The 56,771-nt window shown below is 58.2% G+C and carries 53 protein-coding genes, 1 tRNA gene and 5 pseudogenes (1 of these 59 running past the window's edge); 31 read left to right on the top strand and 28 right to left on the bottom strand.

Translation table 11 applies throughout. The features are described from left to right. The first annotated feature begins 26 nt into the window (after positions 1–26). On the top strand, positions 27–842 hold the full coding sequence (gene suhB / locus ACYZTU_RS06345) for a type III secretion system regulator SuhB (RefSeq protein ID WP_282375252.1): 816 nt from the start codon (positions 27–29) through the stop codon (positions 840–842). A 61-nt stretch (positions 843–903) separates the two neighbouring features. On the opposite strand, the gene ACYZTU_RS06340 is transcribed toward suhB, so the two are convergent. The 6 genes from ACYZTU_RS06340 to queA form a co-directional block, all read right to left on the bottom strand. Further along, the gene (locus tag ACYZTU_RS06340; protein WP_461968795.1) at positions 904–1,452 is read right to left on the bottom strand and encodes a glycine zipper 2TM domain-containing protein; all 549 of its coding nucleotides are present in this window, start codon (positions 1,450–1,452) and stop codon (positions 904–906) included. A 120-nt stretch (positions 1,453–1,572) separates the two neighbouring features. Next, positions 1,573–2,487 carry a protein translocase subunit SecF gene (gene secF / locus ACYZTU_RS06335; protein ID WP_461968793.1) on the bottom strand — a complete coding sequence of 305 codons (915 nt, stop codon included), beginning with the start codon at positions 2,485–2,487 and terminating at the stop codon, positions 1,573–1,575. Positions 2,488–2,496: 9 nt separating this feature from the next. Then, positions 2,497–4,365 carry a protein translocase subunit SecD gene (secD, locus tag ACYZTU_RS06330; protein WP_461968791.1) on the bottom strand — a complete coding sequence of 623 codons (1,869 nt, stop codon included), beginning with the start codon at positions 4,363–4,365 and terminating at the stop codon, positions 2,497–2,499. Positions 4,366–4,428: 63 nt separating this feature from the next. Further along, entirely contained in the window at positions 4,429–4,764 is a 336-nt protein-coding gene (gene yajC, locus ACYZTU_RS06325; RefSeq protein WP_046046023.1) for a preprotein translocase subunit YajC, read from the bottom strand. 43 nt (positions 4,765–4,807) lie between these two features. Next, positions 4,808–5,923 (bottom strand): tRNA guanosine(34) transglycosylase Tgt, encoded by a 1,116-nt coding sequence (gene tgt / locus ACYZTU_RS06320; RefSeq protein ID WP_282375333.1) that lies wholly within the window; start codon positions 5,921–5,923, stop codon positions 4,808–4,810. Between the two features lie 5 nt (positions 5,924–5,928). Then, positions 5,929–6,993 (bottom strand): tRNA preQ1(34) S-adenosylmethionine ribosyltransferase-isomerase QueA, encoded by a 1,065-nt coding sequence (queA, locus tag ACYZTU_RS06315; RefSeq protein ID WP_461968789.1) that lies wholly within the window; start codon positions 6,991–6,993, stop codon positions 5,929–5,931. Positions 6,994–7,100: 107 nt separating this feature from the next. On the opposite strand from queA, the gene ACYZTU_RS06310 reads away from it, so the two are divergent. Beyond that, positions 7,101–7,185, top strand: a tRNA-Leu gene (locus ACYZTU_RS06310). Between the two features lie 3 nt (positions 7,186–7,188). Here the strand turns inward: ACYZTU_RS06310 and ACYZTU_RS06305 are convergent. Continuing rightward, positions 7,189–7,329, bottom strand: coding sequence for a hypothetical protein (locus tag ACYZTU_RS06305; RefSeq protein ID WP_461968788.1), 141 nt, complete (start codon positions 7,327–7,329; stop codon positions 7,189–7,191). A 13-nt stretch (positions 7,330–7,342) separates the two neighbouring features. On the opposite strand from ACYZTU_RS06305, the gene ACYZTU_RS06300 reads away from it, so the two are divergent. Next, positions 7,343–7,672 carry a hypothetical protein gene (locus tag ACYZTU_RS06300; protein ID WP_461968786.1) on the top strand — a complete coding sequence of 110 codons (330 nt, stop codon included), beginning with the start codon at positions 7,343–7,345 and terminating at the stop codon, positions 7,670–7,672. Between the two features lie 59 nt (positions 7,673–7,731). Here the strand turns inward: ACYZTU_RS06300 and ACYZTU_RS06295 are convergent, their stop codons facing one another. From ACYZTU_RS06295 to ACYZTU_RS06285, 3 genes and pseudogenes are all read right to left on the bottom strand, one after another. Further along, positions 7,732–8,088 (bottom strand): DUF7079 family protein, encoded by a 357-nt coding sequence (locus tag ACYZTU_RS06295; RefSeq protein ID WP_461968784.1) that lies wholly within the window; start codon positions 8,086–8,088, stop codon positions 7,732–7,734. Continuing rightward, positions 8,073–8,856, bottom strand: a pseudogene (locus tag ACYZTU_RS06290) (hypothetical protein). Before ACYZTU_RS06290 ends, ACYZTU_RS06295 begins: the two are co-directional and overlap by 16 nt. 195 nt (positions 8,857–9,051) lie before the next feature. Beyond that, positions 9,052–9,138, bottom strand: a pseudogene (locus ACYZTU_RS06285) (PAAR domain-containing protein); the annotation flags it as partial. A gap of 515 nt (positions 9,139–9,653) precedes the next feature. On the opposite strand from ACYZTU_RS06285, the gene ACYZTU_RS06280 reads away from it, so the two are divergent. From ACYZTU_RS06280 to ACYZTU_RS06240, 9 genes are all read left to right on the top strand, one after another. Further along, the gene (locus ACYZTU_RS06280) at positions 9,654–9,965 is read left to right on the top strand and encodes a DUF3077 domain-containing protein (RefSeq protein ID WP_461968782.1); all 312 of its coding nucleotides are present in this window, start codon (positions 9,654–9,656) and stop codon (positions 9,963–9,965) included. Between the two features lie 265 nt (positions 9,966–10,230). Beyond that, positions 10,231–10,542 carry a DUF7683 domain-containing protein gene (locus tag ACYZTU_RS06275; protein ID WP_461970978.1) on the top strand — a complete coding sequence of 104 codons (312 nt, stop codon included), beginning with the start codon at positions 10,231–10,233 and terminating at the stop codon, positions 10,540–10,542. 328 nt (positions 10,543–10,870) lie between these two features. Then, entirely contained in the window at positions 10,871–11,347 is a 477-nt protein-coding gene (locus ACYZTU_RS06270) for a formate dehydrogenase subunit gamma (protein ID WP_461968780.1), read from the top strand. After that, entirely contained in the window at positions 11,344–12,882 is a 1,539-nt protein-coding gene (locus ACYZTU_RS06265; RefSeq protein WP_461968778.1) for a formate dehydrogenase beta subunit, read from the top strand. Before ACYZTU_RS06270 ends, ACYZTU_RS06265 begins: the two co-directional genes overlap by 4 nt. After that, entirely contained in the window at positions 12,879–15,761 is a 2,883-nt protein-coding gene (gene fdhF, locus ACYZTU_RS06260) for a formate dehydrogenase subunit alpha (protein ID WP_461968776.1), read from the top strand. Before ACYZTU_RS06265 ends, fdhF begins: the two co-directional genes overlap by 4 nt. Next, positions 15,758–15,979, top strand: coding sequence for a formate dehydrogenase subunit delta (locus ACYZTU_RS06255; RefSeq protein ID WP_282375241.1), 222 nt, complete (start codon positions 15,758–15,760; stop codon positions 15,977–15,979). The genes fdhF and ACYZTU_RS06255 overlap by 4 nt, the downstream gene beginning before the upstream one ends. A 170-nt stretch (positions 15,980–16,149) precedes the next feature. Next, positions 16,150–18,072 (top strand): alkaline phosphatase D family protein, encoded by a 1,923-nt coding sequence (locus tag ACYZTU_RS06250; RefSeq protein ID WP_461968774.1) that lies wholly within the window; start codon positions 16,150–16,152, stop codon positions 18,070–18,072. 14 nt (positions 18,073–18,086) lie between these two features. After that, a complete protein-coding gene (locus tag ACYZTU_RS06245; protein WP_461968772.1) occupies positions 18,087–18,587 on the top strand; it encodes a P-loop NTPase family protein in 501 nt (166 codons plus the stop codon). Positions 18,588–18,611: 24 nt separating this feature from the next. Next, a complete protein-coding gene (locus tag ACYZTU_RS06240; RefSeq protein WP_461968770.1) occupies positions 18,612–19,049 on the top strand; it encodes a bleomycin resistance protein in 438 nt (145 codons plus the stop codon). Between the two features lie 328 nt (positions 19,050–19,377). Here the strand turns inward: ACYZTU_RS06240 and ACYZTU_RS06235 are convergent. Then, a pseudogene (locus ACYZTU_RS06235) lies at positions 19,378–20,091 on the bottom strand (aminotransferase class III-fold pyridoxal phosphate-dependent enzyme); the annotation flags it as partial. A gap of 4 nt (positions 20,092–20,095) precedes the next feature. On the opposite strand from ACYZTU_RS06235, the pseudogene ACYZTU_RS06230 reads away from it, so the two are divergent. The 3 genes and pseudogenes from ACYZTU_RS06230 to ACYZTU_RS06220 form a co-directional block, all read left to right on the top strand. Further along, positions 20,096–20,507 (top strand): annotated as a pseudogene (locus tag ACYZTU_RS06230) (LysR substrate-binding domain-containing protein); the annotation flags it as partial. Between the two features lie 74 nt (positions 20,508–20,581). Continuing rightward, complete coding sequence (locus tag ACYZTU_RS06225; RefSeq protein ID WP_461968768.1) at positions 20,582–21,595, top strand: sensor domain-containing diguanylate cyclase; 1,014 nt, start codon at positions 20,582–20,584, stop codon at positions 21,593–21,595. Continuing rightward, entirely contained in the window at positions 21,592–21,996 is a 405-nt protein-coding gene (locus ACYZTU_RS06220) for a GNAT family N-acetyltransferase (protein WP_461968766.1), read from the top strand. The genes ACYZTU_RS06225 and ACYZTU_RS06220 overlap by 4 nt, the downstream gene beginning before the upstream one ends. Before the next feature lie 12 nt (positions 21,997–22,008). Here the strand turns inward: ACYZTU_RS06220 and msrA are convergent, their stop codons facing one another. Both msrA and msrB read right to left on the bottom strand, forming a co-directional pair. Beyond that, positions 22,009–22,713 carry a peptide-methionine (S)-S-oxide reductase MsrA gene (gene msrA, locus ACYZTU_RS06215; RefSeq protein ID WP_461968764.1) on the bottom strand — a complete coding sequence of 235 codons (705 nt, stop codon included), beginning with the start codon at positions 22,711–22,713 and terminating at the stop codon, positions 22,009–22,011. Positions 22,714–22,781: 68 nt separating this feature from the next. Then, complete coding sequence (gene msrB, locus ACYZTU_RS06210) at positions 22,782–23,300, bottom strand: peptide-methionine (R)-S-oxide reductase MsrB (protein ID WP_461968762.1); 519 nt, start codon at positions 23,298–23,300, stop codon at positions 22,782–22,784. A 151-nt stretch (positions 23,301–23,451) separates the two neighbouring features. On the opposite strand from msrB, the gene ACYZTU_RS06205 reads away from it, so the two are divergent. The 3 genes from ACYZTU_RS06205 (at position 23,452) to ACYZTU_RS06195 (ending at position 26,481) form a co-directional block, all read left to right on the top strand. Continuing rightward, the gene (locus ACYZTU_RS06205) at positions 23,452–24,168 is read left to right on the top strand and encodes a response regulator transcription factor (RefSeq protein WP_461968760.1); all 717 of its coding nucleotides are present in this window, start codon (positions 23,452–23,454) and stop codon (positions 24,166–24,168) included. Continuing rightward, a complete protein-coding gene (locus tag ACYZTU_RS06200; protein ID WP_461968758.1) occupies positions 24,165–25,685 on the top strand; it encodes a sensor histidine kinase in 1,521 nt (506 codons plus the stop codon). The genes ACYZTU_RS06205 and ACYZTU_RS06200 overlap by 4 nt, the downstream gene beginning before the upstream one ends. Before the next feature lie 91 nt (positions 25,686–25,776). Continuing rightward, positions 25,777–26,481 (top strand): hypothetical protein, encoded by a 705-nt coding sequence (locus ACYZTU_RS06195; protein ID WP_461968756.1) that lies wholly within the window; start codon positions 25,777–25,779, stop codon positions 26,479–26,481. A gap of 73 nt (positions 26,482–26,554) precedes the next feature. Here ACYZTU_RS06195 and ACYZTU_RS06190 read toward each other — a convergent pair whose 3' ends face one another. Together ACYZTU_RS06190 and ACYZTU_RS06185 are read right to left on the bottom strand one after the other, a co-directional pair. Further along, the gene (locus tag ACYZTU_RS06190) at positions 26,555–27,049 is read right to left on the bottom strand and encodes a RidA family protein (protein WP_461968754.1); all 495 of its coding nucleotides are present in this window, start codon (positions 27,047–27,049) and stop codon (positions 26,555–26,557) included. 182 nt (positions 27,050–27,231) lie between these two features. After that, positions 27,232–27,506: pseudogene (locus ACYZTU_RS06185) on the bottom strand (DUF3077 domain-containing protein). A 16-nt stretch (positions 27,507–27,522) separates the two neighbouring features. On the opposite strand from ACYZTU_RS06185, the gene ACYZTU_RS06180 reads away from it, so the two are divergent. Then, positions 27,523–27,723: a hypothetical protein gene (locus ACYZTU_RS06180; protein ID WP_461971213.1), complete on the top strand. Its 201-nt coding sequence runs from the start codon at positions 27,523–27,525 to the stop codon at positions 27,721–27,723. A gap of 245 nt (positions 27,724–27,968) precedes the next feature. Here ACYZTU_RS06180 and ACYZTU_RS06175 read toward each other — a convergent pair whose 3' ends face one another. The 8 genes from ACYZTU_RS06175 to ACYZTU_RS06140 form a co-directional block, all read right to left on the bottom strand. Beyond that, the gene (locus tag ACYZTU_RS06175) at positions 27,969–28,637 is read right to left on the bottom strand and encodes a polysaccharide lyase family 7 protein (protein WP_449643848.1); all 669 of its coding nucleotides are present in this window, start codon (positions 28,635–28,637) and stop codon (positions 27,969–27,971) included. 681 nt (positions 28,638–29,318) lie between these two features. Then, entirely contained in the window at positions 29,319–30,206 is an 888-nt protein-coding gene (gene cyoE / locus ACYZTU_RS06170) for a heme o synthase (protein ID WP_095132943.1), read from the bottom strand. A gap of 11 nt (positions 30,207–30,217) precedes the next feature. Then, positions 30,218–30,556: a cytochrome o ubiquinol oxidase subunit IV gene (gene cyoD, locus ACYZTU_RS06165; RefSeq protein WP_461968752.1), complete on the bottom strand. Its 339-nt coding sequence runs from the start codon at positions 30,554–30,556 to the stop codon at positions 30,218–30,220. Then, positions 30,557–31,183 carry a cytochrome o ubiquinol oxidase subunit III gene (locus tag ACYZTU_RS06160; protein ID WP_461968750.1) on the bottom strand — a complete coding sequence of 209 codons (627 nt, stop codon included), beginning with the start codon at positions 31,181–31,183 and terminating at the stop codon, positions 30,557–30,559. Positions 31,184–31,186: 3 nt separating this feature from the next. Then, positions 31,187–33,217: a cytochrome o ubiquinol oxidase subunit I gene (cyoB, locus tag ACYZTU_RS06155; RefSeq protein ID WP_461968748.1), complete on the bottom strand. Its 2,031-nt coding sequence runs from the start codon at positions 33,215–33,217 to the stop codon at positions 31,187–31,189. 3 nt (positions 33,218–33,220) lie between these two features. Continuing rightward, positions 33,221–34,162 (bottom strand): ubiquinol oxidase subunit II, encoded by a 942-nt coding sequence (cyoA, locus tag ACYZTU_RS06150; RefSeq protein ID WP_449643844.1) that lies wholly within the window; start codon positions 34,160–34,162, stop codon positions 33,221–33,223. A gap of 817 nt (positions 34,163–34,979) precedes the next feature. Further along, positions 34,980–35,489 (bottom strand): disulfide bond formation protein B, encoded by a 510-nt coding sequence (locus ACYZTU_RS06145; protein ID WP_461968747.1) that lies wholly within the window; start codon positions 35,487–35,489, stop codon positions 34,980–34,982. Between the two features lie 187 nt (positions 35,490–35,676). Beyond that, a complete protein-coding gene (locus tag ACYZTU_RS06140; RefSeq protein WP_461968745.1) occupies positions 35,677–36,453 on the bottom strand; it encodes an ABC transporter substrate-binding protein in 777 nt (258 codons plus the stop codon). Between ACYZTU_RS06140 and ACYZTU_RS06135 the strand changes: the two genes are divergently transcribed. Continuing rightward, positions 36,452–36,679 carry a hypothetical protein gene (locus ACYZTU_RS06135; protein WP_461968744.1) on the top strand — a complete coding sequence of 76 codons (228 nt, stop codon included), beginning with the start codon at positions 36,452–36,454 and terminating at the stop codon, positions 36,677–36,679. The two genes, ACYZTU_RS06140 and ACYZTU_RS06135, sit on opposite strands and share 2 nt — an antisense overlap. On the opposite strand, the gene moaE is transcribed toward ACYZTU_RS06135, so the two are convergent. The 5 genes from moaE to ACYZTU_RS06110 all read right to left on the bottom strand — a co-directional run bounded on the left by moaE (position 36,649) and on the right by ACYZTU_RS06110 (position 40,776). Then, positions 36,649–37,101 (bottom strand): molybdopterin synthase catalytic subunit MoaE, encoded by a 453-nt coding sequence (gene moaE / locus ACYZTU_RS06130; RefSeq protein ID WP_461968742.1) that lies wholly within the window; start codon positions 37,099–37,101, stop codon positions 36,649–36,651. The two genes, ACYZTU_RS06135 and moaE, sit on opposite strands and share 31 nt — an antisense overlap. A gap of 3 nt (positions 37,102–37,104) precedes the next feature. Beyond that, a complete protein-coding gene (locus tag ACYZTU_RS06125) occupies positions 37,105–37,347 on the bottom strand; it encodes a MoaD/ThiS family protein (protein WP_461968740.1) in 243 nt (80 codons plus the stop codon). Further along, positions 37,344–37,817, bottom strand: coding sequence for a cyclic pyranopterin monophosphate synthase MoaC (moaC, locus tag ACYZTU_RS06120; protein ID WP_033061025.1), 474 nt, complete (start codon positions 37,815–37,817; stop codon positions 37,344–37,346). The genes ACYZTU_RS06125 and moaC overlap by 4 nt, the downstream gene beginning before the upstream one ends. A gap of 103 nt (positions 37,818–37,920) precedes the next feature. Continuing rightward, positions 37,921–39,315, bottom strand: coding sequence for a PhoH family protein (locus ACYZTU_RS06115; RefSeq protein WP_461968738.1), 1,395 nt, complete (start codon positions 39,313–39,315; stop codon positions 37,921–37,923). A gap of 336 nt (positions 39,316–39,651) precedes the next feature. After that, positions 39,652–40,776 (bottom strand): polysaccharide deacetylase family protein, encoded by a 1,125-nt coding sequence (locus ACYZTU_RS06110; protein WP_461968736.1) that lies wholly within the window; start codon positions 40,774–40,776, stop codon positions 39,652–39,654. Between the two features lie 232 nt (positions 40,777–41,008). Between ACYZTU_RS06110 and yaaA the strand changes: the two genes are divergently transcribed. The 11 genes from yaaA to ACYZTU_RS06055 form a co-directional block, all read left to right on the top strand. Beyond that, the gene (gene yaaA, locus ACYZTU_RS06105; protein ID WP_461968734.1) at positions 41,009–41,788 is read left to right on the top strand and encodes a peroxide stress protein YaaA; all 780 of its coding nucleotides are present in this window, start codon (positions 41,009–41,011) and stop codon (positions 41,786–41,788) included. Positions 41,789–42,595: 807 nt separating this feature from the next. Further along, entirely contained in the window at positions 42,596–43,912 is a 1,317-nt protein-coding gene (locus tag ACYZTU_RS06100) for a nucleotide sugar dehydrogenase (protein ID WP_461968733.1), read from the top strand. 210 nt (positions 43,913–44,122) lie between these two features. Beyond that, positions 44,123–45,604, top strand: a complete 1,482-nt coding sequence (gene alg8, locus ACYZTU_RS06095; RefSeq protein WP_461968731.1) for a mannuronan synthase — start codon at positions 44,123–44,125, stop codon at positions 45,602–45,604. Between the two features lie 35 nt (positions 45,605–45,639). Continuing rightward, entirely contained in the window at positions 45,640–46,809 is a 1,170-nt protein-coding gene (locus ACYZTU_RS06090; RefSeq protein WP_461968729.1) for a PilZ domain-containing protein, read from the top strand. Between the two features lie 11 nt (positions 46,810–46,820). Next, a complete protein-coding gene (algK, locus tag ACYZTU_RS06085; RefSeq protein ID WP_449643833.1) occupies positions 46,821–48,227 on the top strand; it encodes an alginate biosynthesis TPR repeat lipoprotein AlgK in 1,407 nt (468 codons plus the stop codon). Beyond that, positions 48,224–49,711: an alginate export family protein gene (locus ACYZTU_RS06080; protein WP_449643832.1), complete on the top strand. Its 1,488-nt coding sequence runs from the start codon at positions 48,224–48,226 to the stop codon at positions 49,709–49,711. The genes algK and ACYZTU_RS06080 overlap by 4 nt, the downstream gene beginning before the upstream one ends. Before the next feature lie 26 nt (positions 49,712–49,737). Then, positions 49,738–51,327: a mannuronan 5-epimerase AlgG gene (algG, locus tag ACYZTU_RS06075; RefSeq protein WP_461968727.1), complete on the top strand. Its 1,590-nt coding sequence runs from the start codon at positions 49,738–49,740 to the stop codon at positions 51,325–51,327. A 10-nt stretch (positions 51,328–51,337) separates the two neighbouring features. Next, the gene (locus ACYZTU_RS06070; protein WP_461968725.1) at positions 51,338–52,798 is read left to right on the top strand and encodes an alginate O-acetyltransferase; all 1,461 of its coding nucleotides are present in this window, start codon (positions 51,338–51,340) and stop codon (positions 52,796–52,798) included. A gap of 7 nt (positions 52,799–52,805) precedes the next feature. Further along, positions 52,806–53,930 (top strand): mannuronate-specific alginate lyase, encoded by a 1,125-nt coding sequence (locus ACYZTU_RS06065; RefSeq protein WP_461968723.1) that lies wholly within the window; start codon positions 52,806–52,808, stop codon positions 53,928–53,930. A gap of 197 nt (positions 53,931–54,127) precedes the next feature. After that, positions 54,128–55,693, top strand: a complete 1,566-nt coding sequence (locus ACYZTU_RS06060) for an MBOAT family O-acyltransferase (RefSeq protein WP_449643828.1) — start codon at positions 54,128–54,130, stop codon at positions 55,691–55,693. A gap of 11 nt (positions 55,694–55,704) precedes the next feature. Continuing rightward, positions 55,705–56,771, top strand: the 5' portion of a protein-coding gene (locus tag ACYZTU_RS06055) for an alginate O-acetyltransferase (RefSeq protein WP_461968721.1). It continues 109 nt past the right edge of the window; 1,067 of the gene's 1,176 nt are visible here — the first part of the coding sequence; it begins with the start codon at positions 55,705–55,707; its stop codon lies off the right edge, out of view.

Here is a 56,771-nt window from a genome sequence, read left to right as displayed (position 1 = left end):
CTTTAACAACCTTAGGTGACACATCCATGCAGCCCATGCTGAATATCGCGCTGCGCGCCGCCCGCAGCGCCAGTGAATTGATCTTCCGCTCCATCGAGCGCCTGGATACCATCAAGGTCGACGAAAAAGACGCCAAGGATTACGTATCCGAGGTGGATCGCGCCGCCGAACAGAAAATCATCGACGCACTGCGCAAGGCCTACCCTACCCACGGCATTCTCGGCGAAGAAACCGGCATGCACCCGGGTAGCGGCGAAGGCGAAGAATACCTGTGGATCATTGATCCGCTGGACGGCACCACCAACTTCCTGCGCGGCATTCCTCACTTCGCTGTCAGCATCGCCTGCAAATACCGCGGTCGCCTGGAACACGCCGTTGTTCTGGACCCGGTTCGCCAGGAAGAGTTCACCGCCAGCCGTGGTCGCGGCGCTCAACTGAACGGTCGTCGTCTGCGCGTCAGCGGTCGCACCAGCCTGGACGGCGCCCTGCTGGGTACCGGTTTCCCGTTCCGTGACGACCAGATGGACAATCTCGAAAACTACCTTGGCATGTTCCGCGCCCTGGTTGGCCAGACTGCCGGCATCCGCCGCGCTGGCTCGGCAAGCCTGGACCTGGCCTACGTGGCTGCCGGCCGTTTCGACGCCTTTTGGGAATCGGGCCTGTCCGAGTGGGACATGGCTGCGGGCGCGCTGCTGATCCAGGAAGCAGGCGGCCTGGTGAGCGACTTCACCGGCGGTCACGATTTCCTTGAAAAAGGCCACGTCGTTGCCGGCAACACCAAGTGCTTCAAAGCAGTATTGACGGCCATCCAGCCGCACCTGCCGGCTTCGCTTAAGCGCTAAGCGCCCGGCCACAAAAAAGCACCCTTCGGGGTGCTTTTTTTTGAATCTGATTTACAGCTATTTATTGAGCCGGCTCATTCTGCGACAGGATCAACTTACCTTCCTTGTCGACCGGGATCTGGTTGCCCGGATCGCGATCCATCCGCACCTTGCCTTCCTTGCCGTCGAGCGAATAACGAACGTCGTAGCCTACGACTTTGTCGCTGATGTCATTGACCGTGTTGCAGCGAGTTTGAGTCGTGGTGTAGGTGTCACGCTCCTGCATGCCCTCCTGCACCTTGTTGCCGGCGTAACCACCGCCGACCGCACCTGCAACGGTGGCAATCTTCTTGCCCGTACCGCCGCCGATCTGGTTGCCCAATAGGCCACCCGCCAGCGCACCCACCACCGTACCGGCGATCTGATGTTGATCTTTCACCGGCGCCTGTCGAGTTACTGCAACGTCCTTGCACACTTCACGTGGCGTCTTGATTTGTGTCTTGACCGGGTCAACGGCTAGAACTTGCGCATACTCAGGGCCGCTTTTAACCAGGCTATAGGTGGCAACAGCACCCCCGGCAGTCACACCGACAGCACCCAATACCGCACCAACCAGCAACGACTTGTTCACATGAACCTCCTGACCATCACATGCGGGACACGCCCGCGCTTCTCCCAGCCTTGGAGCATAAAAAAAGGCGCGAGTTCAACTCGCGCCTTTTTTTGGCAGACAACTGGAAGGCGATGGCCGTTATGGGCGGTCGTCGACTTCCTTATCGGTAGCCACTGCAGGAATCAGATCCTCGGTGCTCAGGTTCAGCCAGATCAGCACGACGTTGGCGATGTAGATCGACGAGTAAGTACCCGCCAGAACACCGACGAACAGCGCGATGGAGAAGCCGAACAAATTGTCGCCACCGAAGAACAACAGGGCCGCAATCGCCAGCAAGGTGGAGATCGAAGTCGCCATGGTCCGCAGCAAGGTTTGCGTGGTCGAGATGTTGATGTTCTCGATCAAGCTGGCCTTGCGCAGGACTCGGAAGTTCTCACGAACCCGGTCGAATACCACGATGGTGTCGTTGAGCGAGTAACCGATGATCGCCAGCACCGCCGCCAGCACCGTCAAGTCGAAGGTGATCTGGAAGAACGACAGGATACCAATGGTCACGATCACGTCGTGGATCAGCGAGACAATGGCACCGATCGCAAACTTCCACTGAAAGCGGAAAGCCAGGTAGATCAGAATACCGCCGAGCGCCATCAGCATGCCGAGGCCGCCCTGGTCGCGCAGCTCTTCACCCACCTGAGGGCCAACGAACTCGACGCGCTTGACCACGGCCGGGTTGTCGCCACCGACCTTCTGCAGCGCTTCCGCCACTAGATGGCCCAGCTGCGGATCCTCACCCGGCATGCGCACCAGCAGATCGGTAGTCGCACCAAAGCTCTGCACGATCGCCTCGTGATAACCCGAAGTGGCCAGCTGCTCTCGCACCTTGGTGACATCGGCCGGACGTTCGTAGGTCAGCTCGATGAGCGTACCGCCGGTGAAGTCCAGGCCCCAGTTCATGCCCTTGGTGGCGACGCTGAACAATGCCAGCAAGGTAAGAAACAATGTGACGCCGAACGCAACGTTGCGAACGCCCATGAAGTTGATTGTACGTAACATGGCAGCCCCTTAAATCCACAACTTCTTGAAGTCACGACCGCCGAAGATCAGGTTGACCATCGCGCGGGTCACCATGATGGCCGTGAACATCGAGGTAAAGATCCCGAGGGACATGGTCACTGCGAAGCCTTTGACCGGGCCAGTGCCCATCGCAAAGAGAATCCCGCCGACCAACAGCGTTGTCAGGTTGGCGTCGAGAATCGCAGTAAATGCCCGGCCGAAGCCTTCGTTGATTGCCCGCTGTACGGTCATGCCCGCCGCGATCTCTTCGCGTATCCGCGAGAAGATCAGAACGTTGGCGTCGACCGCCATACCCATGGTCAACACGATACCGGCGATACCCGGCAGGGTCAGCGTTGCACCCAGCAGCGACATCAGGGCCAGCAGCATCACCATGTTCACGGTCAGCGCGACGGTGGCAATGATGCCGAAGAAGCGGTAGATGGCGATGATGAACAGCGAGACAAACAGCATGCCCCACAGCGATGCATCGACACCCTTGAGGATGTTGTCGGCACCCAGGCTTGGGCCAATGGTGCGCTCTTCAGCGAAGTACATCGGTGCAGCCAGACCACCGGCACGCAACAGCAGCGCCAGTTCGGACGACTCGCCCTGGCCGTTCAGGCCAGTGATGCGGAATTGAGCACCCAGCGGCGACTGGATGGTCGCCAGGCTGATGATCTTCTTCTCTTCCTTGAAGGTTTGAACCGGCACGTCTTTCTCGACGCCGTTAACCATTTTCTTGACGTAAGTAGTGACCGGACGCTGCTCGATGAAGATCACCGCCATGCTGCGACCGACGTTGCTGCGGGTCGCACGACTCATCAGCTCGCCACCGTGACCATCCAGACGGATGTTCACTTCCGGCGTGCCTTGCTCGCCGAAGCCAGCCTTGGCATCGGTGACCTGGTCACCCGTGATGATCAAGCCACGCTCGATTTGCGCTGACGGACGATTGCCTTCACGGAATTCGAAGCTTTCAGAAGTGGCTTTCGATGCGCCAGGCTCAGCGGCCAGACGGAACTCAAGGTTGGCCGTCTTGCCGAGGATACGCTTGGCTTCGGCGGTGTCTTGCACGCCCGGCAGCTCAACCACGATGCGGTTGGCGCCCTGACGCTGAACGATGGGTTCGGCAACACCCAGCTCGTTGACGCGGTTACGTACCGTGGTCAAGTTCTGCTTGATGGAGTATTCGCGGATTTCCGCCAGCTTGGCCGGGGTCATCGCCAGACGCAGCACCGCCTGACCATTGAGGTCGGCCGGAACAATGTCGAAATCGCTGAAGCTCTTGCGGATCAGTGCACGGGCCTGTTCGCGGGACGCTTCATCACTGAAACCCAGCTGTATGGCACCATCGAGTTGTGGCAGGCTGCGATAGCGCAGTTTCTCTTTACGCAACAGGCTCTTGACGTCGCCTTCGTAGACTTTCAAGCGCGCGTCGAGGGCTTTGTCCATGTCCACTTCGAGCAGGAAATGCACACCACCGGACAAGTCCAGACCCAGCTTCATCGGGTGCGCGCCAAAGCTGCGTAGCCATTGCGGGGTGGTTTGCGCCAGGTTCAGTGCAACGACGTAGTCATCACCCAATGCCTTGCGCACGACGTCTTTGGCAGGCAGCTGGTCTTCAGCCTTGGTCAGACGAATCAGACCGCCCTTGCCGTTCGCTGCCAGGGTGGCAGCCTTGACGTTGATCCCGGATTCCTTGAGCGCTGTGCCCACACGATCCAGATCAGCCTGAGTCACTTGCAGCGCAGTGCTTGCACCACTGACCTGAATAGCCGGGTCATCAGGATATAGATTGGGAGCGGAATAAATCAGACCGACCGCTAGCACCGCCAGGATCAGAATGTATTTCCACAGAGGGTATTTGTTCAGCATCACGCCGCCCGCTTATGACGCGGGGCGCCTTGCGCGCCCCGTCGATTGAGTAAAAGTTGAAACTTAGATCGCTTTCAGCGTGCCTTTTGGCAGCGTGGCGGCGATGGCGCCTTTCTGAAACTTCATTTCGATGGTGTCGGAAACTTCCAGAACAACGAAATCGTCTGCCACTTTAGTGATCTTGCCGGCGATACCACCGGTGGTCACAACTTCGTCGCCTTTCTGCAAGCTGCCGAGCAGGTTCTTCTGCTCTTTGGCGCGCTTGGCCTGTGGACGCCAGATCATCAGGTAGAAGATGACCAGGAAACCGACCAGGAAAATCCACTCAAAACCACCACCCATTGGGCCTGCCGCAGGTGCAGCAGCGTCAGCCATGGCATTAGAGATAAAAAAGCTCATTTAGCACTCCAGTTGCAAATGTTGAATCTTGGGGTCAGAAAACTCAGTCCAAAGGCGGAACAGCAAGCCCGCGTTTGGCGTAAAAGGCATCGACAAAGGCGGCCAATGTACCCTGTTGAATAGCCTCGCGCAAACCAGCCATAAGCACCTGGTAATGGCGCAAATTGTGGATGGTATTCAACATGCTACCCAGCATTTCGCCGCACTTGTCCAGATGGTGCAGATACGCACGGGAGAAGTTCTGGCAGGTGTAGCAATCGCAGGTCGGATCCAGCGGCGAATCATCATGGCGATGGAACGCGTTACGGATCTTCAGCACGCCTGTATCAATGAACAGATGCCCATTGCGGGCATTACGGGTTGGCATCACGCAATCGAACATGTCCACACCGCGGCGCACACCCTCAACCAGATCTTCCGGTTTGCCAACGCCCATAAGGTAACGAGGTTTGTCAGCCGGCATCTGACCTGGCAGGTAGTCGAGCACCTTGATCATCTCGTGCTTCGGCTCGCCCACAGACAGGCCGCCAATGGCCAGGCCATCGAAGCCGATCTGGTCAAGACCTTCCAGCGAACGCATGCGCAAATCCTGGTGCATGCCACCCTGAACGATGCCGAACAGCGCCGCCGTGTTGTCGCCATGGGCTTCTTTCGAACGCTTGGCCCAACGCAACGACAGCTCCATGGAAATCCGCGCGACGTCTTCGTCGGCCGGGTAAGGCGTGCATTCGTCAAAGATCATCACGATGTCCGAGCCCAGATCACGCTGGACCTGCATCGACTCTTCCGGGCCCATGAACACTTTGGCGCCGTCGACAGGAGAAGCGAAGGTCACGCCCTCTTCCTTGATCTTGCGCATCGCGCCGAGGCTGAACACCTGGAAACCACCGGAATCGGTCAGAATCGGGCCTTTCCACTGCATGAAATCGTGCAGGTCACCGTGCTTCTTGATCACTTCGGTGCCAGGACGCAGCCACAAGTGGAAGGTGTTACCCAGAATGATTTCCGCGCCAGTGGCAGTGATATCCCGCGGCAGCATGCCCTTGACGGTGCCGTAAGTGCCCACCGGCATGAACGCCGGGGTCTCGACGGTACCGCGTGGAAAGGTCAAACGACCGCGACGAGCCTTGCCGTCAGTGGCCAGCAGTTCAAACGACATACGACTCATACAGTTTCCTCAGGGCCCGATTCTTTAGGGGCAGTCGGCGCAGGATTACGGGTGATAAACATCGCATCACCGTAGCTGAAAAAGCGGTAACCATGCTCCACCGCTGCTTTATAGGCAGCCATGGCTTCGGGATAACCGGCGAATGCCGAAACCAGCATCAACAGCGTGGATTCGGGCAAATGAAAGTTGGTGACCAGGGCATCGACCACATGAAACGGACGGCCCGGGTAGATAAAGATGTCAGTGTCGCCACTGAACGGTTTGAGCACGCCATCGCGTGCGGCACTTTCCAGGGAGCGCACGCTGGTGGTCCCCACGGCCACCACGCGCCCGCCGCGCGCGCGGCAGGCTTCGACTGCATCGACCACGTTTTGACCGACTTCCAGCCACTCACTGTGCATGTGGTGGTCTTCGATCTTCTCGACGCGCACCGGCTGGAACGTGCCCGCACCGACGTGCAACGTCACGAACGCCGTCTCGACGCCCTTGGCGGCAATCGCCTCCATCAGCGGCTGATCGAAATGCAGCCCCGCCGTCGGCGCCGCCACCGCGCCCAGGCGCTCGGCGTAGACCGTCTGATAACGCTCGCGGTCCGAGCCTTCATCCGGACGGTCTATATAAGGAGGCAACGGCATGTGCCCGACGCGATCGAGCAGCGGCAACACCTCTTCGGCGAACCCCAGCTCGAACAACGCATCGTGACGCGCCAGCATCTCGGCCTCGCCACCGCCATCGATAAGGATCTTCGAACCCGGCTTCGGCGACTTGCTGGACCGCACATGGGCCAGCACGCGGTGACTGTCGAGCACCCGCTCCACCAGGATTTCCAGCTTGCCGCCGGAAGCCTTCTGGCCAAACAGCCGCGCCGGAATCACCCGGGTATTGTTAAACACCATCAAATCGCCCGGGCGCAAATGCTCCAGCAAATCAGTGAATTGACGGTGTGCCAGGGCGCCGCTGACCCCATCCAGGGTCAACAGGCGACTGTTGCGACGCTCGGCCAGAGGGTGGCGAGCGATCAGCGAATCAGGGAGTTCGAAAGTAAAGTCAGCAACGCGCATGATGGGGTTCGTCTAGCAGGGGCCGGAAGTCTAGCCGAAATAGTGAAAATTCTCTATGTACCTGATTGACCGACGGTAATCTCATCTCTATACTTCGCCGCCATTGAGCCCTGATGGCGGAATTGGTAGACGCGGCGGATTCAAAATCCGTTTTCGCAAGAAGTGGGAGTTCGAGTCTCCCTCGGGGCACCAAAATTAAGAAAGGTCTTGCTTTGCAAGGCCTTTTTTTTCGCCTATAGAAAAGACATTGCGCCCCGCCTCGATCCAGGAGATGCCGAAGGCTGCGATCTTTTGGTCTTGCGCTTCCACGCCGCCCAAACCGGCGGAACATTTCACAAGGATTCCCTCCATGGAATTGCTACTGGAAACCGTCGCTCTCTTCTCCCTCAAGCTCACTTACGAGACGGAGGATTCAAGTCCGATTGTGCGGGATGATCTGATGATGAGTGATTATGAGAGGGAGGTGTTTGGGTTGTTGGTGCGCCGGGGGGATGTTAAGGCGATCCAGAGGAAAGTGGATGAATGCCTGAGTCTGGCGCTGAATGCCCTCGGCGGTGTTGATACAGTCCTGGGCCGCGAACTGCATAGGTTGTCAGCAGATTTCAGCGTTGCGCGGACGATGGAGCAGCTTGATGCCCCACTCATCGCGCTCAAGGATTATCTGAAAGATATACAGTGAGTGATGTTGTTGAGCGCGATACCAGCTCCCCGCTGAGAGTGGTTGTTTCGAAAAGAGAACTAAAGTCTGTTGGTTATTTCCTTCCATATATCGGCATATCTATATCTGAGCCACGCAACCAGAACTTTGTCAAACTGCCTCTGAAACCAATTTTTTTCTCTCGCTGCAAGTCTCTCTTCAATCATGGCATTGAGCGAGTCCGGCTCAAAACCCGTCCAAACTGGCGGAACGGCTGATTCGATGTTTGTAAAGCACACAGGCGCGACTTCTGAGTAAAGAACTTCATTAACTGTCTGAAGCTCAAAGCCTCTTACTTGCTCCGCTATATAGTCGTAATCTACCGGCGCGTCGACAAATGCATCAGACAGGGCGGTTCTGATTTTTGACAGTTCAGGCTGACTCAAAATATATCCCAATGTGAAAACTCCTCTAGCTCCTCATCGAGCGAATCCGCTACCGCTTCACCGGCTACGCCACCAGCGACGGTTCCCACCAAGACAACAGCAATTGCGCAAATGGGAGCACCAGGCCCACAAAGAGCGCTGACTCCAAGCCCTGCAAGAAGGCCTCCCACAGCACCACTACCTACGATGATGCCTTGACGCGCCGTTTCCTTTGGCTTGTTTTCAGCATTCAGAATTTGATAGGTCGCGAGGGCGGCGGTGACTAGAATCCCGAGCTTCCCCATCATGCGCATTTTTTGAGTGCCTTTCGTGAACGAGGCATCGTCCCGACCGGCCGCTTCCAGAATTGTGTAGTGGATTTTGGTTTGTTCTGCTGGAGAAAGGTTGATGTATTTCTTTTTAAAGAGACGCTCGGAGTAACGGTCAAACAGCGAGTTAAGCGTCCTGCCATCGGGCTTCTTTTTTTGGACGATGGCTAGACCTTGGGCGGATGTGTATTTGCGATGCTCCATCATGATCTTGTTTCTCATTTCATGACTGAACTGTACGCCCTCATGCGCGGTAATTTTCCCTGCTTTGACGTCCGCCAATGTTTGCATGAGACATGCGCCTGATATTTTTCATGTAGCTCGCCCGGACCTTTTCGTCAGAGACAGCATCCAGAGAAAATCTCAGAGCAGTCCCCTCCATTAGTTCCAGGGCTCTGTTGAGTGGAGAGTCTGTTAACGAGTGTTCACGTTGAATGACATAGCTGCCGGTGACAAGGTACGGTTCAGTCATAGGATGTTCCTTATCCTAAAATTTTATTCAAAAGGCTTTCTGTAAGAGACGAAGTATCGGTTGTCGAATTCTCGTCGAACTTGAGCATCAAACACACTTTTCCTGAGGGGTTAGGAAATTTAACAGCGTTGTCCCTGTTAAATACGCCTGGAAGTGTTGATCCATCCTCAAAATGCGCCGTACACGATAAACCTTCGAGCCTGTCGCGATAGGATTGGTACCGTGCCCCGGTAGCGGGCAACTTGAAGGGTCGGTTTTACGCGCTGCTGGCTTAGCCAAGATGACCTCCTGTCATTGGATCCTGATTTGGCAAATAACCTAACAGATTGCTGCGGCTGCTGCGTACTTCCCAGCGAGGAAAAGGGACAGACCGGATTTTCTTGATTCAGGTGATTGCAAACGAATCTTCAAGGTTGCGGGGAGGGGTTCTGCACGATACCCTCCCACCGTCGCTGCCAATTCAGCGACCGGGTGTGGTAACCCGAGTTATTCAAGGCGCTACAGCGCCCCCATCACGATTGAAGGCGCTTTTTTTATGCCAGCAAGCGTGAGTTATGGCAGCTGTGCGTGGGACGTCTTCGGACGTGCCGGTTTCCTTGATTCCCGGTTTACCACCCTGCGCACAGCTGTCACCCATTCGTGTGGTAACGAACGTGGCAGCTCCTCATATCAAGGAGTCTGATAATGCGCAGCATCAATCCGTACAAAATTTGGCTTTCCCCTCAACGCAGTTCCCAATTGCGTAACGCCCCACCATCCACCCTCTCCCATCGCCTCTCCCTCATCGGAGGTGGTAAATGACCGATCAACCCGAACTCACAACCATCGGCCTTACACCTGCCATCTACTGCGCGAATCAGCCGCTGTTCCATGTCACTTGCGGCGTTCCCCTCGGTGATGCGTTAGCCATGGCTTCTGATTTTCTGTTCCTCGCCAAGAAGCTTACCGAAGATTCTGCTTACGCCAGAGACACCGACCGCCACGCTTGGGCCGCGCACTATTTGACAGCGATGAGCAAGGCGGTGGTGGATGATGCGGTGAAGGTGCTGACGCGGGATCGGGATAATGAGTTGGCGTCCAAGCGGGCGGAGGGGATGGCTGAGGGGTAGCGGGTAAAAACCCCGGACTCTGTCTGGCGATCGAAGCTACGTATGGCAGTTGTAGGGGCGGGCTTGCTTGTGAGGATTGTGGGCATTCCGCGGGTTGGTGGTTGGCTTGCGTTTTTCGCGAGCGGGCTCGCTCCTACATGGGGTTGTGTTTCTGTTTGGTGATTTGCGTTGGCTGGTCTGGCGCTTTCGCGGGCAAGCCCGCTCCCACAGGGGTTTTGTGTGTTGATTGGGATTTGGGGTTGGTCTCGGGTATTTGGGGCTTTCGATGGTCTGCTCAGGGCAGATGCTGAGAGTTCGACTACGAAACGGAAATTCGGAACAAACCAGCAGACTCAACAAGGAAAGTAGAGCCATGAGGCGTGTGATTAGGGGAGTTTCTGAAGGCGAGGATTTCGCGTCCTATGAAAGGGAAATCCCGGTTTCCGTCGAGGATCTCAAGCCGATCATGGGGTGGGCGAAGGACGATAACTGCGTATATGGCTATCGGCTTACAGCGGAACAAATCAACGCTATAGAGCCGCTCTGCTCCCTAGAATTACCCACGGATCTGATGCTTTTTCTGACGTGCAATGCTTGATATATATCAGGCATCGACAAGCCCTCAGGGCATTAGCCCAGTGAGTGAACACCCCGCACCACACTCATCTAGACTTAATGGATAGTCGTAGGCAGAACCGAACACGTCGCTTTGGTGCAGTTGAATCAAAAGCGCCATGGCAAGCTGCTTTTATGCCCTTTAAGAGGTGCGGCGAAGACCGCATCGGGCACAACAAGATGCCCGCCAAGGGTGCCCTGGCCACCGGCCTGAAATTGCCACGATACCGTGACGTGGTGTGAGTGCCGCAGCCGACACTTTCGGACGACCGACAACCGCCTGGTTTGTCCGTGACCGTGAGGATTGCTGAATGCCTGATGAGATGTTGCACCTGCCGATGGTCAACAGCCTGCTGGAGCGCCACAAGGGCTCCCCCGGCGCACTGTTGCCCATTCTTCATGATATTCAGGAACACATCGGTTACATCCCCGATGCCGCCATCCCCGAGATTGCCCACGCGCTAAACCTGAGTCAGGCCGAGGTTCGCGGGGTGATCAGCTTCTACCATGACTTCCGCACCGCGCCTCCGGCTCGGCATATCCTGCGTCTGTGCCGGGCTGAGTCGTGCAAGAGTCGCGGTGCCGAGCAGCTCGCCGCGCAGTTGCGCGAACGTTTGCAACTGGACGATCACGGCAGTAGTGCCGATGGCAACATCAGTCTGCGTCCGGTGTATTGCCTCGGCGCTTGCGCTTGTTCGCCCGCTCTGGAATTAGATGGCCAGGTGCATGCGCGACTTAGTGCCGAGCGTCTGGATGCGCTGCTCGACGCTTGCCGGGAGGACGCATGATGCCGCGTCTTTATCTGCCCGCTGATTCGCTGGCCCGTGCCGTGGGTGCTGATGAAGTGGCCTTGGCGCTCTCAAATGCGGACCTGCAACGCACCAGCTCGCGCGGTCTGTACTGGCTAGAACCGCTGCTGGAAGTGGACACCCCGCAAGGCCGAATCGGCTTCGGCCCGTTGACCGCTGCCGATGTGCCGTCCGTGCTCGAGGCGCTGCAAGGCGAGCCCTCCGCTCATCCACTGGCCTTGGGTCTTGTGGAGGAGTTGCCTTACCTCAAGTCTCAACAACGCCTGCTGTTCGCCCGCGCCGGTATTACCCGGCCGCTGTCGCTGGACGATTACCGAGCCCACGGCGGTTTCGAGGGTTTAAACAGGGCCGTCACCATGGGCGGCGAGCAGACCGCGACGGCGGTGTTCGATTCAGGCCTGCGTGGCCGTGGCGGCGCAGCCTTCCCGGCCGGGATCAAATGGCGCACGGTGCGCGCCACCCAGGCCGCGCAGAAATACATTGTGTGCAACGCCGATGAAGGCGATTCCGGCACCTTCGCCGATCGCATGTTGATGGAAGGCGACCCCTTCCTGCTGATCGAAGGCATGGCCATTGCCGGCATCACCGTCGGCGCCAGCTACGGCTACATTTATGTGCGCTCGGAATATCCACAGGCCGTGGCCACGTTGCGCGAGGCGCTGGACATCGCCCGGTCCAACGGTTACCTCGGCGCCAATGTCGGCGGCAGCGGCCAGGCCTTCGATATGGAAGTGCGGGTTGGGGCTGGCGCTTATATCTGCGGTGAGGAAACCGCGCTGCTGGACTCGCTCGAAGGCAAGCGCGGGATCGTCCGCGCCAAGCCGCCGATCCCCGCCTTGAAGGGTTTGTTTGGCCTGCCAACGCTGGTGCACAACGTGCTGACCCTGGCCTCGGTGCCGCTGATTCTGGCCAAGGGCGCGCAGTTCTATCGCGATTACGGCATGGGCCGCTCCCTGGGCACCATGCCCTTCCAGCTGGCGGGCAATATTCGTCACGGCGGTCTGGTGGAACGGGCCTTTGGCCTGACCCTGCGCGAACTGGTGGAAGACTACGGCGGTGGTACCGCCAGTGGCCGGCCGCTGAAGGCCGCTCAGGTTGGCGGTCCGCTCGGCGCCTGGGTGCCACCGTCGCAATTCGACACGCCGCTGGATTACGAGGCGTTCGCCGCCATCGGCGCCATGCTCGGTCACGGTGGTGTGGTGGTGGCTGACGACAGCCTGGACATGGCCCATATGGCGCGCTTCGCCATGCAGTTCTGCGCCGAGGAGTCCTGTGGCAAATGCACCCCATGCCGCATCGGCTCGACCCGGGGCGTGGAGGTGATCGACCGCCTGCTGGCCGCACCTGACCAGAACAGTCGTGATGAACAGGTGATCATCCTTAAGGACCTGTGCGACACCCTGCAATACGGTTCGCTGTGCGCGCTGGGCGGCATGGTCTCCTTTCCGGTCGCCAGCGCCCTCAAGCACTTCCCCGCTGACTTCGGTCTGCAAGCCTCGGAGGCCGACCAATGATCACTCTCTTCGACCCGAAAACCGATATCGATCTTGGCACCCCGGCCCGCGACAGTCAGGTGCAGATCACCCTGAACATCGACGGCCGCAGCATCAGCGTGCCCGAAGGGACCTCGGTGATGCGCGCCGCTGCGCTGCTGGGCACCACCATTCCTAAACTGTGTGCCACCGACAGCCTGGAAGCCTTCGGCTCCTGCCGCATGTGCCTGGTGGAGATCGACGGCATGCGCGGCTACCCGGCGTCCTGCACCACGCCGGTCACTGAAGGCATGAGCGTGCACACCCAGACGCCGAAGCTCGCGACCCTGCGTCGCAACGTCATGGAGCTGTACATCTCCGATCACCCGCTGGACTGCCTGACCTGCTCGGCCAACGGCAACTGCGAACTGCAAACCGTCGCCGGCCAGGTCGGCCTGCGGGAGGTGCGTTACGGCTATGAAGGCGACAACCATCTGGCCGACGTGAAGGACACGTCCAACCCCTATTTCGACTTCGACCCGAGCAAGTGCATCGTCTGCAACCGCTGCGTGCGCGCCTGCGAAGAAACCCAGGGCACTTTTGCCCTGACCATTACCGGGCGCGGTTTCGAATCCCGGGTCGCGGCCGCCGGTGGCGAGAACTTCCTCGACTCGGAATGCGTGTCCTGCGGCGCCTGTGTGCAAGCCTGTCCTACCGCGACCTTGATGGAAAAAAGTGTGGTGGAACTGGGGCAGCCCGAACGCAGCGTGATCACCACCTGTGCCTATTGCGGCGTGGGCTGCTCGTTCCGCGCCGAGATGAAAGGCGACAAGCTGGTGCGCATGGTTCCCGACAAGAACGGCCAGGCCAACCACGGCCACTCCTGCGTCAAAGGGCGCTTTGCCTGGGGTTACGCGACTCACCCAGATCGCATCACCACACCGATGATCCGCAAACATATCAACGACCCTTGGCAGGAAGTCAGCTGGGATGAAGCGGTGACCTACGCCGCCAGCGAATTCCGCCGGCTGCAGCAAACATACGGCCGCGACTCCATTGGTGGCATCACCTCCAGCCGCTGCACCAACGAAGAAACCTACCTGGTGCAAAAACTGGTGCGCGCCGCGTTCGGCAACAACAACGTCGACACCTGTGCGCGGGTCTGCCACTCGCCGACCGGCTATGGCTTGAAACAAACCCTGGGCGAGTCCGCGGGCACCCAGAGTTTCGACTCGGTGATGCAGGCCGACGTGATCCTGGTAATGGGCGCCAACCCCAGCGACGCCCACCCGGTGTTCGCCTCCCAGCTCAAACGCCGCCTGCGTGAAGGCGCGCGGCTGATCGTCATCGATCCGCGACGCATTGATCTGGTGGACTCGGTGCATGCCCGCGCCGAACTGCACCTGGCCCTGCGCCCGGGCACCAACGTCGCCATGCTCAACGCCCTGGCCCACGTCATCGTCACCGAAGGCCTGCTCGACCAGGCCTTTATCGACGCCCGTTGCGAGGGCAGCGATTTCGCTCGCTGGAGCGAGCTCGTCAGCCGTCCGGAAAACTCGCCGGAAGCCCTTGGCGACATTTGCGGTGTAGCCGCTGCCGACATCCGTGCCGCCGCCCGTTTGTATGCCACCGGCGGCAACGCGGCGATTTATTACGGCCTGGGCGTCACCGAGCACAGCCAGGGCAGCACCGCGGTGATGGGCATCGCCAACCTGGCCATGGCCACTGGCAACATCGGCCGCGAAGGCGTGGGCGTGAACCCGCTGCGTGGGCAGAACAACGTTCAGGGCTCCTGCGACATGGGCTCTTTCCCCCACGAGTTGCCCGGCTACCGGCACATCTCCAACGAGGTTGTACGGGCGCAGTTCGAACAGGCCTGGAACGTCACCCTGCAACCCGACCCGGGCCTGCGCATTCCCAACATGTTCGAAGCCGCCCTGGGCGGCAGCTTCAAGGGCTTGTATTGCCAGGGCGAAGACATCGCCCAGAGCGATCCGAATACTCAGCACGTCACCGCGGCGCTGTCGGCCATGGAGTGCGTGGTGGTGCAGGACATTTTCCTCAACGAAACCGCCAAGTTCGCCCACGTGTTTCTGCCGGGATGCTCATTCCTGGAAAAAGACGGCACGTTCACCAACGCCGAGCGGCGCATCTCCCGGGTGCGCAAGGTCATGGAACCTCTGGGCGGCAAGGCCGACTGGGAAGGCACCGTGGCCCTGGCCAATGCCCTGGGCTATCCGATGAACTACAAGCATCCATCGGAAATCATGGATGAAATCGCCAGCCTGACGCCGACCTTCACCAACGTCAGCTACGCCGAACTGGAGCGCCACGGCAGCCTGCAATGGCCGTGCAACGCCGCGGCACCGGACGGCACGCCGACCATGCACATCGAGCAATTCGTGCGCGGCAAGGGGCGTTTCATGCTCACCGGCTACGTGCCCACCGAGGAAAAGGTCAACAATCGCTATCCGCTGCTGCTGACCACCGGGCGCATCCTCAGCCAGTACAACGTCGGCGCCCAGACCCGGCGTACCGAAAACGTCGCCTGGCACGACGAAGACCGCCTGGAAATCCACCCGACCGACGCCGAGAGCCGTGGTATCAACGAAGGTGACTGGGTCGGCATCGGCAGCCGCGCCGGACAGACCGTACTGCGTGCGCGGGTCACCGAACGGGTCGCCCCAGGCGTGGTGTACACCACCTTCCACTTCCCTGAATCGGGGGCCAACGTCATCACCACCGACAACTCCGACTGGGCCACCAACTGTCCGGAGTACAAGGTCACCGCCGTGGAAGTCAGCCGCGTCTACCACCCTTCCGAGTGGCAAAAACGCTACCAGGAATTCAGCGACGAACAGGACCGTTTGCTCAAAGACCGCCGCCAGGCGCGTGGCGCTAAAGCGGAGGTACGTCGATGAGCACTGCCAACCTGATCAAAATGGTCAACCAGATCGCCCAGTACTTCGCCAGTGAACCGGACCAGCAACTGGCCGTGCTCGGCGTGCGTAATCATCTGCAGATGTACTGGACGCCCGGCATGCGCAAGGAGTTGCTGGCCTGGCAGACAGAGCATCAGGGGGCAGAGTTGCACCCTTTGGCGCAGGCGGCGGTCAGTGGGGCGGGCTGGGAGGCTTAGGTTCACACACGATCCCTTGGGATTAGCCCCGAGTTTTTCGGGGCTTTCACTTGTGCAGTGCATGGCCGGCGGGCTGCCAGTTATTGCCTTGACTGTCGGATTCAAGCCAGTTGCCATTCATTGACATCAGCTGCGTTATCATCCTGCGCTTCTCTGTTCCAAGCACCCGGATGTCCATGTCTTTGCCACTGCCAGACGATCATCAATCCCTGCCCCCTGTCCTGGTCGGGCCGTTGTTACGACGGCTGGAGCCCACGCGTCTGGTGATGTGGCTGGTGGGGTCGCGGGCATTGCCGCTGACGTTGCGTCTGCAAGATCGCGACGATATCCACCTCGACGCGCGTCAGTGCACGATCATTGCGGTGGGCACCCAGGCCTTTGTTCATTTGATCGATGTATCGCTGGACGTCGCCCTGCCCTGCGACACGTTAATCGAATACGACCTGCTGATTGACGACGCTGGCGCAGGCATCGCCGATTGGGCCCCGCACTTGCTGTACGGCGACGCCCGTTGCCCAAACTTCGTCCTGCGTAAACGGGTCGATCAACTGCTGCATGGTTCTTGCCGCAAACCTCACCATCCGGCCCCGGACGGTTTGCTGTGTGTCGATCGTTTGCTGGAGACCGAACCGGACGCGCACAAACGTCCGGCGCTGCTGATGATGAGCGGCGATCAGGTGTACGCCGACGATGTCGCAGGCCCAATGTTGCGAGCCATCCATGCCTTGATCGCGCGGCTGGGATTGTTCGGCGAATACCTCGAAGGTGCGGTGGTCAGCGACAGCGCCAAGCTCTACGAGGATCCCGCCAGTTACTACCATCGTGCGGATTTGTTACCGGCGCTGAAGAGCAACGAAACCCTGCGCGAGCGATTTTTCGGCGGGGTGCGTAAGCCGATTTTCACCAGCAGCAGTGCTGACAATCATCTGGTGACGTTCGCCGAGGTCATGGCCATGTACCTACTGGTGTGGTCACCGACGCCCTGGACGTTGATCGCTCCAAAACCGCCAAAATTGATTCCCGAAAGACGCGAGCGTTATGCGCTGGAGCAAACGTGCATCGATGATTTCAAAGCGGGTCTGGGGGGTGTCGCCCGAGTGTTCGCCCATCTGCCGTGCCTGATGATTTTCGACGATCACGATATTACCGATGACTGGAATCTTTCCGCGCAATGGGAGGAAACGGCCTACGGTCATCCGTTCTCCAAGCGCATCATCGGTAACGCGCTGATTGCTTATATGTTGTGTCAGGGCTGGGGCAACAACCCGGATGCATTCGACGGCGTGCTGGAAAAAACCCGTTTACTGAGTGCCACAGGGCAGGACCATTATCTCGACAGCGACGTTCAGGACGGTTTGATCGATGAGCTGCTGAAGTTTCAGAACTGGCATTACGTGCTGCCCACTAGCCCGGCCATTGTCGTGCTCGACACCCGCACCCGGCGCTGGCGCAGTGAGATGACCCTCAAGCAGCCTTCGGGTTTACTGGATTGGGAAGCACTCAGCGAACTGCAACAGGAGCTGCTCGATCACCCCTCGGCGATCATCGTTTCACCGGCACCGATCTTCGGCGTCAAACTGATCGAAACGATACAGCGGGTCTTCAGCTGGTGTGGTTATCCTCTGCTGGTGGATGCCGAAAACTGGATGGCCCATCGCGGCGCGGCCCAGGTCATCCTGAACATTTTCCGACACTCGCGCACGCCCGGTAACTACGTGGTGCTGTCGGGTGATGTGCATTATTCCTTCGTCTACGAAGTATTGATCCGACACCGCAAGGCCGGTCCGCGAATCTGGCAGATCACCAGCAGCGGCATCAAAAACGAATTCCCACCCGCGCTGCTCGAGTGGTTCGACCGCCTCAACCGCTGGCTCTACTCGCCGCGCTCGCCGCTGAACTGGCTGACCAAGCGTCGGCGCATGCGCATTGTTCCGCATGTCCCGGAACATGCTGAAGCGGGTGAACGGCTGTGGAATTCGGCGGGGATCGGGCAGGTGTTCTTTAATGAAAAAGGACAGCCGCAGGAAATTTATCAGCACAACTCAAACGGTTTGCCGAAGACGCGGATGGTTGCGCCTGAAAACGAAGACTGAAATGGCGAGTCATCATGAACCTAACCCGAACCCTGATCATCGGCAATTCCGGCTCCGGCAAGAGTTGGCTGGCTAAACGATTGGCAGAACAACTTCAGGCTTCGAGGATCGATCTCGACCTGATTCACTGGTTGTCCGACGAACACAGCATCCCCCGCCCCCGTGCCGAGGCACTGGGAATGGCGCGAGTAGCAGCAGGTGAAGAGCGCTGGGTGATCGAGGGTGTTTACGGCTGGATCGTCAGCGAACTTATCCACCGCGCTACGACATTGATTTGGTTGTGTGTTGAAGACGAAAGCTGCGTGGCCAATGTTCGTCAGCGAGAAAACAATCAGGACGACGACACGTTGCTGATAGCGTTGCTGGAATGGGCCGGCAGTTACCGGGCCCGCGAAGACTCCAGTGGATTTTCCGCGCACCAACGTCTGTTCGAAGCGTTCAGTGGTTCAAAAATCAAACTCAGGAATCGAACCGAAATCACGGCATTTGCGAACACCCTGCTACACGCCGACTAATCACACTGTTTCCCAAGGATGCGTATGTTTGCACGGAGCAAGTTAGTCCCCGAATTAATGGTCACAGACGTCAAGAAAAGCCTTCACTTCTGGACATCCCTGATCGGTTTTCAAATCGCCTATGAACGCCCCGAAGTCGGTTTTGCCTACCTCGATCAAAAGGGTGTTCAAATCATGCTGGAGCAATACGACCCGGCCGAAGGCCAGTGGGTAACCGGCGCACTGCAACCGCCGTTTGGTCGAGGCATAAACTTTCAAATCACGGTTGATGTCGTCGAGCCGATACTCCAGCGTCTGGCCGACGCTGAATGGCCGCTGTTTCGTCCCTGCGCCGATGTCTGGTATCGCGCGGAGGCGGTGGAAGTCGGCCAACGCGAATTTCTGGTGCAGGACCCGGACGGTTATCTGGTTCGATTGGTGGAGAGTTTGGGCGAGCGGCCGTGTTCGCCCGTCAGCCACTGAGCCAAGAGATGGCTTGTTATTCGGATCGGGATTACATCGATCACGGAAACGTCTTTTGGTAAGTCGATGGATACTGAGCGTCTGTCAAATGCGGAGAACACGATGCATACAGTCCAACACTCACATTGTCGCGAACACGCTGAAAAATGCTCTGCGGCCAATTCCAAAGCAGACGATGAAACCACCTACCTTCTCAGCTCTGAAACCAATGCGGCGCGTCTGTTCAAGTCGATACACAATATGCGTTCCAGGCAAACCAAAACCGAGCACTCAATCAGTTCTATCGCGACGTCGTCCCTCAAACGAGACGACGCCCATTTAGAAGTTATCAGGCCACCTTCACCGCCCGACACACCCCTCTGACAATCATCTCAACTTCCCGCTCATCAATCGTCAGCGGCGGCAGCAAGCGAATGGTCTTGCCCCGTGTCACGTTGATCAGCAAGCCGTGATCCCGTGCGGCGATCAGGGTCAGGTCGCGAATCGGCTGTTTGAGTTCGATGCCAATCATCAAACCCTGGCCGCGGATCTCCAGGACGTTCGGGTCGTCCGCCAATTCGATGCGCAATCTGGCGAGCAAGCGTTCGCCCTGAAGTTTGGCGTTTTCCAGCAGCCCTTGTTCTTCGATGATCTCCAGCACGGTGCAACCCACGCGGCAGGCCAATGGATTGCTGCCGAAGGTGCTGCCGTGACTGCCGGGGGTGAAGAGATCGGCGGCTTTGCCCCGGGCCAGGCAGGCGCCGATGGGAATGCCGGTGCCCAGGCCTTTGGCCAGGGTCATGACGTCCGGAACGATGCCTTCGTGCTGAAAGGCAAACCACTGGCCGGTGCGGCCGATGCCAGTCTGGATTTCGTCGAGCATCAGCAACCCCGCGCGCCGATTGCAGAGTTCGCGAATGGCTTTCAGGTAATCGGGCGGGGCCATTTGGACACCGCTTTCACCCTGAATCGGTTCCATCAGGATCCGCACGCCCAGACGTTGCTCCAGCGCCCGTAGGTGATTGCCGACCATGGTCGTGGATATTTCGCACTGGAAGGCGGCTCGGTGTGCATCACCGGAGTATTTGACGCGCAAAGGCACACCTGAGAAACCTGATGAGCTGCAACACCACGACTGTCTGTCCTTTGCCTATCCGGCCGGGGATGATTGGCAGTCGGTGGAAAAACATTGGCGCCTGGCCGGTCCCGAAGGCGAAGTGGCGGTAGCGGTCAATGGACCGATGTTGATCAAACAGTTCGGCAGGACTGCATCAAGCGGCGCGAACCGGTATTGGCATCGTGGTGTTGCCTGATGCGTTGATGGAGCAAGATCTCAAGGACGGAAAACTGGTGGCATTGATGCAGAATTACTTGCCGCCGAGCCGACCGATGAACCTGATGTATGCCCAGGATCGCTACCGTTTGCCAAAACTGCGTAGTTTCGTCGACTTTGCCTTGCAGAGATGGGGCAAGCACTAGCCGACCGAATACGCCATGCACTAATCTCCTCGACTGGCGGGTCACTTTGATATCGGACGGCAGGGAGAGCAGAGATGGGTGAGGCGTCGAATATCGAGTCGTTGAAATTCAATCTGTCGGATTTGAACGAAGACATGTTGCACACCATTCTGGAATTGGTCAGCGACGGCATCTGGGACTGGAACGCCAACACAGGGTTCGTCTATCGCAACCCCGGGTGGTACAAGATGCTCGGCTATCCGCCGCATTCCCTGGATAACAACGTGTTGACTTGGGAAAACGTGATCCATCCCGACGATTACCTGCAGGTTATGGCGTTGTTCGATGACTACCTGAGTCAGCGAGCGCCCGGCTATCAGGCGGAGTATCGCTGCCGCATGCAGGATGGCAGCTATACCTGGATCGAAGACCGTGGCTACGTACTGGCGCGCAATGCCGACGGCTCGGTGGCACGGATGGTCGGCGCACACCGCAGTATCGAAGACAAGAAGCGCCTGTTCGAAGCGCTTGAACGTCGTAATCAATCCCTTGAAGCGATCGTTGAAGAGCGCACCCGGGAGCTTTCCCGGGTCAATCTGCAACTGCAAATTCAACTCGAAGAAAACCGCAAACTGGCAGAAACCGATGCACTGACATCGATCGCCAACCGCTATCGCCTGGAAAAAGCCCTGCCCCAGGAATGCGACCGCGCCCAACGCTTTCGACAGCCACTGTCGCTGATTACCATGGACCTCGACGACTTCAAATGCATCAACGATCACTATGGGCATGCGCTGGGTGATGCGGCATTGGTGCAAGTGGTCGAGAGCGTGAAGCACTGCGTGCGTGAAGGCGATCTGCTCGCGCGTTGGGGCGGTGACGAGTTCATCATGATCCTTCCCAATACCCCACTCGCCGACGCCCGGACCCTCGCCGAGAAAATCCGCCACGGCCTTGCCGACTTGCTGCCGATCGGGGACTTTAAAGTGAGCATGAGTTTTGGCGTGGTTCAGCGCTTTGAAGAAGAACAACAGACCGGGTTGCTGGCCAGGGCCGATCAAGCGCTGTACCGTTCGAAGATAGCGGGCAAGAATGTGATTTCGGGATGAACAATGTCTTGCATGTCCGCGATGTACTGCCCTCGGAAGTAGAGTCCGTACGCCATTTTCTGGGGCAGAACGGATGGGCTCACCGCACAGGCTCCGCTGAACATTTTGCGCAGTTGATCACTAACTCCCAACGCACCGCCCTTGCTGTGAAGAACGCCCGCATTGTCGGTTTTGCCCGAGGCATCACTGACGGCCTTTCAAACGGTTATCTGTCGATGGTCGTCGTCTGTGCGCAGCATCGACGTGATGGTATCGGGCGTGCACTGGTTGAGCATGTCATGGGCGAGAACGCCGACATTACCTGGGTTCTGCGAGCAGGCCGGGAAGGCGCTTCGGATTTCTTTTCAAGCCTGGGTTTTGAAGCGTCGACCATTGCGATGGAGCGCCCACGTCGTAAATAACACACCCGCCATTCACATCCCCGCCTTCACCAAAACCGGTTTCTCCTGATACCGATCCGGATACAGCTGCTTCAACTGCGCGACCTTCGGTAGATCGTTGATCACGATATAGGGATAGGTCGGATGCTCGGTCAGAAAGTCCTGATGCTCTTCCTCCGCCGGGTAGAAACCGTTGTAGGTTTCCAGCTTCGTGACAATAGGTTTGTTGAACGAATGAGCGGCGTCGAGCTGGGTAATGTAGGCCTGAGCGATACGTTGCTGTTCGCTGTTTTCCGGGAAAAGCGCCGAGCGATACTGAGTGCCGCTGTCAGGTCCCTGACGGTTGAGTTCGGTAGGATTGTGAGCCACCGAAAAGTAGATTTGCAGCAAGGTGCCATAGCTGACCTGACGGGGGTCGAAGGTGACTTCCACGGATTCCGCATGACCGGTATCGCCCTCGCTGACCCGCTCGTACTGAGCGGTGTTGGCTGCACCGCCGGCGTAACCGGAGACAGCTTTCGTCACCCCTTTTACATGTTGGAACACGCCTTGGACACCCCAGAAGCAACCGCCGGCGAAGACTGCGGTTTCGCTGTGAGCCTGGGTGGTTCCGTCGAGGCTGGGTGGAGGAATGATGACCGCGTCTTCGGCACCGAAAGAGAACGCTGAGCAGTGGCCAATGACGCCGGCAGCGGCCAGGCCCAACAGGGCGCGGCGCCAGGTGAATAGGGTTTTCATGAAGCTGATTCCTGAATAAATGGAATGACGATCAACCGAACGTAAACGCAAAAAGATGTGTCCATGGCTCAAGCCGCCTGCGGCTCGAACGTCATCGCCAGGCCGTTCATGCAGTACCGCAAGCCAGTGGGTTTGGGCCCATCGTCGAAGACATGGCCCAAATGACCGCCACAACGCCGACAGTGAACTTCTTCGCGCAACACCCCGAAGGAGCGGTCCTGGCGAGTGGCCACAGCCTTGTCCAGTGGTGCCCAGAAGCTCGGCCAACCGGTGCGGCTGTCGAACTTGGTCGCGGAAGAAAACAGCGGCAGTTGGCAACCGGCACAGGCAAAAATACCTTCACGGTGCTCGTTGTTCAGCGGGCTGCTGTAGGCCCGTTCGGTGCCCTCTTCGCGCAGGATTTCGTACTGCTCGGCGCTGAGCATGGCGCGCCATTCTCCGTCACTGTGAGTCACCTCGAACACCTCCGTCGCACTGGCGTCACTGACGAGCGCAGAACTTGCGGAAAATTTTGGCAATACACCGATGACCAGGGCTGCAGCGCCTAGCCCGCCGCCTGCTACGAGAAACTGTCGCCGTGAAAACATGGTCGTCTCCGAAAAATCCAGGTGCCTGTCATGGAACACAGCCTAGGCTTGGGTTGATCGCCAAATCCTCACGAGAAGTTAAACAATTCGTGATAACTCCGGCCCCGGAAAACCCGCACAATGCGCTCATTGCGCCGAAGGATTGAGCTTGATGGAACAGACCAAACGCGTCCTCGTGGTCGAGGACGACCTGCACATCGCCGACCTGATCTGCCTGCATCTGCGCGATGAGCAGTTCGAGGTGGTGCACTGCGCCGATGGCGATGAAGGCATGCGACTGCTGCAGCAAGGAAGCTGGGACGCACTGATCCTCGACCTGATGCTGCCCGGCGTCGACGGCCTGGAAATCTGCCGCCGCGCCCGCGCCATGGCCCGCTACACACCGATCATCATTACCAGTGCACGATCCAGCGAAGTGCACCGGATTCTCGGGCTCGAACTCGGCGCCGACGATTACCTGGCCAAGCCCTTCTCCATGCTCGAACTGGTGGCCCGGGTCAAAGCGCTGTTGCGACGGGTCGACGCCATGGCCCGCAACTTGAAAATGGACGCCGGTAGCTTGATCACGGACGGTCTCTCCATTGACCCGATTACGCGCGATGTGTCCCTTGACGGTCGCCGCCTCGACCTCACGCCACGGGAGTTCGACCTGTTGTATTTCTTCGCTCGTCAGCCCGGCAAAGTGTTCTCGCGCATGGACCTGCTCAACGCGGTCTGGGGCTACAGCCATGAAGGTTACGAGCACACGGTCAACACACACATCAACCGCCTGCGGGCAAAGATCGAAGCAGATCCGGCACAACCGGCGCGCATCCTCACGGTGTGGGGACGAGGCTACAAATTCGTGGCCAAGGAGCAGCAACCGTGAGACTGACCCTGACGCAGCGCCTGTCTCTGGTTTTCGCCGTGTTGCTGCTGGTGTGTTGCGGCACGTCGGCATGGATGCAGGTGCGCGCCAACCAGATGCATGAGCTGGAAGTGGTGCAAGGGCTGTCACGGGATCTGGCCCAACACATCGCCCATGACACCGTATTGATGGACACCAAAGGCCTGATGCCCGACGCCGTGCGCGACCTGTTCAGCCAGTTGATGCTGGTCAACCCCAGTGTCGAGGTGTATCTGCTCGACACCGAGGGCAAGATTGTCGGCAGTGCTGCGCCCGAGGGTCGGATACGCCGGGAGCGGGTCGACCTGGCGCCGATCCAGCGCCTGCTCAAGGGCGATACCCTGCCGATTCTCGGCGACGATCCGCGCAGCGTCGATGGCCGCAAGGTGTTCAGCGCCGCGCCATTACAGGTCAGCGGCAAACCGGCGGGCTATCTCTATGTGGTGCTGCTCAGCGAAGAGCGCGACCGCTTCGCCGAACGCGGCGCCACCAGCGCCGCCCTGAATACCGCGCTGTTGTCCATCGGGCTGGTGGCGTTGCTGTGCCTGATTGCCGGTCTCACGGCATTCACCCTCATCACCCGCCCTTTGCGCCGTTTGACCGAAACCGTCAGCCAGTTCGACATTGATGGCGCTCCGGTAACGCCACCTGCATCCGTCCCGCTGGAAAAAGCCGCCAGCCACGATGAAATCGCCATACTCGACGCGGCCTTCCGGCAGATGCAAGCGCGCCTCGGTGAACAATGGCGTTCGTTGACCCGCCAGGATCAGGAACGCCGCGAACTGGTGGCAAACATCTCCCACGACCTGCGCACGCCTTTGGCCTCGCTGCACGGTTATCTGGAAACCTTGTCGCTCAAGGACGCCACGTTGTCCCCCACCGACCGCCGCCGTTACCTGGGCATCGCGCTGGATCAAAGCCGCAAGGTGGGTGGTCTGGCGCAATCGCTGCTGGAACTGGTGCGACTGGAACATGGTTTTGTGCAACCGGTGCTGGAGCGCTTCTCGCTGACCGATCTGGTGCAGGACATTTTCCAGAAATTCGAACTGACGGCCGAGGCGCGCCAGGTCGAACTCAAGGCCACCTTCGCACCCAATGTTTCAGCCGCCTTCGCCGACCTTGGATTGATCGAGCGGGTGCTGACCAACCTGTTCGACAACGCCCTGCGCCATACCCCCCGAGGTGGAGAAATCGAACTTGGCCTGCGCCCTCAAGGGCCGTTTATCGAAGTCACCGTCAGCGACACCGGCCCCGGCATCGCCGCCGAATTGCGCGAAGGTCTGTTCCTGCGCCCATTCAACATAGGCGGCGCACGGCGTGATGGCGGACTGGGGTTGCGGATCGTGCACCGGATCCTGCAATTGCACGGCCGCGAGATCCAGCTGATTGATGTTCCCGGACGCGGCGCGACCTTCCGGTTTTCGTTGGCGGTGGACCAGCAAACGGCCGAGCAATGGGCGGTTCGGTCGATGAATCTGAATTCGATGGGGAATCCGTGACAACGCCGCCTCGGTCCAATAGATTAGACGGCCTGAAAAGGCCCTGTGCTTTCTCGCCTCAACCCAAGTTAAAAGAAGTAGTGAAATTTCAATGTCCGATTCCAATACCGCTGAATCCGTAGTCACCTTGTCGTCCAAAGCGGAATACGAAAACTCCATCAATCTTTCACAGCACGTGCCCCAGGCCAAGACCATCAGCGAGATGGTCCTGGACGCTTTCCAGTCCACCCGGGAAAGCGACCAGATCCGCGAGCTGCGCGCCGCGATTCGCCAGGCTCACGACAGCTTCGACGACGATAAAGCCTACGAATTGATGGGCGTACTCAAGCAACTCAAGGACGCTGAGACTGCCGACATTGCAGCCCTGGAAGACTTGAGCAGCAAATTCCCGATCAGCCGGATTCTCTCCAGCTTCAAGGACGATCCGGCGTTTCAGGAATTGGTCTACGGCCTCGCACTGAAGGTGCTGAACCAGACCCACCAGGCCATCAGCAACCCGAGCAGTGGCAAGAGCAAGGCGGCTCGCGCCAAGAAAGATGTCGAAGTGTTCACCATCAGCAAAGATGGCATCAGTGTCACGCTGCCGCTGCGCACCCCGCGTTCGCGACTAAACGTTGACCGTGAAGCACTGGAGTTCCTGGGCTTCACCTTCGTCGGCGAAGGCGAAGAAGCGGAGTTGGAAAGCGAGACCTTCCTGGACAATGCCGGGGCCGAACAAACGGTGAACCGCAAGAACATCATCACCGCGCTTCAGCAGCAAACCGCGTTCGATGGCTACAGCATCGCCGCGCAGTAACCTCGCTATCGACGACTGAAAAGCCCCGCACTGAGATTCAACGCGGGGCTTTCTATTGCCTGCAGGTTCATCGTTAGAGCGTTGATGGACGTATCGCCACGATCATGTCAACTTCAATGGCTGCGTTTTTCGGCAGTTGATAAACGCCGATCGTGGTTCGTGTATGTTTACCGGCATCGCCCAGTACATGACTGAAAACGTCCGACGCACCGTTGGCCACTTCGCTCAAATCGACAAAATCCTCGGTGGACTTTACGTAAACCGTGACGCGCAATAGCGACTTGATCTTGTCTAGCGAACCGATGAAATCAACAATCAATGCCAGACCGCGCAACGCACTGATGCTGGCAGCGCTCTGTGCATCCGCCAGCGTCAGATCCAAGCCTACCCTGCCCTGATACTGAACGTCACCATTCATCCGAGGCACCAGCCCGCTGATGTAAAGCTCATCGTGATGCCGCACCAACGGCGCGTAATGCCCGCCGACCGTATTCTCGCCGTAGATATCGTAGCCGAGCTCTTTTGCCAGCGCGATGAATCGTTCATCGCAGGTCATGTGTTCAGTCATCTCTCCTCCTCGATCAAATTGGATCCGTTTTTTTGACAGATTAGCCCAAAGATCTTGAATCGGGGGCTCGCCTATGAAAATCAGCTTGGATCAAATTGATGTCCCTTAAATTCGAAAACGATTGAACTGACGAGCGAACACCTGAATGCCCCGCTTTCGAAAGAAGTGCGGGGCTTTCTTGTTCAAGCGCGGTTGTTACCCGGTGCGTCGAGTACCTTCGCCCATCAATCACGGCCTTGCTCATTTCCTGCAAAAAATGCGAAGCCCTGGCGTGCCGGTCGTTGTCGCGCATCATGGCGGCGTCGGAGGCTAGTAGTTTGGCGACGTGGAGCAAGTCGGAGGCGTGGGAGAGGGCTCGAATCACCGGGGCGCCGGCGTTGATTCGTAATAGCGGTTGGTTGGCGTGATAGGAGAAAGGGGTGAGGCCGATGGTTTTTAGGTCTTGGGGGTTGGTCACCGTGCAGGCCATCGACATGCTGATGCGCCTGCTGGTCAAACCCGGCGACACGGTGCTGCTCGACGACCCGTGCTACTTCACCATGCACACCAATCTGGCCTTGCATGGTGTCAGAGTCGCTCCTGGCACTCTGCTCAGCAAAGCACCGAACGCTAGCCACTTCCTGCGCAGGCATTACTGGTCAGCGACTTCGGCCCGTTGCTTTTCCTCTTCCTGATCCCTAAGCAAGGACTTCGTGACTTGCTCGATCAGTGTTAATTCAAACACCGAGAGAAAGCCTGATTGCCGGGTAATGTTCATTTCTGGGTCGGAGTATGCAGCGATGAAAGGCTCAGAGAGCATCTGCCACCCGCGCGGTTGAGTTCACTGACAGCTAGCCACTTGGTCGCCGATCGATGAGGAAATCCACCAAAGTCTTTACCCTTCGGATCGGCGTGCCAACGGTAGTGACCTAAGAAGCGACTAAATCTTGTGATGGATCTCCAGCATCCTGAACGTCACTTTTCCGCCCTCGGTGGGATAGCCGGTGTTGTCCTGCACATACGCACCCGCTTTGAAATACAGGGGTTTGGTCTTCCAACTCGGGTCGATGGTGGTTCTCCAGTTGTATCCTGCTGCGCTGATGCCCAGCGCACCCTTCGGGCTGAGGTGGATCTGGTATGAAAAGTTGCTGTTGAGCGGCACACCCGTCGCAATGGTAATGACCTGGCCCTCTTCATCGTCGGGACGCATGCGCACCTTGGCGACAATGTTTCCCGTCGAAGCCGACGTTTTGTATTGGTATTCCAGCTTGACCATGGGGCTGTTGCTGTCCTTGTTGTGGATCTGGCCAATCACGATCTTGCCGGTACTGGGCACTTGATTGACGGCCAGGCTCGCCCGCAGGGTGTTATCCGCCGCTGAATACTGCCAGTTGCGCAGCCTTCCATCGCTATAGGTTTCCCGCAACTCGCTACGCGGGTAAACAGCGTTGGCCGTCCTGGAACCGGTCACGGGTGCCCAGAAGGAAAGGGTAGCAGCGTCAGAACTGAAATGCTGGTCCTTGAACCCTTGCGCCAGTCGAGGCGTTTCTATGGTGGCCGGTGGACTGCCTTCAGGGATGCTTAAATTCCAGGTGGTGAGGTCGATCATGTCTAGGATCCTATAGGCGGGAAATGTAGCGGCCACAGTTGCGCTCGAACCCGCGCTATTGAACTGTGTCAATTGGGCTTGCTGATTGGGAAATCCGTATGGCGGTAGATTGACGTCAAATGTTCGTCGATGGAGCAATTGCAGGCTTTGTGCCCACGAGATTACCGTTAGTCGGGTATTTTTGGAGTTGACGGAACTTTTGCGGGATTGCTTTTACTGATCTGGAAATCCGGATGTTGAGGCGTCGGATGGCTGGCCACAGTTTTTCGCGCCATTACCAACAGTGGCGGGAGTGAGCAGTCTTCGAGGAAATTAATGCGTATGGAGCGAGTGACGCTTCATGCCTGAAAGGGGATTTGGTCGACGGAATGCCTGGGCCGAAAGGCTACAAGGCGGTAAGTGTGATTCCCGGTGATTTGCCGCTCGAGCCTGACAGGCCTACAACGTTGAACGCCTCTGCGGCGCCGGCAGCAGAGGCAACCAAGCTGATACCTCCAGGCGCGCTGGAGCACCTGTTGAAACTGGCCTTCAGCTGGTCGCTCACCCTGTTGAAAATTCTCGGGGTGATCATTCTGCTAAACCCTGACTGTCAATCCTCTCTTCCCCACGAATCCGTGAAGAACCATAAAAAAACCCCGCGCTTCTCTCGAAGGCGGGGCTTTTCTTTGCAGCCTCTAAACCTTAAGGCGCGTACGTCAGCAACAGCTCACTCGGCACTTTAAAGTCCAACGACATCATCACGCTCAACGCGGTAATGGTGAAGATCGAGAACACGAACAGCTTGCGTGCCCAGACCGTGTCATCCACTGCCTTGTAGCCGGTCCAGGCCATGTACAACCAGTACATGCCCATGGCCGCGGCGACGGCGAGGTAGCTCATGCCGGCGTAGCCGCTGAAGGTCAGCATCAAGGTCGCCACGAGGAACGCCAGGATGTAGAGCAGGATGTGCTTCTTGGCCACTTGAATGCCGCGCTTCACTGGCAACACCGGAATTGATGCGGCCAGGTAATCGTTGAAGCGGAAGATCGCGATGGCGTAGGAATGCGGCATCTGCCACAGGCTGAACATCACCAGCAACGTCAGTGCGGCCATGTCGAAGCTGTTCGTCACAGCCACGTAGCCAATCACCGGCGGCATGGCGCCCGACAGACTGCCCACCAGCGTGCCGTGAACCGACTTGCGCTTGAGGTACAGGCTGTAGAAGCCGACGTAGATGACAAAGCCGATTACCGCGAACAAAGCGGCCAACGGGTTGGCTACTTTGTACAACAGTGCAACGCCGAAAACACCCAGGACGGTCGCAAAAGCCAGGGCCAGTTTCAGGGAGATCAAGCCCTGGACCAGCGCCCGGTTCTTGGTGCGTTCCATCTTCAGGTCGATGTCGCGGTCGATGCAGTTGTTGAACACGCAACCGGAAGCCACCACCAGCGACGTGCCGATCATGGCGGCCAGGAAAATGGCCAGATCGACATGCCCTTTCGAGGCCAGGAAAAATCCGCCTGCCACTGAAAGCACGTTACCGAAAATGATCCCCGGTTTGGTGATTTGGATAAAGTGCTTAAAGGACATCCGGGGTTTCCTCAGTGCGCCATCATGTTGGAGTGGATGCTGAACATGATCCACAGCGACAGGCCTACCAACAGAACGATTACCAGGGCTGCGAAGACAAACGCGATCACGTTGTTACGCTGAGCAGCCGAGCGGTCCAGGTGGAGGAAGTACACCAGGTGCACCAGCACCTGGATCACTGCGAAGGCCAGTACGATCCACAGGGTCATGGCTTTGGGCAGCGACGGGTACATCACCAGGCCGAAAGGAATGACGGTCAGGATCACCGACAGGATGAAGCCGATGGCGTAGGACTTGACGCTGCCGTGGCCGGCGTCGTGGCCATCGTGTGAGTGAGCTGCGTTAGCCATTTACATAGTCCCCATCAGATAAACAACGGTGAATACGCAGATCCACACTACGTCCAGGAAGTGCCAGAACAGGCTCAGGCAGCTCAGACGGGTCTTGTTGGTCGCCGTCAGGCCGTTTTTCTGCACCTGATACATCATGATCGCCATCCAGATCAGACCGCTGGTCACGTGCAGACCGTGGGTGCCGACCAGGGTGAAGAACCCGGACAGGAAGCCGCTGCGGCTAGGGCCGAAGCCTTCGGCGATCAGGATGTGAAACTCGTTGATCTCCATGGCGATGAAGCCGGCGCCCAACAGGAAGGTCATGCCCAGCCAGCCCAGCACCTGAGTCTTCTTGCCCTTGAACAACGCCAGCATGGCGAAGCCGTAGGTGATCGAGCTGAACAGCAGCAGAGCGGTTTCGCCCAGCACGTATGGCAGCTCGAAGATGTCGGCGCCCGATGGGCCGCCCGCTACGTTGTTAACCAGTACCGCGTACACCGCGAAGATCGACGCAAACAAAATGCAGTCGGTCATCAGGTAGAGCCAGAAACCGAATACGGTCATCTCGCCCGAGTCGTGGTGATGGTCGTCGTGCCCATGGTCCGTGCCATGGGCGTGTCCAGCAGTGGTCACTAAGTTCGACATGGTTTAAGCCTGTTCCAACGAGGTTTCAACACGGGTGGCGGTGGCTGGTACTTTCCCGGCCGCTACCAGACGTTTGTGCTGCTCGGCTTCGATGCGCTCGATGACATCCACCGGCACCATGTAGCCCTGATCGTCACGGGCAGCATGGATGGTGAAATACACCACGGTGCCGACCAGACCGACGATGGCCAACCACCAGATGTGCCAGATCATCGCGAAACCGAATACGGTCAGCAGAGCGCCCATGACCACACCGGTCGCGGTGTTGTTTGGCATGTGGATCGGCTCGTAACGGGCCGGAGCCTGGTACGCGGTACCGTCTTCCTTGGCTTCGGTGAACGGGTCGATGACTTCGGCTTTCGGCAGCACAGCGAAGTTGTAGAACGGTGGTGGCGACGAAGTCGACCATTCCAGCGTGTGGGCATTCCACGGGTCGCCGTGTTCGCACATGTTCTGCGGCAGCTTGCGATCACGCACACTGACGTAAAGTTGGATCAGCTGGCAGGCGATGCCGACAGCGATCATCACCGCACCGAACAACGCAACGTACAGGTAAGGCACCCACTCAGGGTTGGTGCTGGAGTTCAGACGACGGGTCATGCCCATGAAGCCCAGTACATAGAGCGGCATGAACGCGACGAAGAAGCCGGTGATCCAGAACCAGAACGCGGCCTTGCCCCAACCTTCGTGCAGCTTGAAACCGAACGCTTTCGGGAAGTAGAAGCTGAAACCGGCGATGTAACCGAATACCGCGCCGCCGATGATCACGTTGTGGAAGTGAGCGATCACGAACAGGCTGTTGTGCAGAACGAAGTCAGCACCCGGGATGGCCAGCAGTACGCCGGTCATGCCGCCGATGGCGAAGGTCACCATGAAGCCCAGGGTCCAGAGAACCTGGCTGGTGAAGCGCAGACGGCCTTGGTAAATGGTGAACAGCCAGTTGAATAGCTTCACCCCCGTCGGGATCGAAATCAGCATCGTCGCCAGACCGAAGAAGGCGTTGACGCTGGCACCCGAACCCATGGTGAAGAAGTGGTGCAGCCAGACCATGAAGCCCAGGATCGAGATCGCGCCACTGGCGTAGATCATCGAGTGGTGGCCGAACAGTTTCTTGCCGGAGAAGGTCGAGATGACTTCGGAGAAGATCCCGAACGCCGGCAGAATCAGGATGTACACCTCGGGGTGACCCCAGGCCCAGAACAGGTTGACGTACATCATCGGATTGCCACCAAGTTCATTGGTGAAAATGTGGAAATCCATGTAACGGTCAAGTGTCAGCAAAGCCAGGGTAGCGGTCAGGATCGGGAACGAAGCGACGATCAAAACGTTGGCCCAGGTGCAAGTCCAGGTGAAGATCGGCATGTCCATCAGCTTCATGCCCGGGGTACGCATTTTCAGCACGGTGGCCAGGAAGTTGACCCCCGTCAGCGTCGTACCCAACCCGGATAGCTGTAGCGCCCAGATGTAGTAATCCATCCCCACGCCCGGACTGTATTGCAGGCCCGACAGCGGCGGATAGGCAACCCAGCCGGTCTTGGCGAATTCGCCAACGCCCAGGGACAGGTTGATCAGCACCACGCCGGACACCAGCAGCCAGAAGCTCAGGGAGTTCAGGAATGGATAGGCCACGTCACGCGCGCCGATCTGCAACGGCACCGCAAGGTTCATCAGGCCGGTGAAGAATGGCATCGCCATGAAGATGATCATGATCACACCGTGAGCGGTGAAGATCTGGTCATAGTGTTCAGGCGGCAGGTAGCCAGGCGAACCCTCGGTGGCCATGGCCAACTGGGTACGCATCATGATGGCGTCGGCAAAACCACGCAGCAGCATGACCATGGCGACGATGATGTACATCACGCCGATTTTCTTGTGGTCAACCGAAGTCAGCCACTCGGTCCACAGGTAGGTCCACTTCTTGAAGTAGGTGATACCCGCGAACAGTGCCAGACCGCCGAGCGCGATCATGGCGATGGTTATCATCACGATCGGTTCGTGGAACGGGACCGCTTCCCAACTTAATTTACCAAACATCGTTTACTCCTCTGCCCCGGCGGCTGAATGCGAACTCATGTCCATCCCTTCCATATGGGCCACTTCTTTCTCTTTCTTCTCGTGGTGCGGCTTGCCCGGCTTCATCCCTTCGTACTTGTCGACGATGATCTGGAACAGGTTTGGCGTGACCGAGGAGTAGAGCTCGACTGGGTTGTTCTGGCTTGGCTTGGTAAGGGCTTCGTATTCAGCTTTTTCCAGCTGTTTAGGTGCCTTTTTGACTTCGCTTACCCAGGCGTCGAAATTCTCCTGAGAAGTTGAGATCGCTTTGAATTTCATGCCGGTGAAACCTGCGCCGCTGTAGTTGGCAGAGATGCCTTCCATTTCAGCGTCACGGTTGGCAATCAGGTGCAACTTGGTCTGCATGCCGGCCATCGCGTAGATCTGGCCGCCCAGGCCCGGAATGAAGAACGAGTTCATTACCGAGTCCGACGTCACCTTGAAGTTGACCGGGGTATTCGTCGGGAACACGATCTTGTTGACCGTGGCGATGCCCTGCTCCGGATAGATGAACACCCACTTCCAGTCCAGCGAGACCACTTCGATGGTGATCGGCTTGACGTCGGATTCCAGCGGCTTGTAAGGGTCCAGAGCGTGGGTCGACACGTAGGTGACGTAACCCAGAGCAATGATGATCAGCACTGGAACAGCCCACACCGCGATTTCGATCTTGGTGGAGTGCGACCACTTCGGCGTGTACACGGCGTTAGTGTTGGTCGCGCGGTATTTCCAGGCGAACAGGAAGGTCATGACGATGACCGGGACCACGACCAACAGCATCAGCAGCGTTGCGGTGATGATCAGGTTTCGCTGCTCAAGGCCAACCTGGCCCGTTGGATTGAGCAAGGTCATGTTGCAGCCTGACAGCAACAACGTGCCGATCAGCGGCAATAGGCCTAGTAGTCTGGGGTACCTGTTTTTACTCATCTCACGACCTCTAAAGCAGCTTGCGCAATGCAGTTGGGTTTTGATCGCCAACACTTCACCCTGCCAAGGGTTGGCATTTTTCTTGGATTGAATAAGTGGCTGCCCGTCGCGCGTCAGACGCTGTTCGACAAATCCTGGGCCAGCGTTGAGTTCTTATTCGAATACGTGGTCAAAGGCCTTGTTACAGACCAATTCCATTTGGTGCGGATAATTGGAAGGCACCGACACCTGGGAGTCGCATGAAGCCAATTGGCCTCTCGACGCCCTATTCCTGCTCAGGGATGAGCAGTGCCGGGAATTCAGTGCGGGCGATTGTAGATATGTAACGTTTTATAAACCATGTCTCATCCCGAAATAATTTTTATCCATTCCAGCAACAATCAATAACGGTATTTGCAAAAGCGCGCCATGGTATCGAAATTGATTCTCAACAAAAACACCAAAATTTGTAGGTCTACCTCAGGCAGTTCAGACAGTATCGAAGGCTCCGCCCCCTTCCTCGACCCCGCCCAAGCCCCTATGTGACAAGGGCTCTGGCTATTCGCCAAGGCCTGTTAAAACTGTCTGTTCCGGATTTTTCAGGTAGAAGTCGCCCGACGCTGAAAAAGGCCAATTTTGCTGCGTGACACGCTACCAATTCGGCGCGTTGAAACGCCTTGCGACACTCCTGCTGTGACAACATGTCGCACATTTGTCGCACCTAGACTTGTCGCGCATCAAGGTCATTTTACCTGCACCCCGAAATGCAAAACGCCCCGGCCTTCGCACTGAGGACCGGGGCGTTTTTTTGTGTGACGCTGCGACGCGGCGGATGGCCTCAGCGCAGCGCTTTGCGGTTACGCGAAATGAGCAGCGGCACCAGCACCACGACTAGCACAAAGGCGAGCAGCGCCCATTGAGCGAGGGACAAACCGAGGATCGGCGGGTACGGCGTGGAGCAGAAGCCGTCGACCTGGAAGCCCAGGGGGAAGATCTTCGCCAGTGGCAGGCCGTCGACAATCGGTTGCAGCACATCGATGCCGCAGCTGACTGCCGGATAAAACTGGGTATAGACGTGATGCCCGGCCACCCCGACGCCTGCCAAGGCGCAGATCACCACCAGGGTTTCAAATACCGTGATGCTGCGACGGGTGCGCGTGGCCGCGCCGATGAACGCGAAGAGCGCGATCAGCAGCAACGCATAGCGTTGCAGGATGCACAGCGGGCACGGCGCCTCGCCCAGAACAATTTGCATGTACAGCGCGCCGCCGATCAGCGCCAGGCAGATGATGCCCAGCAACACCAGATAGCGCCGTTCACGGCCCAACCGCATTGTTTCCTCGCTCATTGCGTTTCCCTTCTGAATATCGATTGCCCGAAGTCTACACGCTGGCCCTGACCTTTGAGAGTCCGGCGCGCACAGCTGGGTAGGGGAATAGACGACGAGCCGGTTAAGAAGGGATTAACTTTGAAGCATTTTTCAATAATCGGAACCACACGGGGGCTTTCGTGAGAAAACCCCAGCAAGCGATTGATCAGTCGCCGTAGATATCAGACTTGAAGTATTTCTCTGAAATCTTCTGGTATTCGCCACTGGTGCGAATGCCGTCGATGGCAGTGTTCAGTTCGCTGACCAACTCAGTGTTGCCCTTGCGCACCGCAATCCCGGCGCCCTCGCCCACGTATTTCGGATCCTTGAGCTCCGGCCCGACAAACGCATAGCCTTTGCCACGGGGCATCGTCAGGAAGTCATTCAATGGAATGGTGTCGGCAAAAATGGCATCGAGGCGACCGGCCGCCAGATCCATGTAGATCTCTTCGTTGTTGCCGTAACGCTTGACGTTGATACCTTTCGGTTCAAAAACCTCGGTGGCGTAACGGTCGGTGGTGGTTGCGCGCTGCACGCCGACAGTCTTGCCCTTGAGGTTGGCGTACTGGTCATCCACGACCGCGCCGTCCTTCATCACCAGACGTGATGAGGTGAAGTAGTACTTGTGGGAGAAATCCACCGACTTCTTCCGATCTTCGTTGATGGTCATGGACGACAGCGCCATGTCAATTTTCTTCACTTTAAGGGAAGGAATCAGACCGTCGAATTCGCCTTCGACCCATACACACTTGACCTTCATCTGCGCGCACAGGGCATTGCCGATGTCGTAGTCGAATCCAACAATCTCGCCTTTATCGGTTTTGGACGCGAACGGTGGATAAGCTGCTTCAATGCCGATGCGCAGGGTTTTATCGGCGGCGAACAGGGAGCTGCACGCCAACAGGCTCAGAGCCAGACCGGTGATGAGGGGGAGTTTCTTCATGTTCGTTCTCTCGCGGGTTGTTGTTGGTTTGGCAAGACAGAAGAAAAAACTAAAAACGGGGAAGACCTTCCTTGTACTGATAATTCCATACTGGACTTTTATGTACGGACCGTCAATTAGGGCAAATGAAGATGTGCCGGCCGGTGGTCGGGAGAAGATCGGGGTTGCGAAGGCGAATCCGCAGGCGCCAAAAACTTACTGCTTCCAGCGATCCGCCGCCGCATGATCACTGTCACGCCCTTCAACCCAACGTGCCCCATCACGGGTGTTTTCTTTTTTCCAGAACGGTGCGCGGGTTTTCAGGTAATCCATGACAAAGGCGCAGGCATCGAACGCGGCCTGGCGGTGGGCGCTGGCGGCGCCGACGAAGACGATCGGTTCACCCGGTTCCAGCGCGCCGATGCGATGCACCACTTCAAGTTTGAGCAGTGGCCAGCGCTGCTCAGCCTCTGCGGCGATCTTGCCGAGGGCCTTTTCGGTCATGCCCGGGTAGTGCTCCAGGAACATCCCGGCGACGTCGAGCCCGTCATTGAAGTCGCGAACATAGCCGACAAAACTCACCACCGCACCGACGCCCACATTGGCGGCGTGCATGGCATTGACTTCAGCACCCGGATCGAACGCCGTGGACTGCACGCGAATCGCCATGGCTCAGCCTCCGGTCACGGTCGGAAAAAATGCCACTTCATCGCCATCGCTCACCGGCTCAGCGAGCTGGCACAAGTCTTCATTGCGGGCGCACATCAGGTTCTGTTCGCTCAGCACATCGGCACCGTCACGCTGGGCCAGCAGTGCACGCACATCGTCGACAGTGGCGAAATCACCTTCAACCTTCACCGAGTCCACGCCGAGCGCTTCACGGTAACGGGCAAAAAACTTCACGGTGATGTTCATGGCTGATCCGCCTGGAAATGGCCGCTCTTGCCACCGAGTTTTTCCAGCAACCGCACGCTTTCGATGGTCATGCCGCGATCCACTGCCTTGCACATGTCATAGATAGTCAGCGCCGCGACGCTGGCGGCGGTCAGGGCTTCCATCTCCACGCCGGTCTGCCCGGACAACTTGCAGCGCGCGACGATGCGCACGGTGTCGTCGCCTTCGGCACTGAGCTCGACCTTGACGCCGGTGAGCAGCAGTGGATGGCACAAAGGGATCAGATCGCTGGTTTTCTTCGCGGCCTGAATACCGGCGATACGCGCCACGGCGAACACATCACCCTTGGGGTGACCGCCGCTGACGATCATCTGCAGGGTTTCGGGCAGCATGCGCACCAGCGCTTGGGCCGTTGCTTCACGGAACGTTACGGCTTTTTCAGTGACGTCGACCATATTGGCGCGACCTTGGGAATCGAGATGAGTCAGCACAGGGATACTCCTGATCAGGAGCCCCGATTGTAAACCTGTGGGTCAAATTTCGGCCATAAAAAACCGGGCGGCCTGCGCAGGCCGCCCGGCTCTGTTGAGGAGGTTACAAATGCGTTTCGGCGTATTCGGCCAGTATCGAACGTGGCACCCCTTGCAGGGTGATATGGACACCGTTGGGGAAATCCTTGAAGCGCTCTGTCAGGTACGTCAGCCCGGAACTGGTCGCGGACAGGTAAGGCGTGTCGATCTGTGCCAGGTTGCCCAGGCACACCACTTTGGAACCGGCGCCAGCACGGGTGATGATGGTTTTCATCTGGTGTGGCGTGAGGTTCTGGCATTCATCGATCAGGATCAGGCTCTGCTGGAAGCTGCGGCCTCGAATGTAGTTGAGGGATTTGAACTGCAACGGCACTTTGCTGAGGATGTAATCGACGCTGCCATGGGTGTTTTCGTCATCCATGTGCAAGGCTTCGAGGTTGTCGGTGATGGCGCCCAGCCAAGGCTCCATTTTTTCCGCTTCGGTGCCGGGCAGGAAGCCGATCTCCTGATCCAGGCCCTGCACACTGCGGGTGGCAATGATGCGCCGGTAACGTTTGCTGACCATGGTCTGCTCGATTGCCGCCGCCAGTGCCAGGATGGTTTTACCCGAGCCGGCTGCCCCAGTCAGGTTGACCAGGTGGATATCCGGATCAAGCAAGGCATACAGCGCCAGGCTCTGATAGATGTCACGCGGTTTCAGGCCCCAGGCTTCCTGATGCAACAGGGGTTCTTGATGCAGGTCGAGAATCAGCAATTTGTCGCTCTGGATTTCCTTGATCCAGCCGACAAATCCCTGCTCATCGATGATGAACTCGTTGATGTGCACCGCCGGCAGGTTATCGATCAACTGCACCTGGTGCCAGGTGCGGCCGTGATCCTGGCGGGTTTCGACATTCCTCACGCGGTCCCAGAAGGAGCCGGTCATGTTGTGATAACCGTTGGGCAGCAATGACACGTCGTCGACCAGCTGGTCGGTGCTGTAGTCCTCGGCCGCAATCCCGCAAGCCCGCGCCTTGAGGCGCATGTTGATGTCTTTGGTGACCAGCACCACGGGCAGATTGGGTTCGCGCGCGTGTAAGTCGATCAACTGGTTGATGATGATGTTGTCGTTCAGGTGCTCGGGCAGAATGATGTTCGGTTCGGCACGCTTGCTCATCAGAATTGACAGCAAGCCCTTGGGCCCACTTTTGCCACGCTGGATCGGAACCCCGAGCTCGACATCTTGAGGGCTGGCGTCGCCCAGGGTCTTGTCGATCAGGCGTATGGCCTGACGGCATTCTGCAGCCACGCTGTGTTGCCCGCTCTTGAGCTTGTCCAGCTCCTCAAGCACGGTCATGGGGATCGCGACGTGGTGTTCTTCGAAGTTAAGCAGGGCGTTTGGATCGTGAATCAATACGTTGGTATCGAGTACATAAAGGATTGGCTGGTTGGAGGAAGAACTACGTCCGTGATCATCCATACTCGGTCACCTTTGTGGGAGCCAGTCGACGCAATACCGTGACAGTGCTGCGCCTCGAAGTGGCCACCGAATCACCTGCGGGGACTCAAGTGATGAACTGCAAACAACTGGGTCTTGGAAGACGCCACCTGTCTGCAGGTTTCGGCGGTCTGTCTTCGTAATACTCCAAAACCCATGACAGAAAAAAGTACTTTGACGTTTTTTTGAAGTTTATTTTTCAGAGTGACCAATAGCACTAGGCGGATTGCCATCACCCCGTTAAAGTCGGAAGTCCGCCTGCACCGAATTATCTTCCAAAATCGCCCTTGACCCAATGTTTACGGGCTTTCGTCGTTCTCAGCGAAACGCATTCTGACAGTCTTCCCAACCGATCCCGCTTGGCGCCGTTTGTGTAATGAGCCAAGGCATCGCCGTTTTCACTGCATCCTGCTTCACGTTGAAGTTGATCACCCCGTGCCGCCACAACAGCATCAGGGTCAACACCCGTTGCGCACTCTGATTGCCCTTTAGCTTGCCGGCACCGTCCTGGGCATCGATGTCCCACAATGCCACCTGTAAACCCTGAGCCTTAAAGAAGCCTTCAGCATCAGAACGACGCTGACCATCGGGCGGCCGAAACAAGGGCACGTAGTTTTCAGGCAGTTTGCTTTTAACCAGCTCGACACTGCGGCGCACCGAATCTTGCCAGTCCTGCCAGTGGCTGTGGGAGCGGAACTCCCAGCCTTGCACACCGATGCACTGCTTTGAGTAAGTCGCTTGCAGACCGGCCACCGAGCGATCGGCCAGACGGGCCTGGATGTCCTTGCCGAGGACGAAGAACGTGCCGCTCATGTTCGACTTGCGCAGGTATTCCGTGGCCCAGGCCGTGTTGTCCGGCGTGGCATTGGCGGCGCTGTCGAAGGTCAGCAAAAACAGCCGGTCATGCATCGCATCGCCATTGCGCTCATAGTCGCCAAAACGATCAACTTCACTGCTGTTTTGCGGAAAAAGCGCCGCTTTGCGCAATTGCTCGTCCAGGTACTGGGCATGGAACCGTCGGCTCGGCTCGGCCCACTTTATGTAGTAGCTCTCATCGCTGATCTGAAACTTGGCGGCCTGCTGGCGCAGGGTGTCCATGTCTTCGACCAGGAAACAGAAGGAGGCATCCTGATCGCAGCTCTGCTGGGCGAAGTTGTAGTTGGCCAACAGGCGCTGCCACAGGCGCTGGCGCAGGTTATTGATCGATTCCAGATTGACCGTGCGCAACCCCAGGCGCTGGGCCAGGCTCACTTCATCCAAGGATTCGCTGGCCAGCAAAACGCGAGCGAACATAAGGATCTCGGCCCGTGACGCAACGTCAAACAGGGTCGGGCTGCTGAGTTGTTCGGGCCAGGTGCTACGGTCAAGCGTTGCCACATCACCCGGACCGGCCAGGGCACCGAAGCTCAAGAGCCAGGCCGTGATTAGAAAAACAATACGCAATGGGATGTCTCCATAACAAAACCCGCGCGGCACTATATCGCGGGTAGATCAAAAGATCGCAGCCTCGCTTCGCTCGACAGCTCCTACAGATGTACGCGCACCGTAGGAGTTGTCGAGCAAAGCGAGGCTGCGATCTTGTTCCATGAGACCACCGATCACCTATGACACCCATAGCTGGAGTCAACACAAACAACCCCCTAGAATCGCCCCCACGATTAAAGGAGACGACTTCATGCTGATGGTGATTTCCCCCGCCAAGACCCTCGATTACGAAACACCGCCGGCGACCCAGCGCTTCACCCAGCCGCAATACCTCGACCATTCCCAGGAGCTGATCCTGCAGCTGCGCGAGCTGACCCCTGCGCAGATCAGCGAGTTGATGCACGTCTCCGACAAGATCGGCGGGCTCAACGCCGCGCGTTTCGGCAGCTGGACGCCGGCGTTCACCCCCGCCAACGCCAAACAGGCCTTGCTCGCATTCAAGGGCGACGTCTACACAGGGTTGAATGCTCAAACCTTCAGCGAGGCCGATTTCGATTACGCCCAGCAGCACCTGCGCATGTTGTCCGGCCTGTACGGCCTGCTGCGCCCACTAGACCTGATGCAGCCGTATCGACTGGAGATGGGGACCAAACTGGCGAATGCCCGTGGCAAGGACTTGTATGCCTTTTGGGGCACACAGATCAGCGAATGGCTAAACGAAGCCCTGGCCGATCAAGGCGATGACGTGCTGCTGAACCTGGCCTCCAACGAGTACTTCTCGGCGGTCAAACGCAACGCCCTTAACGCGCGCATCATCAATACCGAATTCAAGGACCTGAAGAACGGCCAATACAAAATCATCAGTTTCTACGCGAAAAAGGCCCGCGGCATGATGAGTCGCTTCGTTATAGAAGAACGCATCAACGACCCGGCAGCCCTCAAGCAGTTCGATGTCCAAGGCTATCGCTACAGCGCCGAGCAGTCTAAACCGGACAAGTTTGTGTTCCTGCGCGATCACGCGCCAGAGTAAGCACCCGATCGGTGCGCGCCTCATTAACGGGTCGTGCGCCGACGTCCGATCGTACAACAATCCCCCGCCTCATTTGCCACTTCATTGGCGCCAAAAAACAATCACCTGTTTTTCTAACTTTAGTTTCACTCGACTTTGATATTTTTTTTCAGTAGTGGCACTGAATTTTTTTATCGGTAGTGGCACATAACTATCTAATCCGACAATAACCCTATGTATCAAGGGTAAAACAGGCGTTGCTATCAATATGAGAGCAGTGCCATCTTTTCCGATATTTCAAGAAATTTCAGAATTCGCGATGGGCGGACTGGAACTATGTCCACATGGGTCGCTCATACCATCGGTAACCATTCTTTCGGCGCTTGTACGAGATAACTTACGCAGAGAAAAAATTCACGTAGCAAAGTTGTCACACTAACTTCTGCTTACGCACCCCTGATTGGGGCAACACATGAGGGATGGGAGATAAGCATCATAACTGTCCCCTGCAAGGCCAAGGCTGCGCCCCTATAAATGTGCTCACCTGAGCACTGAACCGCTTGATTTACGGGCTTCTGGCCTGGCATTGAGCGCGCAAGACCTTTGCACGAATGTCTTCTGATTAGAAGATCAGCTGCATAACAGGGCAAGCCATAACAATAAAGCCTAGTTGCGCACATTTTGAGTGAACTTGTTTAGACACTCGGAACTTATATGCCTGCACGCGGCATTGTTGCGCCTTTAAGGCGCACTTCCGAGTGCACTATGACCGCTGAACACCATTAACTCCGGCCATGTTATGGCTTGATAAACACAGAGGTAAATGCGATGCGCATCAGCATATTTGGTTTGGGTTACGTCGGTGCAGTATGTGCCGGTTGCCTGTCTGCACGGGGCCATGAGGTCGTTGGCGTCGATGTCGCCAAAGACAAGATCGATATGATCAACGCCGGCAAATCGCCGATTGTTGAACCGGGTCTGGGCGAACTTCTGCAGAAGGGTATCGAGACGGGCCGCCTGCGCGGTACGACCGACTTCGCCGAGGCGATTCGCGCCACCGATCTGTCGATGATCTGCGTTGGCACGCCGAGCAAGAAGAACGGCGACCTGGAACTGAACTACATCGAAGCCGTGTGCCGCGAGATTGGTTTTGTCCTGCGTGACAAGACTACCCGCCACACCATCGTGGTTCGCAGCACCGTACTGCCAGGCACTGTCGCAAACGTTGTCATCCCGATCCTCGAAGACTGCTCCGGTAAAAAAGCCGGCGTCGATTTCGGCGTAGCAGTGAACCCAGAGTTCCTGCGTGAAAGCACCGCGATCGCCGATTACGACCTGCCGCCAATGACCGTCATCGGCGAGTTCGACAAAGCTTCGGGCGACGTTCTGCAATCGCTGTACGAAGAGCTCGATGCTCCGATCATCCGCAAGGACATCGCAGTGGCCGAGATGATCAAGTACACCTGCAACGTGTGGCACGCCACCAAGGTGACCTTCGCCAACGAAATCGGCAACATCGCCAAGGCTGTCGGCGTCGATGGTCGTGAAGTGATGGAAGTGGTCTGCCAGGACAAGACGTTGAACCTGTCCCAGTACTACATGCGTCCTGGTTTCGCGTTCGGCGGCTCCTGCCTGCCGAAAGACGTTCGCGCCCTGACCTACCGCGCCGGTTCCCTGGACGTGGAAGCACCGCTGCTCAACTCGCTGATGCGCAGTAACGAGTCCCAGGTGCAGAACGCCTTCGACATCGTCACCAGCCACGGAAAACGCAAAGTCGCCCTGCTGGGTCTGAGCTTCAAGGCCGGTACTGACGACCTGCGCGAAAGCCCGCTGGTTGATCTGGCGGAAATGCTGATCGGCAAGGGCTACGACCTGAGTATCTACGACACCAACGTCGAATACGCCCGCGTTCACGGCGCGAACAAGGATTACATCGAGTCGAAGATCCCTCACGTCTCGTCCTTGCTCAACGCCGATTTTGACGACGTGATCAACAACTCCGACGTGATCATCCTCGGCAACCGTGACGAGAAGTTCCGCGCGCTGGCGCAGCAAGCTCCAGACGGCAAACAAGTAATCGACCTGGTCGGTTTCATGTCCCAAGCCACCAGCGTTAGCGGTCGCACCGAAGGCATCTGCTGGTAATGCGGTCGTAGGAGCTGTCGAGTGAAACGAGGCTGCGATCTTTCCAGGTCCACTTGAGTTTCAAGCGAAAGATCAAAAGATCGCAGGCTTCGCCAGCTCCTACAGGATTTCTGGCGTCATCCAGACCGGGTGTCGCCAGTTTTCGTAAGCCTGCCTTAACCCCATCGGGCCACCCCACAGGCTCGCCCGAGATAGAGACGGATGCAGATTATGCACAGGCTAAAGCACGGCCTACTTCAGGTCGCCGGTTGGCTGTTTTACCTAAGTTTATTGATGGGCATCGCCATGGCGTTGCCTGCGTCCACGTTCGACGCCGAGTCGAAGGACTTCATCTTCCTGATCGGTATCGTCGGTATCTGGCGCTACTCGATGGGTGCCACGCACTTTCTGCGCGGCATGCTGTTTCTGTACGTGGTCTACCCGCACCTGCGGCGCAAAGTGCGCAAGCTGGGTAAAGCGGCAGACCCGTCCCATGTGTTCCTGATGGTCACCAGTTTTCGAATCGACGCGCTGACCACCGCACAGGTCTACGCCTCGGTGATTCGCGAAGCGATCGACTGCGGCCTGCCGACCACCATGGTCTGCTCCATCGTGGAAATGTCCGATGAGAAGCTGGTGAAAAGCCTTTGGACCCGGATGAACCCACCGGCTCGTGTCAAGCTCGACTTCGTGCGCATTCCCGGCACCGGCAAGCGCGATGGCCTGGCCTACGGTTTCCGCGCCATCTCCCGCCACCTGCCGGACGACCGCGCAGTGGTTGCAGTGATCGATGGCGACACCGTGCTCGCCGAAGGCGTCGTGCTCAAGACCGTGCCGTGGTTCCAGCTGTTCGGCAATGTCGGCGGCCTGACCACCAACGAGTTCTGCGAAGTGCGCGGCGGCTACATCATGAGCGAGTGGCACAAACTGCGATTCGCCCAGCGCCACATCAACATGTGCTCGATGGCCCTGTCCAAGCGCGTGCTGACCATGACCGGGCGGATGTCGGTATTCCGCGCCACCGTGGTGACAGACCCGGACTTCATCGCCGACGTGGAAAGCGACTCGCTGCAACACTGGCGTCTGGGCCGCTTCAAGTTCCTCACCGGTGATGACAAGTCGAGCTGGTTCAGCTTGATGCGCCTGGGCTACGACACGTTCTACGTGCCGGACGCTGCGATTCACACCGTGGAACACCCGCCGGAAAAAAGCTTCATCAAGGCCAGTCGCAAACTGATGTTTCGCTGGTACGGCAACAACCTGCGCCAGAACTCCCGAGCCCTGGGCCTGGGGATGAAACGCCTCGGCCTGTTCACTTCAGTGGTGCTGTTCGACCAGCGTGTATCGATGTGGACATCGCTGTTGGGCCTGACGGTCGCGATCCTCGCCACCCTCAAGTACGGCGCCGCGTTCATCCTGGTTTATCTGCTGTGGATCGGCATTACCCGTCTGATCCTGACCGTGCTGCTGTCCTGCTCCGGTCACAAGATCGGCCCGGCCTACCCGGCGATTCTCTATTACAACCAGATCGTCGGCGCGCTGGTGAAGATCTACGTGTTCTTCCGCCTCGACCAACAATCCTGGACTCGCCAGGACACCAAATTGACCCGTGATCTCGCCAGCTTTCAACGTTGGTTCAACACTTGGTCGTCTCGGACCATGACCTTCTCCGCCGGCAGCATTTTTGTTGCTGTGCTGCTGATGATGGTCTGACCGAACTCGCCTGAATTAACTAGGAAATCGTCCATATGAATACCGCCGTCAACGCCAACGTAGTGCATGAATCAGAAGCCCAGCGCCAGCACGCCCGAGTGAAAATCCCGGCCAAGCTGCGCTTCTTTGGTCCTGACCGGACCCCGGTAGAAGCTCGGGTCCTCGACCTCTCCGCTGGTGGCCTGGCCTTCAACGCCGGTCAGCTGCCACTGAAGATCGGCGACAAGTACAAGGCCCGCCTGCAGTTCGTCATCGATAACCTCGGCCTGGCCATGGACGTCGAGCTACTGGTCCGCTCCCACGAGCGCGAAACCGGCCGTACCGGTTGTGAGTTCCAGAACCTCGAACCTCAGGACATTTCAACCCTGCGCCACCTGATCACCTCGCACCTGGCCGGCGACATCGTCAGCATGGGTGAAGTGCTGGCAACCCTGCAGCGCGACAACTTCACCAAGGCGCGCAAGGTCAAGGACGGCGGCCACGGCATGACCGCGTTCGGTCGTCTGCGTGCAGTGACCTTCAGCTTCGCGATTTTCCTCGTCGGTCTGACGGCATTCGGCTTCATTTTCAAGTCGGTGTACGGCATGTACTTCGTCAGCCACGCCCAGGCCGGTCTGGTCAGCGTGGCGGGCATGAACATCACCATGCCGCGCGACGGCACTGTGCAGAGCCTGGTGAAAGCCGACGGCGTTGCGGCAAAAGGCGCCCCGCTGGCGACGTTCAGCACCAGCATGCTCGACGTACTCAAGGGCCATCTGGACGAAGGCCAACTGCAACCGGCCAAGGTTGAAGAACTGTTCGGCAAGCAAATGACCGGCACCCTGACGTCGCCGTGCGATTGCACCGTGGCCCAGCAAATGGTCGCCAACGGTCAATACGCCACCAAGGGCGACGTGATCTTCCAACTGGTGCCGCGTAACAGCGAAGCCAATGTTGAAGCGCGCTTCTCCTATCGCCAGTTCGGCGATGTGCTTCCAGGCAGCACTGTCAGCTTCCAGATCGCCGGCGAAGACAAAACCCGCAGCGGCACGATCGTCAGCAGCACCAGCCTGAAAAGCGCCGACCTGTCGTCCGACATCCGTGTGCTGATCAAGCCTGACGAGCCGCTGGACAGCGCTTTCGCCGGTCGCCCGGTTGAAGTGAATGCCACTCGTGGTCCGAACCTGAACTGGCTGATCGATAAAGCCATGGCCGCCGGTCGTTAATAACAGAGGACATGCCCGTGACTAGCCCACTCAGAATCCTGCCAGTCCCGCTGACTCTGGCCATGGCAATCGCCCTGGCCGGATGCGCCGGCCTGCCCGACCAGCGTCTGGCCAACGAAGCCCTCAAGCGCGGTGATACCACGCTGGCGGCGCAGAATTACCAGCAATTGGCAGACCTGGGCTACAGCGAAGCACAGGTTGGCCTTGCCGATATCCAGGTCGACAGCCGTGACCCGGCACAGATCAAGCGTGCCGAAGCGACTTACCGCGCTGCAGCCGGCGTCTCGCCACGGGCTCAGGCTCGCCTGGGTCGTCTGTTGGTGGCCAAACCCGGCTCCACCGAAGCCGAACAGCACGAAGCCGAAGGCCTGTTGAAAAAAGCCTCGGCCAATGGCGAAGGCAACACCCTGATCCCACTGGCGATGCTGTACCTGCAATACCCGCACAGTTTCCCGAACGTCAACGCGCAACAGCAGATCAGCCAATGGCGCGCCGAAGGCAAACCGGAAGCGGGCCTCGCCCAAGTGCTGCTCTATCGCACTCAGGGCACTTACGACCAGCATCTGGACGAAGTGGAAACGATCTGCAAAGCCGCGTTGAACACCACCGACATCTGCTATGTCGAACTGGCCACGGTCTACCAGAAAAAAGCCCAGCCTGAACAACAGGCCGAGCTGATCAAGCAGATGCAGGCCGCTCAAAGCCTCGGCACAGTTTCTGCTCAACGAGTTGACAGCGTAGCCCGCGTATTGGGCGATGCGAGTCTGGGCAAGACCGACGAGAAAACGGCTCAGTCGCTGCTCGAAGGCATCGCTCCCGCCTACCCCGCTTCCTGGGTCAGCCTGGCGCAATTGCTCTACGACTTCCCTGAACTCGGCGACGTCGACACGATGATGAAGTACCTGGAAAACGGCCGCGCCGCTGACCAGCCGCGTGCCGAACTGTTGCTGGGCAAGCTCTACTACGAAGGTAAATGGGTGCCGGCCGACGCCAAAGTCGCCGAAGAGCATTTCCAGAAAGCTGTCGACAAGGAAGTGGCCGCCGATTACTACCTCGGCCAGATCTACCGCCGTGGTTACCTGGGCAAGGTCTATTCGCAGAAGGCGCTGAATCACCTGCTGAAGGCTGCGCGTAACGGTCAGAACAGCGCCGACTTCGCCATTGCCCAACTGTTCTCCCAAGGCAAGGGCACCAAGCCCGACCCGCTCAACGCTTACGTCTTCAGCCAATTGGCCAAGGCTCAAAACACCCCGCAAGCCACTGAGCTTGCGCAAACGCTCGAAGCCCAACTGCCGCCTGCCCAGCTCGCCGAGGCCCAACGCCTGTTGAAACAAGAACAGGCCGTTCGCGGTGCCTTGAGCCAGAACACGCTGGAACTGCATGCCCTGGAAGAAGAAGACGGCGAGGAATCCCTATGAAGTTGAATCCATTCGTTAAGGCCGGTATTGGCCTGTCATTCGCCCTCTTGTGGTCGTGCCCGACCCTGGCGGCGCTGACTGAAAGCAAGAACTACGGCCTTGACGTGAAAGTCACCGCCCAGTCCGAAGACGACGCCGACCTTGGCACAGCCGAGGGCGGTGACGTCAATGGCGTCGGCCTCGACTTGCGTCCGTGGGTCTATGGCGAGAGCGGCGCGTGGAGCGCCTATGCCATGGGCCAGGCGGTGACGTCCACCGACATCATCGAGACCGACACCCTGCAGCAGTCCGACAGCGACGGCACCCAGGCCACCGACAATGGTGATCGCAAGACCAAGAAAAATTACCTGGCGATGCGCGAGTTCTGGGTCGGTTACAGCGGCCTTACGCCCTACCCCGGCGAGATACTCAAACTCGGTCGCCAGCGCCTGCGCAATGACGACGGCCAATGGCGCGACACCAACATCGAAGCCTTGAACTGGACCTTCGACACCACCCTGTTGCGCGCCAACGCAGGTGTTGCCGAGCGCTTCAGCGAGTACCGCACCGACCTCACCGAACTCGCGCCCAAAGACAAGGATCGCCTGCACGCTTACGCCGACGCGGCGTACCAGTGGAACCCGGGCAACTGGGTCGGCATTCGTGGTCACCACACCCACGATGACGGCAAGCTCGATACCGCGCAGCCAGGTGTTCCCGCCGATTCTCTGGACAAGAAAGAGAATGGCGATATCAGCTGGCTCGGCCTCACCGCCGACAGCGATGCCTACAACTGGCGCAACACCAACACCGTCAATTACTGGGGCAGCATCACCGGCATGAGCGGCGACCGCGACACGGTCAACCCGCTGACTGCCGAGGGCAACGCGCCGGCACAAGCCAAAACCAATGGCAATGTTGATGGCTGGGCCACCGACTTGGGTGTGCGTCTGCGCCTCGATCCGCAGTGGCAAGTCGGTGCAGCTTATGCCCGTGCCAGCGCTGATTACGAACAGAACGGCCTGCAAAGCAACCGTTCGAACTACACCGGTACTCGCTCGCGGGTTCACCGTTTCGGCGAAGCGTTCCGTGGTGAAACGAACAACATGCAGTCCGCCACCTTGTTCGGTTCGTGGATGCTCAACGACGAATACGACGCCAGTGTGATCTACCACAAATTCTGGCGCGTCGACGGCAACAAGCCGGTCGGCAGCAACGGCATCAATGCCGTCCAGAATGACACCGATGACGTGACCGGCGCGGTGCTCTCCAGCACGTCCCTGCCGTTGGAAGATGGCAGCAAAGACCTCGGTCAGGAAATGGACGTGGTCGTCACCAAGTACTTCAAGCAAGGCCTGCTGCCCGCAGCCTTGAGCCAATCGATCGATGAGCCTTCGGCCCTGGTGCGTGTGCGTGGCGGTGTGTTCAAGCCCGGCGATGCGTATGGCAAAGGCGTCGACTCGTACATGCACCGCGCGTTTGTCGACGTGATCTGGCGCTTCTGATGCGAACCGCTAAGGGAGTTCCTGACATGAACAGTCCGAAGAGAGGCTCGATAACCTTGCTGGCCGGCGCGATGCTGCTGGCCAGCACGGCAGCCTTCGCTACGGTGGAGCCGGCCGCGCCCGCTCAAAAAGGCCAACCGGCGACCATTGCCAAGGGGTTGCAACAGGCCAGGACCTACACCGTCAGCAGCGCACCGACTGCGCCGCTGGAGCTGGCCAAACCGAAACTGCCGGACACCTCCGGCTACACCGCCGAAGCCATCGCCGCGAAAATCGTGCGCACCAAGCCCGGCAAAATCAGCGTGCGCCGGATGATGCAGGAAAACGCCCTGAAGGACTTCATCGGCGGCGACAACAAGATGGCCGAGTGGGTGGTGCGTCAGCACGGCATCCCGCAGGCGATCTTCGTCGACGACGGCTACATGAACCTCAAGGATCTGGCCAAGAAAGTACCCAAGCAGTACTTCAGCGAAACCTCGCCGGGCGTGTTCCTGGCGAAGTTGCCGATCGTGGTGGGTAACAAGGGCATTCTGGAAATCGACAAGCAGACCCAGGAACTGCGCCTGTCTCAAGAGGCCGGTTCGTTCCTGGTCAACGACGGTCAGCTGTTCGTGCGTGATACCAAAATCACCGGTTGGAGTGAGAAGGCAAACGGCCCGGCGGCCTACAAGTCGCCCAAGGAGTTCCGTCCGTTCATGTTGTCCTGGGGTGGCACCGAGACTTACATCGCCAACAGCAAAATCGCCAGTTTCGGCTACGCCAACAGTAAGTCTTATGGCGTGAGTATTTCCCAGTACACGCCGAACATGGCCAAGGTGCTCAAGCGCCCTGAACCGACCGGCTGGATCGTCGACTCCGAGTTCTCGGACATGTGGTACGGCTTCTACTGCTACGAAGCCCGCGACTTTGTGGTCAAGGGCAGCACCTACAAAGACAACATCGTCTACGGCATTGACCCGCATGACCGTTCCCACGGTCTGATCATTGCCGACAACACGGTGTTTGGAACCAAGAAGAAGCACGGGATCATTATTTCCCGTGAGGTCAACGACAGCTTCATTTTCAACAACCGCAGCTACGACAACAAGTTGTCGGGCCTGGTGATCGACCGTAACAGCGTGAACAACCTGATTGCTTACAACGAGATCTACAAGAACCACACCGACGGCATCACCCTCTACGAGAGTGGCGACAACCTGCTGTGGGGCAACAAGGTGATCAGCAACAAACGCCACGGCATCCGGATTCGTAACAGCGTGAACATTCGCCTCTACGAAAACCTGTCCATGGCCAACGGCCTGACCGGCGTCTACGGCCACATCAAGGACCTGAGCGACACCGACCGGGACATCAAGCTCGACCCGTTCGACGCCCAGGTGTCGCTGATCATCGTCGGTGGCGAACTGGCCGGCAACGGCAGCGGACCACTGTCCATCGACTCGCCGCTGAGCGTCGAGTTGTATCGCGTGTCCATGCTTGCACCGACTAAATCCAGCGGCATCAGCTTCAACGGGATTCTTGGCGAGCGCCAGGATGAAATTCTCGACCTGCTGGTGCGCCAGCAGAAAGCCGTGCTGATCGACCCTGTCGAACGCCAGACCGAAATGCGGGACTGAGGATAATTTTATGCACTCACACTTGATCAAATTACTCAGCCTGTCGGCCCTGACCGCCGGCATTCTCGCGGCCAGCGCTGGCGCTCGTGCCGATGAAGCTGCCGGCAACATAAAGCCACCCAGCTTCGACGCTGAACCGTGCTGCAACCTGTGCCCGGCAGCGCACGACGCGAAAAACTACATCACGCGTTACCAGCAGAACTTCACCACGCTGGTGCAGGCTCAGGGCGATTGGCTATTCCGTACGCAAGAAGACTTGCGCACCGAGTTCGACACCACGCCCGCTGGCTACAAACGCATGAAAGAACTGCACGACGCGTTCAAGAGCAAAGGCGTGGAACTGGTCGTTGTTTACCAGCCGACCCGTGGTCTTGTGAACCGTAACAAGCTCAACCCGGAAGACAAAGCCAAGTTCGATTTCGACAAGGCCTTGAAGAACTACAAGACCATGCTCGGGCGTTTCGCCGCCATGGGCTACACCGTGCCGGACCTCTCGCCGCTGACCAACGAATCGCTGCCTGAGACCCTGCAGGCCCACGACTTCTACTTCCGCGGCGACCAACACTGGACGCCGTATGGCGCCCAGCGCACGGCGAAAATCGTCGGTGAGCAAATCAAGAAAATGCCGGCCTTTGCCGACGTGCCGAAACGCGAATTCGAGAGCCATAAGTCGGGTCGCATGGGCAAGACCGGAACGTTACACAACATGGCCGGTCAACTCTGTGGCACCAGCTACGCGACCCAGTACATGGATCAGTTCACCACCGAGCCGAAAGGCGAGGCAGCTGATGGCGATCTGTTCAGTGATTCCGGCAATCCGGAGGTCACCCTGGTCGGCACCAGCCACAGTGGCAAGAACTACAACTTCTCCGGTTTCCTCGAAGAGGCCATCGGCGCCGACATCCTCAACGTGGCGTTCCCCGGCGGTGGCCTGGAAGGTTCGATGCTGCAGTACCTGGGCAGCGAAGAGTTCCAGACCAAGCCACCGAAGATTCTGATCTGGGAATTCTCGCCGCTCTATCGCCTCGACCAGGAAACCATCTACCGCCAGATGATGGCGCTGCTGGACAACGGTTGCGAAGGAAAGGACGCACAGTTGACCGGCAGCACCACGTTGAAACCGGGCAAGAACGAATTGATGGTCAACAGCAAGAACCTGAATCTGCAAAACAGCAGCCACCAGGTCGACATTCGCTTCGCCGATCCGTCGGTGAAAAATCTGCAAGCCACCCTCTGGTACATGAACGGTCGCCACGAGGACATCAAAATCGAAAAACCGGAAACCTCCGATACCGACGGGCGTTTCGCCTTTGAGTTGCGCACGGACGAAGACTGGGCCTCGCAGAATCTGCTGGCCGTCGAAATCCAGGGCCCTGAAGCAGGTGCCGCGCCACAAAAAGTCGAAGCGAAAATCTGCAAACGCAACGTGTTCCCAGGCGCTGGGCAGCGTACCGCTCAGGCCGGGCAATGAGGCAACTATGCAAACCCGAACTTTGAAAAGATTAATCGCACCGTCCCTGTTGAGCCTGGCCATGTTTGCCGGTGCGACTCAGGCCGCTGCGCCCCTGCGTCCGCCACAGGGATACTTCGCGCCGATTGAAAAAGTCAAAACCGGCGACAAGCGCGAAAGCTGTGATGCGATGCCGACGCCGTACACCGGCTCGCTGCAATTTCGCAGCAAGTACGAAGGCTCCGACAAGGCCCGTTCGACCCTGAACGAGGCATCGGAAAAAGCCTTCCGCGACACCACGGCCGACATCACCAAGATTGAGCGCGGCACCAGCAAGCGCGTAATGCAGTACATGCGTGACGGTCGTCCGGAACAACTGGAATGCACCCTGAGTTGGTTGACCGCCTGGGCCAAGGCAGATGCGTTGATGTCCAAGGACTTCAACCACACCGGCAAGTCCATGCGCAAATGGGCGTTGGGCAGCATGGCCTCGTCCTATATCCGCCTGAAATTCTCCGACTCGCATCCGTTGGCGAACCATCAGCAAGAGGCGCAACTGATTGAGGCCTGGTTCAGCAAAATGGCTGATCAAGTCGTCAGCGACTGGGACAACCTGCCGCTGGAAAAAACCAACAACCACTCGTACTGGTCCGCCTGGTCGGTGATGGCAACGTCCATCGCCACCAACCGTCGCGACCTGTTCGACTGGTCGGTGAAGGAATACAAAGTCGGCGTCAATCAAATCGACGCCCAGGGTTTCCTGCCCAACGAACTCAAGCGCCAGCAACGCGCCCTCTCCTATCACAACTACGCCCTGCCACCGCTGTCGATGATCGCCAGTTTTGCGTTGGTCAACGGTGTGGACTTGCGTCAGGAAAACAACGGCGCATTGAAGCGCCTGGGTGATCGAGTGCTCGCGGGTGTCGAAGACCCGGAAGAATTCGAGAAGAAGAACGGTAAAGAGCAGGACATGACCGACCTCAAAGTCGACTCGAAATTTTCCTGGCTCGAACCGTTCTGCACGCTCTACACCTGCTCGCCGGATGTGCTTGAGAAAAAGCGCGAAATGCAGCCGTTCAAGACCTTCCGCCTCGGTGGGGATTTGACCAAGGTCTACGACCCGGCGAGTGAAAAAGGCAAAAAAGGTAGTTGAGTCGTCGGTGATCGTTCCCACGCTCTGCGTGGGAATGCAGCCCGTGACGCTCCGCGTCACATGCCGAAGCGGACGCAGAGCGTCCAGTGAGGCATTCCCACGCAGAGCGTGGGAACGATCGTAGCTCTCCGGATTTCGGTGGGGGGTTTGGGGGGGCCGTTGGCCCTTGACTGTTGGTTAAACATGGAGAGACCGGGATGGTATTTTCATCCAACGTGTTCCTGTTTTTGTTCTTGCCGATCTTTCTCGGCATGTACTACTTAAGCGGAATACGCTATCGCAACCTGCTGCTGCTGCTCGCCAGCTACGTGTTCTATGCCTGGTGGCGTGTGGACTTCCTTGCGCTGTTCGCAGCCGTCACGTTGTGGAACTACTGGATCGGCCTCAAAGTCGGTGCCGCAGGCGTTCGGACCAAACCGGCACAGCGCTGGTTGCTCCTGGGCGTGGGCGTCGACCTGTGCATTCTCGGCTACTTCAAGTACGCCAACTTCGGCGTCGACAGCATCAACGCGATGATGACCTCGGTCGGTCTGTCGCCGTTCATCCTGACCCACGTGCTGTTGCCGATCGGGATCTCGTTCTACATCTTCGAGTCCATCAGCTACATCATCGACGTCTACCGTGGTGACACGCCGGCGACCCGCAACCTGATCGACTTCGCAGCGTTTGTAGCGATCTTCCCGCACCTGATCGCGGGTCCCGTGTTGCGTTTCCGCGATCTCGCCGACCAGTTCAACAACCGCACTCACACCCTCGACAAGTTCTCCGAGGGTGCCACGCGGTTCATGCAGGGTTTCATCAAGAAGGTCTTCATCGCCGACACCCTCGCGGTGGTGGCCGACCATTGTTTTGCCTTGCAGAACCCGACCACGGGCGATGCCTGGCTCGGCGCTCTGGCCTACACCGCGCAGTTGTATTTCGACTTCTCCGGTTACAGCGACATGGCGATCGGTCTGGGCTTGATGATGGGTTTCCGCTTCATGGAAAACTTCAAGCAGCCGTACATCAGCCAGTCGATCACCGAGTTCTGGCGTCGCTGGCACATCAGCCTGTCCACCTGGTTGCGTGACTACCTGTACATCACACTGGGCGGTAACCGCAAAGGTACGCTGATGACCTATCGCAACTTGTTCCTGACCATGTTGCTGGGTGGTCTGTGGCACGGCGCGAACATCACGTACATCATCTGGGGCGCCTGGCACGGCATGTGGCTGGCAATCGAAAAAGCCCTCGGCCTGAACACGTCCCCGCGCAGCATCAACCCGATCCGCTGGGCGCTGACCTTCCTGCTCGTGGTCATGGGCTGGGTGATCTTCCGCTCGGAAAACCTGCACGTCGCCGGTCGTATGTACGGTGCGATGTTCAGCTTCGGCGAATGGTCACTGTCGGAACTCAACGCGGCCAGCCTCACCGGTCTGCAAGTGGCGACCCTGGTGGTGGCTTACATGACCCTGGCGTTCTTCGGCATCCGTGACTTCTACACCAATCTGCCGCCTGAAAAGACCAAGCCTGTGGTGAACGTCGAGGCCGATGGCCCGGCCACCGCGACGCCTGGAATGATCAAAGCCGTACCGGGCGACAACCCGGGCAGCATCCACGAACCTGGCTACACCGTTGGCGTTGAAGCGACCGTGCAACCGGCCTACTGGACCGCTGACTGGTCTCGTTACGTGATGCGTACGCTGGTACTGGTGTTGTTCATCGCCTCGATTTTCAAACTCTCGGCGCAAAGCTTCTCGCCGTTCCTTTACTTCCAGTTCTGAGGGATCTGACTATGACCCGCTCATTACGCATCCTCTACATCGCCTTGTTCCTGCTGACACTGCTGGTGCTGGGCGTGTGGTCCACGCGCAGTTTCTTCGGCTTTAACACCAGTGCCGAAACGACGGTGCTTAACGGCCGCTGGAGCAAAGCTGTGGAAACGCATTACGACGAGGAGTTCCCGATCAAGCGTCTGGGCACCAACCTTTGGGCTGCGCTGGATTTCAAACTGTTCAACGAAGGTCGTCCGGGCGTCGTGCTCGGTCGCGATCAGTGGTTGTACAGCGATGAGGAATTCAACCCGATCGTCAACGAAGAGCTGAACCTGCAAGGCAACTACGCGCTGGTCGAAGGCGTGCGCCAGGAACTGAAAGCCAAAGGCGTGAAACTGGTCATGGCGATCGTGCCGGCCAAGACTCGCCTGTACCCGGAACACCTGGGTGAAGTGAAACCTTCGAGCATCCACGCCAACCTCTATGAAGATTTCCACGCTCGTGTGGCGGCCAACAAGGTCCTCGCTCCCGACCTGTTCGGCCCGCTGCTGAGGGGCAAACTGGACGGTCAGCAAGTCTTCCTGCGCACCGACACCCACTGGACCCCGGAAGGCGCGCAAATCGCCGCCGAAACCCTGGCGAAATCCATTACCGACAAATACCCGCTGAGCGGCGAGCCGCAACACTTCGTCACGGAACCTGCGGAAAAGGTGACGCACAAGGGCGACCTGCGGTTGTTCCTGCCGCTGGACCCGCTGTTCGAAAACCTGATGCCGAAGCCCGAGCCGTTGCAGAAGCGCAATACCGTTGCGGCGCAAGACCAGCCTGCCGGTGATGACGCCCTGTTCGCCAACACTGAAGTGCCGGTGGCCCTGATCGGCACCAGCTACAGCGCCAACCCCAACTGGAACTTCGTCGGTGCGCTGAAACAAGCGCTGAACAGCGACGTGGTCAATTACGCCGAAGACGGCCACGGCCCGATTCTGCCGATGCTCACCTACCTGAAAAGTGATGCTTTCAAGAACAGCCCGCCTCAGGTGCTGATCTGGGAGTTTCCTGAACGTTATCTGCCTGTGAACAACGAAAT

The organism is Pseudomonas sp. HLT2-19-2 (genome assembly GCF_054898005.1).
This window is presented reverse-complemented; position numbering and strand designations above follow the sequence as displayed.

Excerpts from the sequence above, each read along its gene's own strand:
- suhB (WP_282375252.1), top strand. The coding sequence starts at position 27 with ATGCAGCCCATGCTGAATATCGCGCTGCGCGCCGCCCGCAGCGCCAGT.
- secF (WP_461968793.1), bottom strand. The coding sequence starts at position 2,487 with ATGTTACGTACAATCAACTTCATGGGCGTTCGCAACGTTGCGTTCGGC.
- secD (WP_461968791.1), bottom strand. The coding sequence starts at position 4,365 with ATGCTGAACAAATACCCTCTGTGGAAATACATTCTGATCCTGGCGGTG.
- yajC (WP_046046023.1), bottom strand. The coding sequence starts at position 4,764 with ATGAGCTTTTTTATCTCTAATGCCATGGCTGACGCTGCTGCACCTGCG.
- tgt (WP_282375333.1), bottom strand. The coding sequence starts at position 5,923 with ATGTCGTTTGAACTGCTGGCCACTGACGGCAAGGCTCGTCGCGGTCGT.
- queA (WP_461968789.1), bottom strand. The coding sequence starts at position 6,993 with ATGCGCGTTGCTGACTTTACTTTCGAACTCCCTGATTCGCTGATCGCT.
- ACYZTU_RS06300 (WP_461968786.1), top strand. The coding sequence starts at position 7,343 with ATGGAATTGCTACTGGAAACCGTCGCTCTCTTCTCCCTCAAGCTCACT.
- ACYZTU_RS06280 (WP_461968782.1), top strand. The coding sequence starts at position 9,654 with ATGACCGATCAACCCGAACTCACAACCATCGGCCTTACACCTGCCATC.
- ACYZTU_RS06275 (WP_461970978.1), top strand. The coding sequence starts at position 10,231 with ATGGTCTGCTCAGGGCAGATGCTGAGAGTTCGACTACGAAACGGAAAT.
- ACYZTU_RS06270 (WP_461968780.1), top strand. The coding sequence starts at position 10,871 with ATGCCTGATGAGATGTTGCACCTGCCGATGGTCAACAGCCTGCTGGAG.
- ACYZTU_RS06265 (WP_461968778.1), top strand. The coding sequence starts at position 11,344 with ATGATGCCGCGTCTTTATCTGCCCGCTGATTCGCTGGCCCGTGCCGTG.
- fdhF (WP_461968776.1), top strand. The coding sequence starts at position 12,879 with ATGATCACTCTCTTCGACCCGAAAACCGATATCGATCTTGGCACCCCG.
- ACYZTU_RS06255 (WP_282375241.1), top strand. The coding sequence starts at position 15,758 with ATGAGCACTGCCAACCTGATCAAAATGGTCAACCAGATCGCCCAGTAC.
- ACYZTU_RS06250 (WP_461968774.1), top strand. The coding sequence starts at position 16,150 with ATGTCCATGTCTTTGCCACTGCCAGACGATCATCAATCCCTGCCCCCT.
- ACYZTU_RS06245 (WP_461968772.1), top strand. The coding sequence starts at position 18,087 with ATGAACCTAACCCGAACCCTGATCATCGGCAATTCCGGCTCCGGCAAG.
- ACYZTU_RS06240 (WP_461968770.1), top strand. The coding sequence starts at position 18,612 with ATGTTTGCACGGAGCAAGTTAGTCCCCGAATTAATGGTCACAGACGTC.
- ACYZTU_RS06225 (WP_461968768.1), top strand. The coding sequence starts at position 20,582 with ATGGGTGAGGCGTCGAATATCGAGTCGTTGAAATTCAATCTGTCGGAT.
- ACYZTU_RS06220 (WP_461968766.1), top strand. The coding sequence starts at position 21,592 with ATGAACAATGTCTTGCATGTCCGCGATGTACTGCCCTCGGAAGTAGAG.
- msrA (WP_461968764.1), bottom strand. The coding sequence starts at position 22,713 with ATGAAAACCCTATTCACCTGGCGCCGCGCCCTGTTGGGCCTGGCCGCT.
- msrB (WP_461968762.1), bottom strand. The coding sequence starts at position 23,300 with ATGTTTTCACGGCGACAGTTTCTCGTAGCAGGCGGCGGGCTAGGCGCT.
- ACYZTU_RS06205 (WP_461968760.1), top strand. The coding sequence starts at position 23,452 with ATGGAACAGACCAAACGCGTCCTCGTGGTCGAGGACGACCTGCACATC.
- ACYZTU_RS06195 (WP_461968756.1), top strand. The coding sequence starts at position 25,777 with ATGTCCGATTCCAATACCGCTGAATCCGTAGTCACCTTGTCGTCCAAA.
- ACYZTU_RS06190 (WP_461968754.1), bottom strand. The coding sequence starts at position 27,049 with ATGACTGAACACATGACCTGCGATGAACGATTCATCGCGCTGGCAAAA.
- ACYZTU_RS06180 (WP_461971213.1), top strand. The coding sequence starts at position 27,523 with ATGCTGATGCGCCTGCTGGTCAAACCCGGCGACACGGTGCTGCTCGAC.
- ACYZTU_RS06175 (WP_449643848.1), bottom strand. The coding sequence starts at position 28,637 with ATGATCGACCTCACCACCTGGAATTTAAGCATCCCTGAAGGCAGTCCA.
- cyoE (WP_095132943.1), bottom strand. The coding sequence starts at position 30,206 with ATGTCCTTTAAGCACTTTATCCAAATCACCAAACCGGGGATCATTTTC.
- cyoD (WP_461968752.1), bottom strand. The coding sequence starts at position 30,556 with ATGGCTAACGCAGCTCACTCACACGATGGCCACGACGCCGGCCACGGC.
- ACYZTU_RS06160 (WP_461968750.1), bottom strand. The coding sequence starts at position 31,183 with ATGTCGAACTTAGTGACCACTGCTGGACACGCCCATGGCACGGACCAT.
- cyoB (WP_461968748.1), bottom strand. The coding sequence starts at position 33,217 with ATGTTTGGTAAATTAAGTTGGGAAGCGGTCCCGTTCCACGAACCGATC.
- cyoA (WP_449643844.1), bottom strand. The coding sequence starts at position 34,162 with ATGAGTAAAAACAGGTACCCCAGACTACTAGGCCTATTGCCGCTGATC.
- ACYZTU_RS06145 (WP_461968747.1), bottom strand. The coding sequence starts at position 35,489 with ATGAGCGAGGAAACAATGCGGTTGGGCCGTGAACGGCGCTATCTGGTG.
- ACYZTU_RS06135 (WP_461968744.1), top strand. The coding sequence starts at position 36,452 with ATGTTCGTTCTCTCGCGGGTTGTTGTTGGTTTGGCAAGACAGAAGAAA.
- ACYZTU_RS06140 (WP_461968745.1), bottom strand. The coding sequence starts at position 36,453 with ATGAAGAAACTCCCCCTCATCACCGGTCTGGCTCTGAGCCTGTTGGCG.
- moaE (WP_461968742.1), bottom strand. The coding sequence starts at position 37,101 with ATGGCGATTCGCGTGCAGTCCACGGCGTTCGATCCGGGTGCTGAAGTC.
- ACYZTU_RS06125 (WP_461968740.1), bottom strand. The coding sequence starts at position 37,347 with ATGAACATCACCGTGAAGTTTTTTGCCCGTTACCGTGAAGCGCTCGGC.
- ACYZTU_RS06115 (WP_461968738.1), bottom strand. The coding sequence starts at position 39,315 with ATGGATGATCACGGACGTAGTTCTTCCTCCAACCAGCCAATCCTTTAT.
- yaaA (WP_461968734.1), top strand. The coding sequence starts at position 41,009 with ATGCTGATGGTGATTTCCCCCGCCAAGACCCTCGATTACGAAACACCG.
- ACYZTU_RS06100 (WP_461968733.1), top strand. The coding sequence starts at position 42,596 with ATGCGCATCAGCATATTTGGTTTGGGTTACGTCGGTGCAGTATGTGCC.
- alg8 (WP_461968731.1), top strand. The coding sequence starts at position 44,123 with ATGCACAGGCTAAAGCACGGCCTACTTCAGGTCGCCGGTTGGCTGTTT.
- ACYZTU_RS06090 (WP_461968729.1), top strand. The coding sequence starts at position 45,640 with ATGAATACCGCCGTCAACGCCAACGTAGTGCATGAATCAGAAGCCCAG.
- algK (WP_449643833.1), top strand. The coding sequence starts at position 46,821 with ATGCCCGTGACTAGCCCACTCAGAATCCTGCCAGTCCCGCTGACTCTG.
- ACYZTU_RS06080 (WP_449643832.1), top strand. The coding sequence starts at position 48,224 with ATGAAGTTGAATCCATTCGTTAAGGCCGGTATTGGCCTGTCATTCGCC.
- algG (WP_461968727.1), top strand. The coding sequence starts at position 49,738 with ATGAACAGTCCGAAGAGAGGCTCGATAACCTTGCTGGCCGGCGCGATG.
- ACYZTU_RS06070 (WP_461968725.1), top strand. The coding sequence starts at position 51,338 with ATGCACTCACACTTGATCAAATTACTCAGCCTGTCGGCCCTGACCGCC.
- ACYZTU_RS06065 (WP_461968723.1), top strand. The coding sequence starts at position 52,806 with ATGCAAACCCGAACTTTGAAAAGATTAATCGCACCGTCCCTGTTGAGC.
- ACYZTU_RS06060 (WP_449643828.1), top strand. The coding sequence starts at position 54,128 with ATGGTATTTTCATCCAACGTGTTCCTGTTTTTGTTCTTGCCGATCTTT.